This is a genomic window from Ruegeria sp. CDSC025, from assembly GCF_059610805.1.
Window position 1 is genome coordinate 53,803 of sequence record NZ_JBXWOJ010000014.1, and the last position, 46,537, is coordinate 100,339.

The window sequence follows — 46,537 nt, forward strand, 5'->3', positions numbered from 1 at the left end:
GAAGACCACCAGAAAGCCCTGCGGAACGAAGCCATTGCGCAGCAGCGCCTGGACCATGAGACAGGGCAGCACTGATGTTCATTGGGCACCTACCTGGTGCGTATCTGGTCTTTCGCACTGCGACGCCCGGATTGGATAAAGCTGCGTTTGCCGCTGCGATGATTGGTTCCATCGCCCCAGATATCGATTTGCTGTGGTTCTATTTCGTAGACAATCGCAGCCACCACCATCACGAATACCTCACACACCGCCCTCTGCTTTGGCTCGGCATCCTGACGCTCGGCCTGCTGCTGCGGCTAAGATTCCCGCGCGCAGGACTCATTACTGCAGCCTTCGGCGCCGGGGGTCTGGTGCATATGACCTTGGATTCGATTGTTGGCGAAGTGGCATGGGCTTGGCCAATTTTCGAATTCACCCACCCGCTGGTGGTTGTTCAGGCCACGCATTCTCATTGGATTTTATCTTTTCTAAGCCATTGGACCTTCAAGATCGAAATCGCAATCACTCTCCTGGCGGCCTATGTGTGGTGGAACAGCAGGCGCAAGAAACAGCAGGGCCTTGAGGGTTAAATTCCGTTCAGCCGCCGCTTAAGACTGTGAACCCACAAATTTGGCCGTTTCATTGCCTTCGGGTCCTGACTGGACAGCGACGGAAACAACCCTTCAGCTTCGGTCCGAGAGCGCAATTCCAACGGCGTGTCCAATATCGCCCCGATCAGGTCATCCGACCGGCTCTGCGCCTGACGCTCGACTTCAATCGCCTGAAGCATTTCCGAATGGTAAGCCTCAGCCGCTTCGGACCGCTGGCCCTTGCGGAACCGGAAAGCCCCGACCTGAGCATGCACGGGCACCAAATCGGTATGTCGCGAAAACCGCAGCCATAGCTCTCCGTCGACGGCAAGCTTGAGGTTCTCGTTCAGTTGGCCCCCGACCTGATCCCAAAGGTCACGCCGCCAATAGGTCGATTCCTGCTGAACCCACTGATAATCCCCGGCAAGCAGTCTTACCCGTGAAACGGGCTTTGGGCGCCGTACAGTCAGGACATTGTCTTCTTCGTCAATGCACGTGACCCGCCCGGTCATCCAATTCATGTTTTTGTTCAACGCAAACAGCGATCCTACCGTGGCAAGGCCGCCGGGAATAAGAACATCGTCCGAATTGATCCAACCCATTACGTCGCCCGTGGCCACTGCAAAGCCTTTGTTTACAGCGTTGGCCTGCCCGGTATCCGGGCCCGAGATGATATGTGAAAACGCATCGCGGTACTTTTCGACCACCTCCATCGAACCATCGGTGCTACCGCCGTCCGACAGGATCAGGTCCAGCTTGGGATATTCCTGCTCAAGCACAGAGAGGATTGTCCGTTCGATGAAATCGACGCAGTTCAGGTTGGGAATAACGACACTGATCGTCGGCAATTCGGTCATAAAGGGCTCTTATCCAGTCCGGTTTCGGCAAATGCCGTCGCACGGGCGCAAAATTGGTTGGAGTGTTTCCGAATATGTAACGCAGACAATCGGTCCCCGGTCAATTCGGGAAGCGGGGTGCGATATTCGCAGCCCAATGTCCGGACCCGGCAGATGTGCTGCCGGGCCGGAATTGTCTTAGTGAAGCTTTTCGTTCACATCCACAATGGATGCGTCGATCAGCTTGTTGGCCTGCGCGGCGGTCATCTGCTTGGCCAGCACAGCATTGGCTGCAGAAATAGCAACGGTGATGGCCTGATCGCGGACTTCCTTGACAGCCGACGCTTCAGCCGAAGCGATCTGATCCTGCGCGGTCGCCAGACGGCGCGCGATGGATTTCTCCAGATCGACCTTGGCTTGCTCAGCTGCCAGAACCGCATCTTCCTTTGCGGCGGCCACGATGGCATCCGCCTGACCCTGAACCTCGCGTTGCTTGCGCTCGTACGAGGCAAGCAGGCTGCGCGCTTCTTCATGCAGGGCGCGAGCTTCGTCCAGTTCGGACTTGATGCCTTCGGCACGCTTATCCAGCGCTCCACCGATCATGCCCGGGACCTTGAAGTAGAACAGGACTGCGATGAAAACGATGAAGCCCAGCAGAACCACAAAGTCGGTGTTGCCAAGCGAGAAAAACGGGCCACTTGCGGCCAGCGCGGGGCTGGCGGCAACAAATGTCAGGATAAGGGCAAGAGTGTTCCGCATGTCACTTATCCTTTTGTCTGCGCGTCAACCGCACCGTTGATGGTTTTGGCATCAGCCTCGCCACCCAGAGCGGTAACCAGTTCTACTGCCGTATCCTTGGCAACGATTTGAATGCTTTCCAGCGCACCTGCACGGATGTCGGCAATAGCCTTTTCCGATTCAGCCGCTTTTGCAGCGATTTCAGCATCTGCCTTGGCAATCGCGTCATCCAGACCAGACTGGATTTCGGCGCGTGCTTCGGCAGCGATACGCTGTGCCTCAGAACGGGCATCGGCCAGCGCCTTGTTATAGGCCTCTTCAGCCTCGACCGCTTTGGCCTTTAGATCTTCGGCCGCAGCCAGGTCATTTGTAATGGTCCCCTGACGTTCCGCCAGGATTGCCGCGATGCGGGGCAGAGCCACGCGGGACAGGACCAGAAAGATGACGACCAGCGTGATGACCAGCCAGAAAATCTGGTTGGGGAACCAATCGAAGCAAAGCTGAGGCATACCAATCGCCGACCCATGAGAGTCAACGCAGGTGCCAGCCACCTCTTCGTATACGGGTTCTGTCGCCATGATGTCCTCCGTCGGAACGTTGTCTTTACAACAGGCGGGCCGCTATGGCTTGGGCCCACCTGCGCGTAAGGATCAGGTTCCGCAGATTAGACGGCGAACATCAGCAGCAGCGAAACTAGGAATGCAAAGATCCCCAGGGCTTCTGCAAATGCGATACCGATGAACAGGGTTGCGGTCTGCGAAGCAGCCGCCGAAGGGTTGCGCAGAGCGCCAGCCAGGAAGTTGCCTGCTACGTTGCCCACCCCGATTGCGGCTGCGCCGGAACCGATTGCTGCCAGGCCTGCGCCGATGTGTGCGAGATCGCCTTCCATGATGTTTCTCCTTACGAATTGGAAGTTTCGATGTTTGGGTATCGGACCTTAGTGCGACGGATGCAGTGCATCCTTCAGATATACACAGGTCAGAATGGTGAATACGTAGGCCTGGATAAAGGCCACTAGGACCTCAAGACCGTACATTGCGGTGATCGCCAGAACGGACACTGGCGAGATCACGGCAATCGCGGCGAAGCCTGCGAAAACCTTGATAACCGCGTGGCCTGCCATGACGTTACCAGCAAGACGAATGGAGTGGCTGACCGGGCGCACGAAATACGAGATCAGCTCGATAATCGCCAAGATCGGGCGCAGCGCCAGCGGCGCGCTGGAGACCCAGAACAGGCCCAGGAACCCGGCGCCGTTCTTGACAAAACCCAGAATGGTCACAGTCAGGAACACGGCCAGCGCCAGTGGGATGGTCACGGCGAAATGCGATGTAGTTGTGAACGAGGTCGGGATCAGACCCAGGAAGTTCGCGGTCACGATGAACATGAACAGGGTCATGACATAGGGGAAGTATTTGACGCCATCCTTGCCGCAGATGTCTTCAAGCATCTTGTAGATAAAGCCATAGGCCAGTTCGGCCACCGACTGCATGCGCGTCGGGACAATGGCGCGCTTGGACGTGCTGAGCACCAGCAGGCCGATCACGGCGAGAATTGCGAAAAACAGCCACAGAGTGACGTTAGTGGGCGTGTACCAAGCAATCGCACCGTCGCCAAAAAGCGGTTTGACGATGAACTGATCCATCGGATGGAAAACCAGGCTGCTGCCTTCTGCTGCGGTGGTCTCAGTTGCCACGTTCAGTCCCTCTCGTCTTCGTCGGCCTTGTCGGCCATCTGTTTCTCTTGCGCCTGTTGTGCGCTGCGGAGCATAACCTTTACTCCGGCGACCAGACCCAGCAATGTGAACAGCACCAGGAAGATCGGGATTGTCCCGAACAGGCTGTCCAGCCCGTATCCGATGCCAAATCCGATCCCCAGACCGGATACCATTTCGATGACCATCCGCCAGGCAAGCTCGCCTCCCGAATAATCGGCGTCCGCACGGGCCTCAGGCTTTGACTTGGCCTTTTTTGCCGCCGTGATCTTGGCCTCAAGCTGCGCCATACGCTGCTTTTGGTCATCATCAGTCACGGGCGTTTCCCTCGTACAGTCTTGGGCACGGTGCTAAGGGGCGGAGAGCGCAGAGTCAACGGCGTTGGCAGCCCGAATTGCCGCACTTTACTCTATTGTTTTTAAAGACATTTTTTCCGAGTCAGCATAGACGTGATCAGCCCGAACCACAGGAAGCGGGTACAAAGGTACGGAATCCGCATATTCAACCTTTTGGTTGATCTTTGCCCGACACCCCCTGCCAGATACGTCTGATCACGCGCCCGTCGATCAGCAGCAGACCGGCGAAGATCGCTGCCATTCCCAGCAGATGCTCGGGCCGCAGGGTTTCTCCCAGCACCCATGTTCCAAGCACCAGCGCCGAAACAGGCGCAATCAATGTCACTGTCGAGATATTGGTCGGGCCAACCTTGGGCAGCAACCAGTAGAACGCGATAAAGGCGGCGGATGTCAGCACAAACCCGATCATCGCCAGCGAGGCCCAAGTCTCGGCCCGGGTTATTTGGGGTAGTCCTTCTTGCCAAAGCGCCAAGGGCGTGATGGCCAGCGTAGCACCCGTCAATGCAAGGGCGGTCAGAACCACAGGTTGCATATCCCGGAAGGCCCGCGCGATGTTGACTGAGAACGCATAGCAGATCGGTGCGCAAAGTGTCAGAAGGATCGCCCAAAATTCGGACGACGCGCCACCGCCCAGTACAGGCAGGGACAGCACAACGATACCGGTGAAGCCGCAAACCACGCCCAGAGACTTTAACAGGGTGGCACGTTCACTTCCGGGCCAGAAATGCGAAACAATGACGGCAAAGGCCGGTGTCGTTGCATTGACGATCCCTGCCACACCCGAAGCGATATGCTGTTGCCCAAGCGCATAGAAGGCAAAGGGCGCAGCATAGCTGAGCGCACCAAATCCCAACAACCCAAACGCACGTGTCAGTGTCAGATTGACTGGCAATCGCGCCCCGATCACATAGACCCAGCACCCCAGCGCCCCAAATGCAACCCGTCCCATCGACACCGAAAGCGGCCCAAGTTCCCGCAGCAAAATGGCATTAAACATGAAGGACATGCCCCAGCCGATGCCAAGAATACAAATCACCAGCCAGTATTTTAGTGACATCCCAACCCCCGATACACATGCCGGGGCACAGTGACCTCATACCGAAAATTGTCAAACCGGTTCTTGCGCTTTAGGAAAGGAGTATGTCCAATGATCTCGATACCGTTTTTGCGGCCCTTGCCGACCCCACACGCCGCGCCATCCTTGCGATGCTGCTGGAGGATGACATGGCGGTGACGGATGTCGCCGAACCGTTCGAGATGTCGCTTGCCGCGATTTCAAAACACCTGGTGATCCTGACCAGAGCCGGTCTGATCAGCCAGGAAAAGCGCGGACGGGTGAAGTGGTGCAAGCTGGAGCCTGACGCGCTGCGATCCGCATCCGTCTGGATGCAAGGGTTCGGGCAGTTCGAGCCGGTCAATCTGGACGCGTTCGAACGATTTCTTGAGGTTGAACTGCCCGCAGCCGAGGAATGATCCGCCTACCTGACTACAAAAACAGAGACACTGGCATGTTTCGCCAGATACCCCGCATGGCTCGAGAATATATAGTCGGTAATACGCGGCGCATGGGTGCCGACGACGATAAGGTCAGCTTCGATTTCTTCGGCAGTCCGTGTCAGGCCACCGTCAACTTCGGCGGCGACATCAACCGAATGGATATTGCGATACGCCACTTCGATCCCGCTGCTTTCAGCCAACTGTTTGGCAAAATCACGTAGGTTCTTGTCAATCGCAGCATCTGACTGAACAGGGTCACCCGGTTGGGTGCCGGTGACACTGACCAAAGTAATCTTGGCCCCCTGCCATTCGGCTATAGCTGCTGCAACTTTGGCGGCCTTGCGCACCTCGGGTGGCAGATGAAGATCAACCGGGATCATGATATGACTGTACATGGGACGTTCCTCCTTGGCCTGAAGCATAGAGAAACCAGAGGGTGCCAGGCCTTGATCTGCCTCAACACCGTCGCCCGCTTGGTCAAACATTGAAACGGGCTAGCCTTCCTGACTGTATTCAACACCGGTCACGACCCCCGAAGGGTCCGCCCGACACAACCACGGGGCCTGGGCCCCGGTAACGGAAACCGTCGTGACCGACCCGCCCGGTTCGGTATCGGTGGACATTGCCCGAACATCCCCGGGCCGCGTTCCAGTTTCGGCTGCGACCAGCGCCTCGCAACTGGCTTGTAAATCCGTTTCAGATGACCCGGCACAGGCGCCGCAAGCCACCAATATCATTATGGAAAGAACTGGTTTCATGTCGTCCCCTTGGACGTTTCATATTCTGGTCTAGGGCTAAGCCTGACACAATTTGGTCGTTTCACAAGTTCAATCAGCTTGCGGCAAAGGACGCGCGGGTTTGCCCTCCTCGGATTTCAGTAGCAAAACCAGGGCCAGGATCGTCAGACCGGCACCAAAATAGACGACAGGGCCAACCGCCTGCTGCCCCAGAGAGATTTCCCACAGAATGACCCAACTGGGAACCAGATAAGTATAAGCCATCACCTTTGCCGATGGCAGGCGCAGCGTTGAATACTGAACCAGCACGAAACTGGCCGCGGTTGCAAAGACCGAAACATAAATCAAACCCACCCAGACTATCGCTGGCAGGTTCGCCCAGTCGGTGGCACGGATCTCGGACCAGCCGTAGATCGTCAGCATCAGGCATCCCGCCAGAAGCGTACCAAAGGTAAACACCACTGCAGGCTCTCCACGGTTCAGCTTGCGTACAAGGGGAGTATACAAAGCATGCGCGACACAGCCCCAGAAATAGATGATTTCCCCCTGCCCGATATCGAACGCGCGCACGGCTTGCCAATCGGCGCGAAAGATCACCCACAGCGCCCCGACTGCCCCAAGGGTCAGTGCAAGCGCCATCCTTGGTGTGGTGATCTGGCGCAACAAGATCCAACCGGCGAATGCGGCCATAACCGGAGTCAGCGTAAAGACCGCTGCCGCGTTGACAGGCGGTGCAGTCTTCAACCCGTAGAACATCAACACGAAATAGGCCGCGAATACTCCGCCCAGAACCAAATAGCGCCACGAGGCTTGTGCCGCGCTGCGCGGCAGGCCGGTGGTCATAAGGGCGGCACCCCCAATCACCACGGATGCGATGCCAAACCGGGCCGCGGTAATGGCTTCGGGCGCGATCTGATTGGCGATCAGTGACCCCAGCGAGAAACTCCCTGCAACCAGGGCCGAAAAAATCAGCATGGCCAGATGGCCACGCGCCTGTTGACTCATTTTGCCCAGCTCTTGGATTGCTCTTTCAGATAGGTCAGAAAGGCCTGCACCTTGGTCGTGCGATGCAGATCCACATGGGTAACAAGCCACAGATCACCAAACCACTCCGGCATCGGGTCGACCACTTCGACCAGATTCGGATCTCCTGCAGCTGACCAACGTGGCATGAAACCGATACCCGCGCCGGACAGGACCGCCTCGCGGATACAGAAGTTGTTGGTACAACGGAAGGTGATGCGCTCGGCTGGCACGGTCTGGCGCAACCAGCGGGAAAACGGCGCTCGGCTGTTTTCGTCATCGGTACTGATGAAAGAATGATCTGCAAAGTCATCGAGACTGCCAGGCTTGCCGTGCAGCGCGACATAATCGGTGCTGGCGTATAATCCGACCTCTTGCTTCATAAAGGACTGAACCACGTTGTCGGGCTGATCAGGCGCTGACCCGGCACGGATCGCCACGTGCGCTTCGCCATATTCCAGACGAAACAGCCGATCACCGGTCAGATACCGGACGATCAGTTCCGGGTGCCGTCGCTGAAACTCGGCAAGAACCGGCACCACCAGAGACGCCAGAGAGGACAGCGACGTCACGACCAACTCGCCCGACACGTCATCACCCCGACCCTTCATCCGGCCGATCAGTTGATTGAACTGATCCTCAGTCGCCTGTGCCACACGCAACAGGTCCTCTCCGGCTTCGGTCGGTGTATAGCCGCGCGCATGGCGCTGGAACAGCTTGACCGCCAGCCGGGCCTCAATTGCATCAATGTGGCGAATGACGGTGGCATGATGCACACCCAGCACCTCGGCCGCGCCACTGACCGTTCCCATACGCGCCACCTGATAGGCGGTTCTTACCTCGTCCCAGTTGTCCACTGCGGTTTTCCATTGTGCAAATTCTAACAGACCCTGTTGACTTACCAGAGTTTTGTTCGCTCGCGCAACGCTCATATCGGGCCAAGACACATCCTGCACACCAAAGGAAATTGAACCATGACTAAAACTATCCTGCATATCGACGCATCGGCCCGCCGCGAAGGCTCGACCACTCGTGACCTGTCGGCACGCATCGTCAATCACTTGGGCGCTGACCGCATAATTCGCCGTGACCTTGCCACACCTCTGCCGCTGCTGACCGAAGCCTGGGTCAGCGCAAATTTCACCCCTGCCGATCAGCGCAGTGCCATGCAACAGGACCAGTTATCCCTGTCTGACGAGCTGGTAACTGAACTGCAGCAGGCCGATACGCTTGTCATAGGCCTGCCGATCTACAATTTCTCGGTGCCCGCGGCGTTCAAAGCCTGGATCGACCTGATTGCCCGCGTCGGAGTGACTTTTTCGTATTCCGAAAGCGGTCCAAAAGGCCTGTTGGATGGAAAGCGCGCGGTTTTAGCCGTGGCGTCGGGTGGCACAGCTGTCGGGTCTGATGTCGATTTTGCCACCACCTATGCCAAGCATGTACTTGGCTTTATCGGTATCCATGACGTCGAAATCGTCGCCGCCGACCAGTTGGCGCTGGATGCCGAAGGTTCTCTCAGCAATGCACGAAATGCGGTTTCGCAACTGGCAGCCTGATTGACCTTCACCTCAGAAAACGTCCAGTCTGTCCTGGATACCAAATGGGCAGACTGGACGCACGCAATGAAAAAGATCGGCATTCTGGGCGGCGTGGGCTGGGCCTCGACCGTTGATTATTACCGCGCGATTGCCGAAGGCTCGGGGCGGTTTTTCGCCCAGCGCGGACATGGATCCCCTCTGCCCATCCCACCCATGACCATCGAGTCCGTGACCCAGGCTAAAACCCGTGCCCTGCGTGGCGTCGCGGGCGATGAGGCCAGTTGGGCCGGATTTGATGCTGTATTTCGGGAAGCTTTGTTAACTCTTGAAGCCTCTGGCTGTGACTTTGGGATTATCGCCTCGAACACACCCCACGCGCGGCTGCATGCAATCCGACAGGGCGTTACGATGCCCATTCTCAGCATCTTCGATGCAACCGCCGAGGTTACGGCCTCGACAGACGCCACGCGCGCGCTGGTTCTGGGCACCACGGTAACGATGCAGGCGACGCACTATGCCAACAAGCTGGGCGAGATTGGCATCAGCGCAAACGCCCGCCTGCCCGAAAGCGAAATTGCAAAGATGCAAGCGATGATCGACGGTGATTTCTACGGCGGCGCGTCAGAAAGCGCCCGTGCGCGCCTGCTGGCCTTTTGTAACCGGCATGCCGAACACGGAACCGCAATCCTTCTGGCCTGTACGGAACTGCCGCTGGCCTTTCCCGATCATCTGGACGACCCTGTGTTCGAGGCTGACGGGCATCTGTTCATCAACCCGTCCGCTGCACATGTGGCCGCGGCCCTGGAGGAGGCGTTAGTGCCCTGATCAGGGCAGCCAGTTCACCGCGCATGTAATCCGATCGAAGAAGGCCATCAAATCAGCGCGCGAGATGGCAACTGTGCGGTCGTTGACCAAGGGATGCATGTTGATCACATCGGCCTGTTGTGCGGCAGCATCCATGTAAAAGCGTACATCATTCTGCACCCCGTTGATCATCGCCAGCGGGCTGACAGCCCCAGGGCGGATGCCGAGGTTTTGCAACAGCCGATCCGCCGAGCCAAAGGACAGGCTGCCGACACCCAGCTCGGCGCCCAGCGCCTTGAGGTCGATGTCGCGGCTCTGTTCCAGCGTCACCAGATAGTTCCGCTTTTTCTTATCGCGCAGATAGAGGTTCTTGAGGCGCAGGGTACGCTCACCCGGCACAAGAAACTGGTCTTCGACGCCTTTCGCATCCTCAACCGTGCGCAGCGGGATGTGGGTATGCAGCCTATAGGTCAGGCCCCACGCATCCAGCTGCGCCAACAGCACATCGGAACTGAGCGGCAATGTGTCTTGAAAAGCGGATGATGCGTCCATGGGAACCTCCTGTCTACCTCGCTCATCGCCCAACACGGGCACGATTTCAAGCCGAGACAAACCGCAAAACGGGTGCTAGCGTGCCGCCATGAAAGTGACGCGCAACAATTCGAACCAGCTAATAGTGTCTTATGTGCCCTGGTTGACCGGCTTGTCTTTGATCGGCTTTCTTATGATCTTCGTTGCAAGCGCCGCAGGAGGGTATTTTCGTAGTGAAAATAGCCTGCTCGAAACCATTCTGATACTGTCGATAGTATTCTGCATCGTCGGGTTTATGGGACACCATTTAGTACAGCGCATTCAGGTCATTTTTGACAAACCAAGTGACACGGTCACTATTCAGCGCCGCAACGTTCTGATGACTTATCAAACCGAAACCCACAAGTTGTCCGATTTCCGCTGTGCAGAGATGCAACCGGAGAACAGCCAAGAAGGCCGCCACTCTTGTCGACCAGTGCTGCATTTTGCCCGCACTGATGGCGCGTCTTCGATACCTCTAATCAATGCGTATACCCAATGGTCAGGTCAAACACACAGTGCAATGGCCCTAATGAACCACTGGGCCAAAGTGAACTTGGTTGACTCGGACAGTCAATCAGCCTAAATCCCACCGCAACATCCGGAAGCCTCAGATCTTCCGGTCCCTTGAGTCGTTCAGGGATCGCCCCCCACCAGCGAGTTTCGCCCGTGGGGGCAATTGTGTATTTAACCGGTGTTTCTTATCTGAGAAGCGCCACCAGATAACCGGCTAAGGAGGCCGCAGGCATGTTTGAAAATCTATCCGAACGCCTCTCTGGCGTCTTTGACCGGCTGACCAAACAGGGTGCGCTGTCTGAAGGGGACGTCAAGACCGCCCTGCGCGAAGTACGGGTTGCCTTGCTTGAGGCTGACGTCTCGCTGCCGGTCGCGCGGGAGTTCGTCAAGAAGGTACAGGATCAGGCCACCGGTCAGGCTGTCACCAAGTCGATCACACCCGGCCAGCAGGTCGTCAAGATCGTGCATGACACGCTGGTCGAGGTGCTGCGCGGCGAGGAGGACCCCGGCGTTCTGAAGATCGACAACCCGCCTGCTCCGATCCTGATGGTCGGCCTGCAGGGGTCAGGTAAGACGACCACAACCGGGAAACTGGCCAAACGTCTGAAAGAAAAAGAAGGCAAAAAGGTCCTGATGGCCTCGCTGGACGTCTATCGCCCGGCGGCGATGGACCAGCTGGCGGTTCTGGGTACGCAGGTTGGTGTCGACACTCTGCCGATCGTACCGGGCCAGAAACCCGTCGATATCGCCAAACGTGCCAAACAGCAGGCCACATTGGGCGGCTATGACGTCTACATGCTGGATACCGCAGGCCGTTTGCACATCGACGAAGTGCTGATGGGTGAAGTCGAGCAGGTCCGCAACGCGGTTGACCCGCGTGAAACCCTGCTGGTGGTCGATGGCCTGACCGGTCAAGTTGCTGTCGAAGTGGCCGAAGAATTCGAAGCCAAGGTCGGCATCTCGGGCGTGGTTCTGACCCGGATGGACGGTGACGGGCGCGGCGGTGCGGCGCTGTCGATGCGCGCAGTTACCGGCAAGCCCATCCGCTTTGTGGGCTTGGGCGAAAAAATGGACGCGCTTGATACCTTTGAGCCGGACCGGATCGCCGGTCGTATTCTGGGCATGGGCGACATCGTGGCCCTGGTCGAAAAGGCCCAGGAAACGATGGAGATGGAACAGACCGAGCGCATGATGAAGCGCATGGTCAAAGGTCAGTTCAACATGAACGACCTGAAGATGCAGCTGGAACAGATGATCCAGATGGGCGGCATGCAGGGCATGATGGGCATGATGCCGGGCATGGGCAAGATGGCCAAACAAGTCGAAGAATCGGGCATGGATGACAAGGTGCTCAAGCGCCAGATCGCCTTGATCCAATCCATGACCAAGCGTGAACGCGCCAACCCGCAACTGCTGCAAGCCAGCCGCAAGAAACGTATCGCGGCGGGTTCGGGTATGGAGGTCAGCGACCTCAACAAGCTGCTCAAGATGCACCGGCAGATGTCGGACATGATGAAGAAGATGGGCAAGATGGGCAAAGGCAAGATGCTGAAACAGGCCATGAAGGGCATGTTTGGTAAAGGCGGCCCCTCGCCAGAAGACATGGCGGCAGGCATGGACCCCAAGGCGCTGGAGCAGGCGGCCAAAGCGATGGGTGGCAAGATGCCCGGAATGGGCGGAGGCATGGCCCTGCCTCCGGGCCTCAGCGGATTTGGCAAAAAGAAGTAAATGACCGCCGCTGCACCTCATATCCCCCGGCTTGAAACCGAACGCCTGATCCTGCGCGCCCCGTGCGAGGACGATTTCAGCGCGCTGGAAGCATTCTTTGCCAGCGACGCATCGAAATTCGTCGGCGGTCCCAAGCGTGCGGATGAGACATGGCGGACACTTGCCCTACTGCTGGGTCACTGGACCCTTCGCGGCTATGGGTATTGGGCGGTAGAGGAAAAAGGCGCCGGCAAATACATCGGTCATGTAGGGCTGTGGTTTCCGCATAGCTGGCCTGAGCCGGAAATCGGCTGGACACTGATGAGCAGCGCAACAGGCAAAGGATACGCGACCGAGGCGGCGCTCGCCGCACGGACATATGCCTATGACGTACTGGGCTGGGATACTGCTATTTCTCTGATCGACCCCGACAATCTGGCAAGCAGAGCCGTGGCCGATCGATTGGGTGCGCGGTTTGACAGCATCTATAAACACCCGGCCTATGGCGAGATGCAGGTTTGGCGGCATCCGGCTCCATCAGACCTTGAGAACGGTGGAGTGGAGGCATACGCATGACGACGTTCTCCATCCCGATCATCGAAACTGAACGCCTTGTTCTGCGGGCCCCGCATGCGGATGACTTGCCTGAGTTGACTGCCTTCTATGCAGCCGAGCGCAGCCATATGGTTGGCGGTCCGCGGGATCAGGTGGGCAGCTGGAGCTCTCTGGCAACGCGTCTGGGTCACTGGGCGCTGAAAGGCTACGGCCTTTGGCATCTGACCGAGAATTCCAGCGGTCGCTTTGTTGGCGCGGTTGGCATCATTGATGTACCTGGCTGGGACGAACCCGAACTCGGCTGGACCCTGATGGACGGGGCGGAAGGCAAAGGTCTGGCTTTCGAGGCAGCCCTTGCAGCTCGCGACTATGCTGCGCGCCAACAGGGTTTGAATGGCGTCATCAGCTATATCGCGCATGAAAACACGCGCTCTCGTGCCTTGGCCGAGCGTATGGGGGCCAGCTTCGAGCGCGAAGGCGAAGTGATGGGCAAGCCCTGCCAGGTCTGGCGCCATCCCACGCTCGATTTATCCGAACCTGCTTTGACCACCGAAAGGACCGGCCAATGACCAATCCCGTGACTCAGGCTGCCGCGTTGCTCAAGGACCACCGCGAAAGCATCGATCGCTTGGACGCGATTCTGGTTTACACACTGGGCGAGCGGTTCAAGCACACACAAGCCGTTGGCAAACTGAAAGCGGCACACGACCTTCCCCCGTCCGATCCAACGCGCGAAGCTGCGCAGATCGCACGGTTAGAAGACCTGGCGAAAGAGGCCGATCTTGACCCCGATTTCGCCAAGGCTTTTCTGAATTTCATCATTCAGGAAGTCATCCGACACCATAAGAAACACCAGAATTGACCGGGCCGTTCCCGGCACACGCCATCTAAAGGAGATACCACCATGGCAATGAAAATTCGTCTCGCCCGCGGCGGCTCGAAAAAGCGTCCCTTCTACCGCATCGTGGCTGCCGACAGCCGCATGCCGCGCGACGGCCGTTTCATCGAAAAGCTGGGCACCTACAACCCGCTGCTGCCGAAAGACAACGAAGAGCGCGTTAAAATGGACATGGAGCGCATCCAGTACTGGCTGGACCAGGGCGCCCAGCCCACCGACCGGATCGCCCGCATGCTGGAAGCAGCCGGCGCCAAGGAAAAAGCCGAGCGTAGCAACCCCAACAAGGGTACCCCGGGCAAGAAAGCTCAGGAGCGCGCGGAAGAAAAAGCTGCAAAGGCCGCTGAAGCTGCCGAAGCTGCTGCTGCGCCTGCTGAAGAAGCAGCAGCAGAAGAGTAAGCAGGGCGGCGCGTGCGGGATCAGACCTTTACCGACGATTTTCGCGCGCAGTTCGATCTGTTGTTGCGGCTCCGGCGCGATGTGCGCCGGTTTCGCGACGATGCTGTGGACGAGGCAGTGCTGACGCGCTGCCTCGACGCATTTCGACTGGCGCCGTCTGTTGGGCTCAGCGAGCCTTGGCGTGTGGTCCGAGTCGAAAGTACCGCCGCGCGTGAGGCTGCGCTTAAGAACTTTCAGGCGGCGAATGCCCAGGCCCTAAAGGGATACTCGGGCGACAATGCGCGGCTCTACAGTCAGCTGAAACTGACGGGAATGCAGGAAGCACCGGTGCAGCTGGCCGTGTTCTGCGACGATTCCACCGACAAGGGGCGCGGTTTGGGTGCAGGTTCGATGCCCGAGATGCGGCGCTATTCCGTGGTCTCGGCAGTCACCCTGTTCTGGCTTGCCTTGCGGACCGAAGGGATGGGGTTGGGATGGGTGTCTATTCTGGACCCCGAACGAATGGCGCGTGATCTGAATGTGTCGGATAGCTGGCGGTTGATCGGTTACTTCTGTGTCGGATGGCCCGAAGAGCACTCGGAAACCCCCGAGTTGCAGCAATCTGGCTGGGAATTCCGCGACGACAACCTGCTTGTGGAGGTACGATAGACGTATGTTCGGACTATTACGGCTTCCTATCCTGTTGATGATCGCCTTTATTGTGGGCGTGTTTTTCGAACGCTCGAACCAGCGCGAAGCGTGTGAGGCACGCGGGTTATGGCAAGACGGGCTATGTGTGACGGTGGATGGACCAAATGAATGACCTGATCTGCGTAGGAAGTGTTGCGGGCTCATACGGGGTGCGCGGCGAAGTGCGCCTGAAAAGCTATTGCGCGATCCCTGAGGATATCGAAGCCTATTCGCCGCTGACGGATGAACAGGGCGCGAAACGCTATCCGCTGGTCCTGACTCGTCCGATCAAGAATGGCTTTGCCGCCAGATTGGGCGGAGTTGAAACCAAGGAACAGGCAGATGACCTGAAGGGGCTGCGCCTGTTTGCGCGGCGCGATCAGTTGCCTTCGCTACCTGATGACGAGTTCTACCACACAGATCTAATCGGGCTTGCGGTCTATGACACAGGGGGCGCGTTGCTGGGTCAGGTTAAATCTGTCCAGAACCACGGTGCGGCGGACCTGTTGGAATTGCACGGGCCGGGCCTGAATTCCACTGTTTTGCTACCGTTCACACTCGAGTCGGTTCCTACAGTTGATCTGGAACAGGGCCGCATCGTCGCCGACCCGCCCGAAGGGCTGATCTGATGCGTCGGGTCCTGCTGCATCTGGGCCTGCACAAAACTGGCACAACAGCAGCGCAATCCTTCCTCTATGAAAATCGCGAGCTGATTTGGCCGCATTTTGCGCTGGTCCTACCGTATCGCACCCGCAATTCCGGCCTGTCCCGCGCGGCCACCAACCATTCCGTCTATGGAACAGTGGGAACCCTCTCCGAGTTTGGCAGTCAGCTGCGCGAATTTCTGGACAGCCTGGATTTCGGCGACAAGCGGGGACTGATCCTGAGCGAAGAAAACTTCGCCGGCCTCAGGCCCAGCCGCAATATCGACCAAGGCTATGCTGCGGCCCCCGATCTGGCTGCCTGTCTGGTGGATTCAATTCGCCAGCGATTTTCAGGGCAAGAGGTTGAGATCACGATATACCTGTCTCTGCGCCAGCGCGGAGGCTGGTTGCGCAGCCTGTGGGCACATGATCTGGAACGGATGCGACAGGTTTTTGACTTTGAAACCTTTCGCGACAACCTGGACCACCTGCCCCCGCTGCAAGACACCGTCAGCCGCATCAAGGAAAAGCTGCCTTCCGTCTCTGTTACGACTGAATGGCTGGAAGATTTGCAACTGCGACGGCTTGGACCTGGCGACCCCTTTGCCGAATTTATGGACCTGTCGCGTGAAAAGGCCAACCTTCTGGTGCCTCCGACTCAGGTCAATACCCGGCTCCCCGAAGACGTCCTGTCCGAGTTGCTGGAACTGAACCGTTCGCGCCTGGAAGAAGCGGCTCTGGTTGCGCAAAAGACTGCCGTGATTGAACGCGCGCAGACAGACCTGATTGGTACATCATGACTGATACGTCCCCGAAATCTCATGGTCGCAAGGCGATCCGTCCTACGCTGAAACCGCGCGAACTGCTTACGCCCACGCCCGATTTGCATGGGGTGTGGAAGGCCAAGATCATCACCTTGTTTCCGTCGGCCTTTCCCGGAGTTCTTGGCGAAAGCCTGACTGGAAAAGCCCTGCAAGAAGGGTTGTGGCAGCTGGAAACCGTTGACCTGCGTCAGTTCGGTGTCGGCAAGCATCGCAATGTGGACGACACCCCGGCCGGCGGCGGAGCGGGGATGGTGTTGCGCTCAGATGTATTGGGCGAAGCAATCGAGCACACGATGACCGAGGCGCAAGGAAACTGGCCTCTGATCTACCTTAGCCCGCGCGGTCGCCGCATGGACCAGTGCATGATGCAGAACCTCGCGCGCTGTGATGGCATGACCCTGCTATGTGGGCGGTTTGAAGGTGTTGATGAACGGGTGCTGGAGCATTACGGCGTCCAAGAGGTCTCGCTAGGGGATTTCGTGATGACCGGAGGCGAGATTGCCGCGCAAGCGCTGATCGACGCCACGGTGCGTCTGATCCCCGGCGTTCTGGGCAATCAGGCCTCGGCCGAAGAAGAGAGTTTTTCGTCGGGCCTGCTGGAGCACCCCCAGTACACCCGCCCGGCCGAATGGAAAGGCCGCCCAATCCCCGAGATTTTGATGTCAGGCCATCATGGTCGCATCGCCGAATGGCGTCACGATATGTCCGAACAGATCACCCGCGAACGGCGACCCGATCTGTGGGAGGCCTATCTGAGTGAACGGGAAGAGACGTCTGACTGACATCCCCCGTGTGACATGAGCCCCGCAGCTGAGCGGTCCCGGTTGCAGAATTATTCGGGGGGAAAAGCGCGAATGCAGGCTTGATCACTTCGTCGTGGGCGACACCATCGAAACCTATGGGGTGCCCAAAGTCTAAGGGCTACCAGATTTCCAGCGCGCCCAGATTTCCCATGGCCCGTTGAAGACATTGATATCAACCCTCCCCTGAACACCGGGCACCAGCCCGGTGCCGGTGTATTGCCAGAGCCGCCACACCGCTTTGGGATACACATTTCGCGGATGACCGGCGACCGAACGCAACCAGAACTCAGTCTTGGGCAGCCGCCCGATATTCGTATCACCATAGAAATCCACCGTCGTATAGACGATCGGACGGCGCCCATAGTGGCGTTCGAGGATATCCAGGAACTGTTGAGCCTCGGCCCGGACCGTCGCACCATCGGGGCGCAAGGTGCAGGTCTTAGAATGCGGGGTCCACTCCATGTCCAGCACATGTGGCAGATCCGATCCCTTGGGTACGTTCTGGATGAACCAGCGGGCCTGTTCCCGCGCCGACCGGCAGAAATAGTAGTAATGATATGCCCCCCACGGCACGCCCGCAGCCTGCGCACCTTGCCGATGGCTGGCAAACATGGGGTCGGCGACATCGCCCCCTTCGGTCGCTTTGATAAAGACGAAACTAACGCCGGACTGCTTGGCGGTGCGCCAGTCTATCGCTCCTTGCCAGCGCGATACGTCCAGCCCGTGCACCGGGTAATGCCCCGGATGTCTCCCTTCCCATTCGTGGGGGTCTGCATCTGCAAAGGCTGGGAAGATCACAGCGGGCGGCGTAGCATCTGGAAACGACTGGGCCTCGACCAGTTGCGGCGGCGGGCTGCTGCGACCGCAGGACAGGGTCGCAAAGGCTATGACGGCGAGCATCAATGCTGTGCGCATGATCTAATCCTGTATCAAATGACTGCTCTTATAATTACATCCAGTTTGCCTGATCAGCCCCGCAAGGCAATGGTTCTGTTTGCGTGCGGCGGAAACCCACCGTTTTCCCCGCCTTGCGTCGCGATTTAGGCTTGATCCCTGCCCCCGATGCCCGTAAATGACCGCAATCCGGTGCCGCAACTTCGCGACTCCGGTGTTTTGGTTTGCATCATGTCGTGACGCCCAGCTTTCTTCAGCCACGGCGCGGCGGGCAGGCCAGAGACCAAGTGAACATTCGATCTGACCTCTGGCGGGCTGTACGCAGGACCCGGTGAAGACCAAGAGCTCTCAGGCCGTGCCCAAACTTCGTGGACCAACCACGAGCAGATAGGAGAACCTGCGATGGACCTGATCGCACAGCTTGAGGCGGAACAGATTGCCGCCCTGGGGAAAGACATCCCCGATTTCAAAGCCGGTGACACCATTCGTGTCGGCTTTAAAGTGACCGAAGGGTCGCGCACCCGTGTTCAGAACTACGAAGGCGTCTGCATCGCCCGTAAAGGTGGCAACACCATCGCCGGTGCGTTCACCGTGCGTAAGATTTCCTTTGGTGAAGGCGTGGAGCGTGTGTTCCCGCTGTATTCAACCAATATCGACAGCATCACCGTTGTCCGCCGTGGCCGCGTTCGTCGCGCCAAACTGTATTATCTGCGCACTCGTCGCGGTAAATCCGCACGTATCGCAGAGGTCACCAACTACAAGCCCAAAGCTGGCGCCGAAGCGTAAGGAACGGAAAGATGAAAAAAGACATCCATCCCGATTATCACGTCATCGACGTCAAAATGACCGATGGCACCATAGTTCAGATGAAATCCACCTGGGGCTCCGAAGGCGATCAGCTGGCTCTGGAAATCGACCCCTCCGTGCACCCCGCATGGACCGGTGGCGGCGCGCGTCTGATGGACGCCGGTGGCCGTGTGTCGAAGTTCAAAAAGAAATACGAAGGTCTGGGCTTCTAAGCCTGACCTTTTTCGAATGCGAAAGGCCGCCCAGAAGGGCGGCCTTTTTCGTTTTACCCGAAACCTCTGACACCGCCCTGACAAGAAACGGGTCAGGATCAATCCCTCAGGGTTTCTTCGCGCGTGTCAGATCCGCCGCGCTGTGCACCGGGGGCACAGGGCCGCGCAGCAACATCAACCCCAGCGTCACGCCGATCAGCGCCGCAATCGCCGTCACCATCATGGCGCTGTCAAATGCGTTGTCCTGCAGGTCGCGCAAGGCCTTTGCCAGAGCACTTCCCGATGTTGGGTCCATGCCTGCGATCAACTGCTGGATCTGACTGGGCGTTCCGTGGGTCAGCGCATGGGCCAGATCTTCGCGCGGGGTCGAGCCAGCCGGAAGCGCGTCAATCACTTCGGTCAGACCCCGGCGCGAAGTGATGGCCTCGGCCAGCCCGCAGACCACAGCCCCCAGCGTGGCCCCGAAGTATAGACAGGCATTGATCACACCTGACCCCTGCCCTACATGCTCGTCCGGCAAAAGCCGCAACCCAAGACGCGGTAGCAGCGAGAAACAGATACCAAGACCAATGCCGACGATCATCAACTTCCACCAGATCTGCGCGTATTGAGTGGGAACTGTAATCGTGGTCAGCAACAAAAACCCAACGACCATTGCACCCAGCCCGATCACAACAGGCCATTGAAAGCTGTAGGGCGCAAGAAATCGAGGCGCGATGACCGAGATCGCGAACATGCTTAGGCTCAACGGCATAATCGCAAGCCCAGCCCCGATAGACGTGTATCCGAATGTATCAGGCGATTGGACGAATGTGTTGAAGTAGACGAAAAAGCCAAACAGCATAAACCCGGTAAGGAACATCCCCGCTGCCGCCATGAAATAGCGCGGATGAAGGAAATAGCGCAGCTCGACCAACGGATCTTCACTGCGGCGCGAAGCCAGCACAAGGCCGACCATGGCCAGCATGGCCACACCCAACGGCACCAGCGTCAACGGTGCCCGCCATCCACCACTTTCCCCATTGCTCAGGGCAAATGACAACGGCCCCAGAAACAGCACAAGAGCCACAGCGCCGAGATAATCGAACCGGGCACCGGCCAGTCGCGTGTTCGGTACATAGTTCCGTTTTCTCACGGTCAACCCAATGATAAACGCGGTAGCCAGCAAGATCAGATCGGTGGCGAAAACGGCTCTCCAACTGATGTAATGGGCGAATGCACCGCCCAGGATTGGGCCGATCCCGATCGCCAGTCCGACGATGGCGCCCCATGCTCCGGTAACGCTGGCGCGTTTTTCCTCCGGGGTCGCTGCAGTCAACAAGGGCAACGACGTGCCAAACAGCGCTGCGGCCCCTGCCCCCTGCGCCCCACGGCCAAACAGCATCATCGCCCCGTCCTGCGCGAACAAGGCCGAGGCAGAGCCTGCGGCAAAAACGATCATGCCAACCAGAAACACGCCCAGCTTGCCCGTGATATCACCCAGCCGACTGATAATCGTCACCAGCGTGGCACTGACCACGGTATAGATGGCCATGACCCATTGCAGGTCCGAAGGCGACAGATCGAACTCATTCTTAAGATCAGGCAGGATGGTCGCAACCGCCGTGGAATTGAAGCCAACAACAACCATGCAAATCGCCGTCATGACCAATACAACGCGTGCGCCGACATCAGATGAATTCGTTTGTAACATCAAATACGTCCTAAAATACGTGCAACGACTATGGATCGCCACACCGACAGCTTAGCAGGAATGTGCAAACCGCCTAGCCTTAGATCCAGTAGGACAGCGCCAGCGGCAAAGCGATGATCGTTGTCAGGGTCGAAACCAGTATGAACCCGGCAACATCGGGGCCGTATTCCGGCACATGCTGGTCTATGAACAAATAGGTCGCCACCGATGACGGCATCAAACAGCACAGGATCACCGCGCCGCGCTCAGCGCCTGTAAAGCCGAAGGCCCAGACCAACCCGCTGGCGATTGCAACTGCCATCACCAGGTGCAAAGCGGTCAGCGTCACCGCACGCCCAAGGCGGTTGACCCGAAGGCTGGCCAATGTGTGGCCCAATGTCAGCAGCATCAGCGGGATGGAAAGCCCACCCAGGATATCGAATGACTTCGCAACAGGCTGAGGCAGGCTATAGCCGCTGGCCATCAGCACCAGCGATAGGACCACCGCATATATGATCGGCGAGGTGGCGAGCTTTCTGGGCGAAAACTCTTTGGCTGGTATCCACATCCCTACAGTGAAGATGCTGACAAGAACGACCACTACAAATGCCATCGTATAGGCCATCCCCGCATCGCCTAACGCAAGCAAGGTGATTGGCAATCCGATATTGCCCACATTCCCATGCATCAGAGGCGTCAGAAAGGCCCGCGCCGGCAGACGCATAACCTTCAGCGCCGCAAATCCCAGAACACCAAACCCGGCAATCGCCAAAACCGCAGCGGCCATCACGTCCAGAAACGTTCCAACAGCGATCTTTGTGGCCGACAGATGCGAGATGATCAGTGTGGGATATCCAACCCGCGAAACGATCGCGCCAATGACCTTGTTGTCAAAGGGCGTTTTGGTCAACGCCAGTACATACCCAGCCCCGGCACAGATCAGCACCGGCAGCACCACATTCAGTACGTTCAGAAACAGATGCTCCAAGCCATGTCTTTCTCACAGTCCTTAAGCCTGGAGATTGAAACATAGTCCCGGCTTTCGCAAGTCAGCGGCCTAAGGGCAGGCTGAGATTTCCGCAACAGGGGCTTTTTATGCAGCCCTACCTTGTTTCGGGTTCTTCCCTTCCCGCTTTCCACAACATATAGTGGCCTGCAACAACGTGTACGCAAACACGGTGAGACTTGGGAATACAGGCATGGCACATATTATCGTAGTGGGGAACGAGAAGGGCGGCGCGGGCAAATCGACTGTGTCCATGCATGTGGCCACCGCACTCGCCCGCCTGGGTCACAAGGTCAGCACCCTGGATCTGGACCTGCGGCAACGCAGCTTGGGACGGTATTTCGAGAACCGGAATAGCTTTCTGAAAAGCGCGGACCTGACCCTTCCCAGCCCCCGCCACCATGACCTGCCCGAGATTGATGCAAGCACGCTGAAACCGGGAGAAAACATCTATGACCACCGCCTCTCAGCGGCCGTGTCCGAGCTGGAAAGCGATAGCGATTTCATCCTGATCGACTGCCCCGGCTCTCATACCCGTCTCAGCCAGGTGGCGCATTCGCTGGCTGATACGCTGATCACTCCCCTGAACGACAGTTTTATCGATTTTGACCTGCTGGCACGCATCGATTCAAAGGGTGAGAAAATTCTGGGCCCGTCGGTCTATTCCGAGATGGTCTGGAACGCACGCCAGCTGCGCGCGCAAGCCGGCCTGAAGCCCATCGACTGGGTCGTAGTGCGCAACCGCGTCGGCACCCAGCGCATGGTCAACAAGGAAAAGATGCAGCGCGCGATCGAGATGCTGTCGCAGCGCATCGGCTTCCGGGTTGCTTCGGGCTTTTCCGAACGCGTTATTTTCCGAGAGCTGTTCCCGCGCGGGCTGACCCTATTGGACCTCAAGGATATCGGGATCAAACAGCTGAACATCTCGAACATCGCAGCACGTCAGGAATTGCGCGACATGATGAAAGAGCTGAACCTGCCGGGTGTTGAGATCGATTTTTAGAAGCTTTTTACGACGGGTAGACGGACTATACTGCCGCTCACCTGGAAAAACGAAAGTCCGTTTCTGGCAATCGTTTTCGCTTTAGAGCCCTTGTTGGGCCTAAGCTATTACTGCTTTCCAATACTCAGGGTAAACTCGAACGAAACCAAATCCATCGACAGTCAAATTTGCTTCGTATCCACTATTGATCGAAGTGTACCTATAGGTATTCTCGTTCAGCCGCTCATATCGTTGCTTCAGCGGTTTGAATGTCCAGGTTTCATCATCCAACCAAACAGCAGTGAACTCTGCCTGATCTCCAATCCCTAGCTGGAGTCGCTTGATCGCATTCGTGTTCGTGGCCGGTGTAAACCCAAGATCGGTGTCGAGCAATTCATCAACAGCATCCACAACTTTGTCATTCGAGGTCCATGTACCATCGCCTTGCTTCACTAAAACAAGATCAACCCTATCTGCCCCAATCCAACGCTGTACGGTGGCGGCGCTACACTCCCATTCGTCATTACAGGTCACGGAATAAGCTATTCTGACAGGAGAATTTTCAACTACGTAGACAGCCATGCCCGAGATTACGCGAGACGTTCCGTTACAGTTAACCGAACAGGCTTCTGTGCCCACGACATCAATCCGTCGCCACATTGTACTTCGCATCATCGCCTCAACCATCGCTATTGCTTTGCTTGCCCCATAGCAGACATTCATGCGTGTTTCAGCATAGGTCAATCAGGGCTCTCTCCAGCCGTTCTCGGCGGCGTGCATGAACGGCTGGGTCAGTGTTGTCAGAAGTCGAACGAACTAACCGCTGTTCCTTGCGATGATGAAAGCAGTCGAACCCGTTTCGGGACGCCACTTTTGTTCAATTTCGAACCCATGAGCTTGCATACGCTCTACAAGGATTTCTTGCGTCAGGGCGCGGATCTTGGGCAATAGGCCAATGGTCCCGAGAGCTGGCATGACGAACTTCTCGAGACCTTCCAGGCAGACCGTCGAGCTGAAGAACAGGCCACCTTCCTTCAAGGAACTACGAACACGGTCCAGTGTCGCGTCAAGATCCAGTACCAAGTGCAGGATCGACATAGCCAGTACGGCATCATACTGTTGACCCTTCGCCGGAATAGGCCAGCACTCGAACGCGCTGACTTCAAAGTTGATGTTCTTGCTGCCCTGCGCGTCGGCTTTTTCCCGGGCGATTGAGATCATTTCGGATGAATAGTCGATGGCGTCGATATGGGCGACTTTTGGGGCGTGAATGAGCGCCGTCGTACCTGTGCCACAGCCAAATTCCAGGACGCGGTCTTGGGGGGACAGGTGTCTTGCAGTTATGTCCAGTTTGTATTCATAGGCGGCTTGGTTTTGGACCGGACGGCGGGCATAGGATCTCGCCATCAGATTCCAGAACCGGGTGGGTTTGATGAACATATCTAATCCTTTGGTAGGGTGCAGCAGACGCGATGATTTAGCTGGCGTCTTGGACGTCGAAGACTTTTTCGAGGGGCTTGTCGAATACACGAGAAATCAATATCGCCAGTTCGAGCGTTGGTGAATATTTGGCGTTTTCAATGGCAACGATGGTTTGTCGGGTGACTCCAACCTTTTCGGCGAGTTCTTTTTGCGTCATTTCATCTGCGTCAAAGCGTAGACGTCTAATGTTGTTGGTGATCCTGAGCTTGCCCATGGATCAGTACCCCCGCCGATAGCTAGCAAATTTGACAATATCTGCTGACAGGGATCCGAAGGCCATTCCGAAATAGATGATGTTGAAGCCAGTGAGCGCTGATGCGTTGAGAGCCATGGCGACGACAGCTGAGATAAAACCCGCACCCGCGAAGATAATGATGGCGTAGCTGCCACGGCGCTCGAACATCTTGTCACGTTCATCAACGACGAAGCTGGGTTTGGGTTCGTGAGTAACAATCGCAAACCCAATGTTGAACAGTATGGTGCCGATGATGGTGGCCACGACGCCCAGGGGGATCAGCCAGATCACCATGCGGGCCCAGTTGTTTACAGCGTCTGGGCCATCAAACAATCCAGAGGCATTCATATCCAGAAGCCGTGAAACGACAAATGCACTAACGGCGAGGTTCACGAAGATCGAGACGACCGTATTGCGATCTTGGTAGGTCATTTCTGAAATCCCTATTGGACAGAACACTTCTAGTGAGTCGATTATTACTTACACGTTGTATGAAATATTATACTCAGTGTCAAAAATAATATACCTCACAATCGAAGTGTAGTTGCAGCTTGTGCTCGATGATGGGCATCTACGACTCCAACTGGAGTGCTGCGCGTTTGCGACTGGCCCAAAGGTTGTGTCGCCAACTTTTCGAAGACTAGAACCAGCGTTATGCTAGACCCAATTATCCTGCGATCTCAGCAAACACCCGAAAGCCAGAGGTTGTATTACTAGAGAATTGTTTCTTCCGGATCATGTTGACTACCTCAATGCCATCCAGTGTGGCTGAAGCTGATCTAAATGGCTTGAACCCACACATGTGCCGTACGCGTCATTTAAAGTTTGCGACACAACCCCTTCGCTTCAGCAGCGGCAACTTAGGACGGCATCGAAGTCCCTCACATAATCCGCAAGGGGCAATTCACACCCGGATTCTGTCCGTTTCGGCAGTTCGCCGAGCTCGCGGCCTAACTCACGAGCGATTGCTGAAACCGCTCGGCAGGTTCAGAACTTTGCAACAGAACCGTTCGAGTGCCCGAAATAGTTAAGAATCACCTGGGTCAAAGGCTGCGAATGCGTGGCAAGAAAGGTATGAGGTTCGTTCTGGGAAATCTCAGGGAAAACCTGAGCCCCTAAAATCACGACTCAATTCGACGTTGAATCGCGTCAGCTGCGGATACAAGCTAAGAAAGAGCGCCAACTGTGGTCAGAATCTGCCTCAAACGTGTCCATAAGTGGGGGGAAGCAAGGCAATTTTATGTACCCCCTCTGCAGCCTTGACTAAACTTCCCGGGTACCGCTACGTCATTAAGAAATTATGAAGGTTGTATCAGTTTTTGCGAAACAACCTTGAGTGAAACGAGAATCAATAATCAGAAGTTTGAGGTTAGGAAAATGTTAAATCGGGTCCTGAAAACTACCTCTGGTGCGTTGATGTTGTCCGTCGCGACCATGGCAAACGCTGAAACTGTTCAGTTAAACAGTTTAGACGGCGGAATGACTCTGACCGGAGAGCTAATAGATTTTGATGGCGCCAATTACGAACTCCGAACGGTGGTTGGTACAATCACGGTTGACGCTTTCAAAGTTGAATGCATTGGCGAAGCCTGCCCCAGTCGGAACGAAGGTCCAGTCGAATATGGCATTTCAGGTTCTTCTCGCCTGGTCGATGTCTTATTCGCCGATCTTACGACGCAATTCGGTGAGGAGATTGGCGGCACTGCTTTGCGCTCTGAGGAAGAAGGTGTTGATAAGCTACTGCTCCGCAACGAACTAGGCGAGTTTTTGGCCGAAGTCTCCTTGATGGGTGGTGACTCCGCAGACGGGATCAAACAACTGGTCGATGGAAACTCAGCACTGGCAGTGACCACACGCCCGGCTCAACCCGACGAGCTGGCAAGCGCATCGCAGGCTGGACTCGGGGATATCACCACGAGTGAAAACGAGAAAATTTTTGCGCTGGACGGTCTAGTTGTTATTACATCGCAAAGTAACCAACTGCGGGCAGTCGCCGAACAGGATCTAGCGCGGATATTTTCCGGAGCCATTTCCAACTGGAGCCAGATTGGTGGGCCCGATGCCCCGATCCAGCTTTACATGCGAGCGCCTGAAAGCGGAACTGCGTTGGTTTTCAATGACCTGATCATGAACCCCGTGGGCGCAACATACGCGAGCGATACAAGCTTTTTCGAAACAGACACGGAATTGGCTGCAGCAGTTGCTTCTGATCCGCTTGGTATCGGAATTACCAGCCTCGCAAGTGCTGATGAGGCCAAGGTTCTTGCAATTCGCGGTGTTTGTGGAATTCAGGTTCCAGCGACACCTTTCACCATCAAGACAGAAGAATACCCGCTTAGCCGACGCTTGTATGCATATACCGGCAAAACTGCGCCAGCACAGTTGAACCGCTTCATGCAATTCCTCGAAAGCGAAAAGGCGCAAGAGACAATTGATGCTTCGGGCTTTGTGTCACTTGGTGAATCCCTGCAAGGCCCCAATGAGCAGGGACTACGCTATCTTGGCGCAGTAATGCCAACCGATGCAGAGGTTACCCTGAAACAGTTGCAGGAAATGTCGGCTGAGCTGTCCGGTGCCGACCGTAGTTCTATAACCTTTCGGTTTGCATTCGGATCCTCTCGCCTGGATACGCGGGCACAGGACGACATAAGGCGCCTTGCTTCGTTGCTTGCCAAGGAAGAAACCACAAACAAAGAACTTCTTTTGATCGGATACACAGACTCTGTCGGCGCTGGGGGATCCAACCGGTCACTCAGTCAGCAGCGTGCCAAACAAGTTAGCAATGCGTTGCTACAAGCAGCGCCTACCAACAGCCTGGACGGGTTAACCATCCGAACTCTGGGTTATGGTGAGATCTCGCCGCTAAGTTGCAACGACACTGAGAATGGTCGCCGTATCAACCGCCGAGTGGAAGTCTGGTTGCGAGACGTTGTCACCACATCCCAGTAGCGAAGCGCCAACTCAGCTTCGGAACGGGAATACAACGGTCAGTGACCAAGACGATAATTCAATGGAGTAACGTCGTATGAGAATGCTCGCAGTATTGGCCAATGTTTTCCTACTGCAATTGTCAGGGGCGGCTGTCGCGCAGGAAGACCCATACAAAACCGCAGTAGACACCTGGCTCAATGGTAGCGAGGCCGAAGGCCTGCAAGGTTTGTCGGAAGCGGCCAGTCAGGGGAACACGTCGGCGCAAATGATCCTTGGTCAGATCGATCGCGATACTGTACCTGGAGGATTTTCCGATTACTTGATCAATCATCAGGCACGAGACCAGCTTCTTCGTGCACCGGATCCCGATAAGGGAACCGTAAACTGGTTGCTTGCTCTGAGCAATCCTGCCCTACAAAAACACGGCGAGGCCATCTTTGGATATCGGGTTGGTCGTCAGCCAATCAGCAATGCGATAGCACTGCAAACTCATGGTGAGATTGAAGGCGCCGAGTATGTATTGTGGAATACACTGAATAACGGCCGCTTTGATCTGATCAATTCCATGCCTTCAGAAAACTACGGCCTGTCCGAAGCCGGTTTTCTCAAGTGGATCGAAGCTTATATGGCGCGGGAAAACAAGGCGATCACGATGCGGGCCTTTGTGGAAGAATCCAATCCCAAACGTGTTTCGGGGTTGTTGGGTCTCAAACGACTGGCACGGCTGTTGAACCTCAATCAGCATTTTTCCGACGAAGCCAACCAGTTCACGACAGTGATGCTGGGCCGGGGCTCGGACTTACCTGAAAGTGTCGATTTGGTTCGCTTGAACGAAAGCATTTCCCGCATCAGTGAAACCGATAAATACTTGAACATCGTAAAACGCTACTGCGACTCATGCGAAGGTGAAACAGTAGACTACGATTGCGTGGTTCAGGCTCTGGAAATCATAGGTGGCTACAAGACGCTGATGTCCATCCGCACCCCAGTTGAGGGGTCAATTGACCAGGCTACATTCATGAATTCTAATCGTGCGGTCGAAATCTTCGCGCAGTTGGTAAACAACATGCGTCGCCACTACTCTCGTGGCATTCGATCGTCTTGCATTGCCGCTAATCTGAAAGCCAAGATCTAACATATAGCTAAAACAAGGTTTGATTGAGATTATCCCATGTTTGAAGGCGTCGTGAACCTTTGCAAAATAGCTTAACCGTTCAATGGTTCCGGTTCCGGTAAAGCAAAAGTAAAACGTTTGTATGTACTGACTTCCTACGCTGACCAACTTGGATTGAACAGTGTGCATACTGGAAATCACGAAACAAACGGACTCGCGTAAAGAGTGTGTATAACTGAGAAACGTTTTGTGATTGGAAATTGAATAATTCCTGATGTGCAAGGGACGATAACGGACGGGACGAGGCATGGGCAACGTAATGAAACTAGTAACGACTGGTGATGAAGATACGAGTCAGATGATCGGAGCCTCTTCCGCAGATGATCTCCCTGCCGGCGCCCGGTTGTTGCATGGTCAGTACAAAATTGATCACTACCTGAACAGCGGCGGCTTCGGCATTACCTATCTGGCCAATGACAGTCTCAACCGCAAGGTGGTCATCAAAGAGTGTTTTCCAGCCATGTTCGCGCGCCGACAGAATCTGCTGGTGAAGGCTCGTGTGCAAAAACACAAAGAAGATCTTCGCCAGATTGTGCGGCACTTCATCAACGAAGCCCAGCGCCTGGCAACTATGGATCACCCCAATATCGTTGGTGTGCACCAAGTCTTTGAGGACAACGACACCGCCTATATGGCACTGGACTTCGTTGAAGGCCCGGACCTTTTGGACGCAATCGACGACGCTGAAACCCAGCTGGACGAAGCCGATGTCATGTCGATCCTGCGGCAGATTCTGGATGCGGTCGCATTTATGCACAAGCAAGGGATGTTGCATCGGGACATATCGCCTGACAACATTCTGGTCGGACCCAACAAGATACCTGTATTGATTGATTTTGGTGCTGCGCGTGAGCAAAATAGGAAAACAAACCGTGTTTTGTCTGCCTTACGCGCAGTCAAGGATGGCTATTCCCCACAGGAATTTTATGTCACTGACGGCGTGCAAGGACCGTTTAGCGACCTCTATTCCTTGGCGGCAACATTCTATCATGTGATCACCGGAGAGCGCGCGCCAGACAGCCAGACTCGGGTCTCTGCGATTGCCGAGCAAAAGCCCGATCCTTGCAAACCTTTGCAGGGGCGCTTTGATAAGTATGATGACGTCTTTCTCGAAGCGCTCGACAAGGCTATGTCGGCGATGCCAAAGGATCGCTTTCAAACCGCTGATGAGTGGCTCGAGGCGATAGATCACTTGACCGAACCGACCGCCGTTGAACAGGATGTTAGAGTTGCGGTCTCTTCATCCGGCGGAATCAACCGTGTCGCAATAACCGGCGGGCTGCTGGCATTTGGAGTTGTAGGTGCCGTAGTCGGCGTGCTGGCCATCGGAGCATTTTCACCATCCTCCGAGCCACAAGCAACGCAAGAGGACGTTTTGGCTGCCGAAGCTGAAGCCCGCGCCCAAGCTGAGATCGAAGCAGCGGCGACAGCAGAAGCAATCGCAGATGCCACCGCACGGGTCGCAGAAGCCGAGGCACGACTGGCCCAAGCCGAAGCCCGCGCGCAGGCAGAGACCATCGCGCGTGCTGAGGCCGAAGCCGCAGCTCAGGCAGCGGCTCAGGCCGAAGCCGAAGCCCGCGCCAAAGCGGCAACCGAATCGGAAGCTCGTGCACAGGCTGAGGCCGAAGCGGCTGCTCAGGCGGCGGCCCAAGCCGAAGCCGAAGCACGTGCCAAAGCCGTTGTCGAGGCAGAAGCACGCGCGCAAGCCGAGGTTGAAGCGGCCGCCAAAGCCGCGGCAGAGGCAGAAGCGCGCGCGCAGGCCGAAGTCGAAGCGGCAGCCAAAGCCGCAGCAGAAGCGCAAGCCCGAGCACAGGCTGAGATCGAAGCAGTCGCAATGGCGATGGCAGAGGCAGAATCGCGCGCGCAGGCTAGCGTTGAAGTTGCTGCTAAAGTGAGCACTGGCGACACAGATCAGGCGAATGTCGAAGCTGATACTACCACTCAAATCGTTCAGGATTTAGGGCCGACTTCAGTGAAATCTGAATGGAAGGTTCTTCTGCCTTTTGTAGCGTCGGCGGATAGTCCCGATACTGTGGAATACGTCGCTAGCGAGGCCCCGGTTTGGGTTCACGCGGGGCTGCGTATTGACTCTGTCAATGGGATTGAAATCAATGATCTGAACTCCATCGCTGCCGTTCTACTTCAATCTGGGGCTACTCCTTCGCAAGAGGGAACCATGGATGTGACCATCGGGCTTTCAAACCCAAGAGACGGTGTAGAAGTGCGGGACGTTACACTGGGTGTCGTACAAGACACGACCTTGTCGAATGGCGTCGTTTTTCAAACTCAATATGCTGAGAATGGAAAATGGGTTACGAGCGTGGTTCATGTCCCAGAAGATGTAGGCCCAGGCACAACTCTGAAACCGAACGACCAGCTGACAGCATATTTTCCGACAGATGAAAATATCGATGGGCAAGATACGATTGCCGATCTTCTGCGTGCAGGTTTGAATGACGGCCAGACTGACTTCAAGTTCACGGTCAGAAGAGGCACTTCTTTGTGGCTGGCGGACTTGCACTACGTGGGCAAGTAATAGAGAGATCATGGCTGAACGCAGTGTGCGAGTTGACCACGCCACATTGAATAGGTGGGTTGTGAAAAAGCATAACACTGGTTCTAGTCTTTCGAAAAGTTTGCGACACTACTGACTGGGCGTGCGTAACAGACAAAGATAACGAAACCGGTATGTTTCATTTCACCCTATATGGTGAAAGTGAGCCAAAGTTCTCTGAACAAGCCGGTGTTCTAAGCAGCGGTATGGTTACTCGTCGGTTGTTTCTGTGAACCAACGGTATTTAATTTCAGTAGGACAATATGGCTCGCAGAGATAAAAAGCGCATATATAGAATGTGAACGTTGGATGAACGGTGTTTCCATGCGAAAAGATGGCTTGGCTTTATTGTTTGGAAGCCTCTCGGTATCAGGTCCGGATACTAGAGATTCAGGAACTGAAAATGCGGTGTTTTCAGTCTCCTGCCAGAGAAAATCGGAGTGCAGGTGCTGGGCAATTGCCGCCTTTGGTCCTCACGGAATAACTTTCTTGACCCCTTAACCTTGGTTTGGTCCATCAATCAGTACTCGAAGCCAACAACGTGGGTTCGTTTCAAACAGATCAAAAGGACTTCGATAATCTTGCAATTTACATAACTCAATCAGAGGCTTTCTCCACAGAAAGAAGTCTACTGTTTCTGTCAGATCGAAGGTTTGATCTTATCCAGCAACCGTTCAGTTTTACATCACCACCGAAGGCCTACTTCCCGCCGGAGATGTTTTTCGCCGCGATCACAAAGCGTACAAAGCGGTCATTCGAGCGGAAAATACCAGGGGCATGTTTGTCCGCACAGCAGACATCGACCACCACTTCTGATCGTTTGAACCATACAAAAACTGTCAGATGACGGCTTTGAGCCCAATCTGTACCTTCGGTATTTTAGCTGCGCGCGCTCGCGCACGAAAATCTCCGTAAGAGGTCAGGTTCCGCCGCCGCAAGGCTGCGGCAAAATCTGCCATTCGCCGATTGCGCAGAATTTCTAATACGACATATTCACAGGTTACGGGACAAGACCGCCATCGGCTTCAATCGCGCCAACAGCCGCTGACAAATTTAAAATCCGGATTTCCCTGTCAGCATAAATTGATTTGAAGGTGCGCCTGCCCGTCGCTTGTCCGTTCAACAGAATGTCCTTTGGGACCAATTACACCACGAATGCGCGAGCGGAAATTTGAGAAGCCTTCGGATGTGACAACGTCTACGGCTTCATCCAAGTGCAGTTCTAACCGGAACCATCCTGGTTTCATGATCGAAATAGAGACCACATGCCCCGTGAACGGTTGCGATAGATACGTTCCGCTGACCTTGTCACCGATGGCCCATCCCTTGGGTGGTCCGTTTCCGATGGCTGCAAACATCGTGTTCCAATCGCGGAACCCGTGTTGGTGGGCGACCAACTCGAGGGACTTGGCATGGCCAATCGATGCCCCTTCTTCGGTCAATTTTGTGCGCAAACGCTTAGCTTGATCCTTGGCTTGCGTAGCTGACGGAAACTGCGTGTTCATGACGCCACTCCTTTTTTGGTGTGGAAAATACCCCATTTTAACTCTGGGTCTTGCGCGGAGAGCCACAACACTACAACAGTGAGACCCAACATCATCACTTCGGCCAGCGGGCCCGCATACCAGATGCCGACTTCGCCAAACCAGAGGGGCAACAGGAACGTCAACGGGATCGCAAAGGCATAAGGTTTTGTCAGCCCTAGAAGGGCTGCCTTTCCTGCAGATCCAATCGCCTGAAAATAGGTCGCAATCATCATCAACGGGCCCAACAGGAAAAAGACACATGTCATTACCGGCAAGATGCGCGCAACCTCTGCAATGACCGACGTGTCGTCTACAAACGCGCTGGCGATCCGGCTAGGCATGCTAATCACAACGACCTGCACGATTGCGCAATAAACAAACGCGACACAAAGTGCCATGCGCAGGCTTGCATCTGACCTTTGCCAAAGTTCAGCACCATAGTTGTTGCCCGTGATCGTCTGCATTGCAAACGACAAGCCCAGAAGAGGCAGGAAAGCAAAGGTGATGACTCGCGTGATGATCCCGTAAGCAGTAATTGCGTCGGCATAACCCGGACGACCAATCCATTGCAGGGCTGAGATAATCGCGGCCGACCCGAGAGCTAGTCCAATGAAATTGAGGCTTTGTGGTGCACCCAGTGCGAGGATCCGCCCCCATTTTCCGCATACGGAATGGGACAGCAAGGTCGCAGGACGCAGCGATGTTTCCCCAAACAATCGGAACGCAAAAATGATCGCAAACGCGAGCGCTTGTGCCGCCGCAGTTCCATAGGCTGACCCAGCGACGCCCATGTCCAGAACGGCGATTAGTACGTAGTTGAACCCGATGTTTGCAATCGAAACCAACAGACTCATCGCCGCCATGAAGCCCACGCGCCCTTCGTTGCGCAACGCATCAGAATTGACTGACAACACGAACAACAGTGGCGAGAAAAACACCGTAATCCGCAGGTAGACCACCCCCATCTGGGCCAAAGTCTCTGACCCACCAGCGGCCAGCAATGCAACTGGCTGGCCCAATAGAAGGAACAACACTATCAGGACTGCGCCCAATCCAATTGCCAGCCCGTGTGCGCCTGCAAACGTGGCACGCGCGGCGTTCATGTCACCCGCGCCAAGGGATCGCGCCAGAAGGCTCGACATGCCGTTCGCCACAAGCGTGGAAAGCGCCACAATCAGCATGTAGATCGGGAACATCAACGTGACCGCAGCCAGCGCATCAGGACCCACATAAATGCCCAGAAACAGCGCATCTGCAACAGACAGAAGCCCATTCATCCCCATCACGAAAATGATCGGAAATGCGGTCCTAAAGTAGATGGTGCCAAGCGGCCCATCGGTGAATGTATTAGTGGGGGTATCAGTCATATCCCATATCTCTCTTGCCTGATCGCGCAATTTGAGATGGGACCCGCATTACCATCCGCGCGATATGCGGAAAGAGGTAGATAGAGAATTAAGTCGCAGAACTTAACCAAGACAAAAGTCAGCGGGAGGCAGGCGTCCACAGCCTGTACGTTGGCTAATCTGAAATTTTTCTGTCGTCAAGCGGTTAGACTGCATCCGATTTTGCGGAAGCTGACTTACGCCGCGTTGCAGAAAATCGCTAATATGGGCTCAAACCGGACGCTCAAACGCCTGATTGCGTTCCGGCAACATTATAAACCGTAAACAGCTCTTTCGGCTCGGCCACACCGCGCAGCATATAGCGCCCGACCGAGATCAGATCCTGATCGTAGGGCTGCGCCGCGCGGGCTACGTCATCCGAGATCAGTATCCGTTGCCCCAAGGACCGATGCATCCCAGCGATACGCGCGGCCTGATTCACCGCTGGGCCGATCACTGTGAAATCCAAACGTGTCTCAGAACCGATATTGCCATACAGAATTTCGCCCGCATGCAAGGCCAGTGTGAAGTTGGCCACCGGCAGTCCAGCGGATTCGCGCTGCGCATTCAGTTCGGCGATCCGGTCCTGCAACATGGGAACCGCCTGCAGGGCCGCCTGCACGTCCTCTTCAATCTCGCCGACATTGAACATAGCCATCAGTCCATCGCCCATGAACTTCAAAATATTGCCGCCATTATCGTGCACGACGCCAACGGCAACCGCCAGATAGTCGTTCAACATATCGATGATCTCGATTCCGGGCAGATTCTCGGAGAGGCTGGTAAAGCCTTCAAGGTCGAAATTCCATATCACGGCGTCGATCTGCTGTAGGGATCCGCGACGAATTTCACCCGACAAAACACGCCGTCCAGCATCCCGACCTAAGTAGACGCGCATCAGATCTTTGGATATCCGCGCGTTCGAGGCTGACTTTAGTGCCAGGCCCAAATGGGGCAGAGCCGTATTGATAAGGTCAAGATCCTGTTCCCGAAACCCATCCGGCGCGTTCGAGGCCCACGACAACAGGACTCCATCTACGGCTTTTTTTGAGGTCTGCGACCGCGGATCGAAATTCACACCTTTAGCGTAATACTCGGTCGCACCAGCTTCGCGTAATTCATTGATCAATGGATAGCGGCTGGGCTCGTTCTGATCGACCATGCGTTCATGGACGCCGTCAAGATCGTGATGTAAAATCGCATAAAGAGGACTGCTCATCCAGTCTTCTCTGGTCTCTTCTGAATACTCGAATTTCTGATAGTCACCGCCGGTGTCTTGATACCAGCTGTATCCGGTGCCGCCATATACCGGGTGCAGCGCCGATTGCGCCGCGTGAAATCGCATCAGGGGCACACCAAGTTCAATCAGACGGGTACAATAGCCATCCAGCAACTCTTCTTTTTCGGCACCTTCAAGGCCCCGCGTCACCAGCCAGTTGATCAGATCATTTGATTTTGCCGCGTTTTGGTTCGGGGCTGTCATTTCACATTCCTGTGTCCGCTCTGGCTTCCATCTGGGAGCGAAGGGTTCGAATTACCAGAGGTCAATTCATATCAGCCAGCTTTCGCAACATTTTGCGCAACAAGGTAGCCTCGTTTTCTGTGAACATTGCGGCAAGCTGAGCATCATATTGCTGCGCAATACCACGCAATTCGCGATAAACCGACCGTCCGGCCGTGGTCAATGCAAGATGTTCAACGCGGCGATCCGTCTGGCTGACGGTTCTGACAAGAAATCGGCGCTGCTCAAGCCTGCTGACCGCGCGGCTTATCTTGGTTTTGTGAATCCGGGCGCGTTGACCGATTTCTTTCGCGCTCAATTCTCCGTAATTGCCCAGATGAAACAACACTCTCCATTCCGTGCGCAGCATCCCATAGCGGTCTTTGTATACACGCTGAAATTCCAGTGCGCTTTCTTCGGCTGCCCGGTTCAGCAGATAGGGCAGGAAATCCAGCAGATCAAACCCGTCTCTTTCGGTACTTTCTGTCTTTGTCATGCTTGTTAGTTACAAAATCAACTATTATCTCACAAGCAGAAAACAGCAGGAGCCAAGGATGAACCATCCGACAGACCCGCATAAAATGATCCAGGCCAGTACGCCCGCTGGCACCCATCCGGGCTATATGCCCGGCTTTGGCAATGATTTCGAAACCGAGGCCCTACCCGGTGCGCTGCCGCAGGGCATGAACAGCCCGCAACGCTGCAACTATGGGCTATACGGCGAACAACTGAGCGGCACTGCCTTTACCGCCAACCCACCCGAGCGCACCTGGTGCTATCGTATCCGCCCTTCGGTGAAGCATTCGCATCGCTACGATAAGATCAACCTGCCCTATTGGAAATCGGCACCTTGTGTTGACCCAGATGTTACCAGCCTGGGCCAGTATCGCTGGGACCCCGTCGCTCATACCCAAGATGGGCTGACATGGCTGACAGGCATGCGCACGATGACCACAGCAGGGGATGTGAATACGCAGGTCGGGATGGCCAGCCACATCTATCTGGTCACCGAATCGATGGTGGATGACTATTTCTTCTCGGCCGATTCCGAATTGCTGGTGGTGCCGCAAGAAGGCCGCCTGCGCTTTGCGACCGAGTTGGGGATCATCGACCTTGAGCCCAAGGAAATCGCCATTCTGCCGCGCGGGTTGGTCTATCGGGTTGAGGTTCTTGAGGGCCCTGCCCGCGGCTTTGTCTGCGAGAATTACGGGCAAAAATTCGAACTGCCCGGACGCGGGCCGATCGGCGCCAACTGCATGGCCAACCCACGCGATTTCAAGGCACCTATCGCGGCCTATGAAGACCGTGAGGTACCATCGACCGTCACTGTCAAATGGTGCGGGCAGTTCCACACCACAAAGATTGGGCAAAGCCCGCTGGATGTAGTCGCCTGGCACGGCAATTATGCCCCGTACAAATACGACCTGCGCACATATTGCCCGGTGGGGGCGATCCTGTTTGACCACCCTGACCCTTCGATCTTCACCGTACTCACCGCGCCGTCTGGACAACCGGGCACGGCCAATATCGACTTTGTCCTGTTCCGCGAACGCTGGATGGTGGCCGAAGATACGTTCCGCCCCCCTTGGTATCACAAGAACATCATGTCTGAGCTGATGGGGAACATCTATGGCCAGTATGACGCCAAACCACAGGGCTTTGTTCCCGGCGGCATGAGTCTGCACAACATGATGTTGCCGCACGGACCTGACCAGGATGCCTTTGACAACGCGTCGAATTCGAACCTTGGACCGGATAAGTTGGATAATACGATGTCCTTCATGATCGAAACCCGGTTCCCGCAGCATCTGACATCATTTGCAGCGACCGAGGCCCCGCTGCAGGATGATTACATTGACTGCTGGACGTCGCTTGAGAAAAAGTTCGACGGTACACCGGGCAAGAAATAATTCCGATTGAGGTCGCAGATTTTTCGACGAAAAATCTTGGCCCCTGACAGAGGTTTGGAGACAAAATGCCATTGAAGAAATCCTGGGTGAGCTCGGCCAATTCTGCCGATCACCCTTTTCCTTTGAACAACCTGCCTTATGGCGTGTTTTCGACTGGCGGCGAAGACCCGCATTGTGGTGTTGCAATCGGCGACATGATCCTTGATGTCACAGCTGCCGAGGCCGAGGGACTGGTCGTTCTGGACGACGAACCGCTGTTCGACCTGCCTTTCTGGAACCCGCTGATGGAGCAAGGCCCCGCCGTTTGGGCCGCCCTGCGCAACCGTCTGATGGATCTGCTGGCCGAAGGCAGCGCGGCACAAGAGGACGTCGCGCCTTTGCTTGTGGCGCAGGCAGATGCCGAGCTGCACATGCCTTTTGCCGTCAGCGAATATACCGATTTCTACGCCGGTCGGCACCACGCCCAAAATGTCGGCACCATGTTCCGTGGACCAGAGAATGCATTGCCCCCTAACTGGCTGCATATTCCCATCGGGTATAATGGCCGGGCGTCTTCGGTCGTGGTGTCGGGAACAGATATCCGCCGCCCCTGGGGCCAGTTGAAATCCCCCGATCAGGACCTTCCGGCCTTCCTTCCCAGCCGTCGTTTCGACATCGAGCTTGAGATGGGCGCCATCGTGGGCACGCCCTCTGACGGACCAATTTCCGTACAAGAGGCAGACGACAATATCTTTGGCTATGTCCTTCTGAATGACTGGTCCGCCCGCGATATTCAGGCGTGGGAGTATCAGCCGCTTGGGCCGTTTCAGGCCAAGGCAACCGCAACGTCGATCAGCCCATGGATCGTGACCAAGGCGGCGCTGGAACCTTTCCGCTGTGACACGCCCGAGCGGGATTTTGAGTTGCTGGGTCACCTCAAAGAGACCGGCCCGATGCTGTATGACATTGATCTGTCGATCACGATGGCTCCGGACGGCAAGGCCGCAACCACAATCGCGCGAACAAACTATAGTCAGATGTACTATTCCGCCGCACAGCAGTTGGCCCATCACACGACGTCGGGCTGCCCGATGAACACAGGTGATCTGCTGGGGTCCGGCACGATCTCTGGTCCGACAAAGCCCGAGCGCGGTTCGTTGCTGGAGCTCAGCTGGGGCGGGAAAGAGCCGCTGACACTGGAAACCGGCGAAAGCCGCAGCTTTATCGAGGATGGCGACACGCTGACCCTGACAGGAGCGGCCAAGGGGAAAGGGTACACGATCGGATTTGGCGAATGTGCCGGAACCGTGCTGCCCGCTCTCGAAAACCCATACTCGCGATAAGGAACCACAAATGGCCAAGGCATTTGCGTCCCAGGGGGACATGTCGGAAAAGAAAATCTCGTTCACCGAGGTAGGAGACGGGCTTTATGCCTTTACCGCCGAAGGGGATCCGAATTCGGGCGTCATCATCGGTGATGACAGTGTCATGATTGTCGAGGCACAGGCGACGCCCCGTTTGGCCAACAAGGTAATCGAATGCGTGCGCTCGGTCACCGACAAGCCGATCACGCATGTGGTGCTGACCCATTATCACGCCGTCCGTGTTCTCGGTGCCAGCGCCTTTGGGGCGCAGCAGATCCTGATGTCAGACATGGCCCGCGCGATGGTGGTGGAACGGGGACAGGAAGATTGGGACAGTGAGTTCCAGCGTTTCCCGCGCCTGTTCGAAGGGCACGAAAGCATTCCCGGTCTGACTTGGCCCACGACCACGTTCAGCGACACCATGACGGTGTATCTGGGCAAACGTCGGATTGACCTGATGCATCTGGGCCGCGCACATACAGCAGGCGATATCGTGATCCATGTACCGGATCAGAATGTGATGTTTACCGGTGACATCGTCGAGTATCACTCGGCCTGTTACTGCGGCGATGGGCATTTCGGCGACTGGGGCGATACACTGGATGAGATCAAGTGGTTTGATGTCGACGCCATTGCGCCAGGCCGTGGCGATGCCCTGGTCGGCAAGGACATGGTCAATGCAGCCATCGAAAACACCCGCGATTTTGTCGACAGCACCTATCGTCCAGCAGCCAAGGTTGCGGCGCGCGGAGGAAGCCTGAAAGAAGCATGGGACGCGGTGCGCGCCGAATGCGACCCGAAATTCGCCGATTACGCGATCTATGAACACTGCCTGCCCTTCAACGTTGCCCGTGCCTATGACGAGGCGCGCGGGATCGACACCCCGCGCATCTGGACCGCCCAACGAGATCTGGAGATGTGGGAAGCCTTGCAGAGTTAAGGACATACGGTCGCATTTGATCCAGATCGTTTTTCGCAGGACGGATTGGTGAGACCCTGGGATCGGGACCACTGAGCCTGAACGGCTGGTGGAAAGGACCCTCAGCGCAGCGCAATGGGAGAGCCCCATGAACAAGATCTTCGAAATACCGCTTTACGCCTACGCGCGAAATCCCGATCAGGACGCCGTAGCCCCAATACGCCACAAGGTGATCGTCATCGGCGCCGGGCCAATCGGCTTGGCCACAGCTATTGATCTGGCACAACAGGGCGTTGAGGTTGTCGTTCTGGACGAAAATGACAAGGTCAGCTTTGGCAGCCGGGCCATCTGTTTTTCACAGCGCACGCTGGACATAGCCGACAGGCTTGGATGCGCAGAGCCCTTGGTCCGGAAAGGTGTTCTTTGGGATACCGGCAAGGTCTTTTTCGACACAAGACAGATCTATGAGTTCAATTTGCAGCCAGAACAAGGCTATGCCAATCCGGCATTTATCAATCTGCAGCAATATCACCTAGAACAGATCCTTGTGGACCGCTTGCGCGCACTCCAAGCTGAAGGCGCGCCAATCGATATTCGCGGCCGCAATAGGGTCGAGGCGATCGGCACCCATGAGGACCATGTCACGCTTGAGGTAGAGACCCCCGAAGGCCCCTACAACATAGAAGCCGACTGGTTGATCGCCTGTGACGGCGCGCACTCTCCGGCCCGCAGGATGCTCGGGTTGGATTTCGACGGGCGCGTGTTCGAAGATAACTTCCTGATAGCTGATGTCGTGATGGAGGCTGACTTTCCTTCCGAACGCTGGTTCTGGTTTGATCCACCGTTCAACAGGGGGCAATCCGCCCTGCTTCACAAACAGCCTGCCAATGTTTGGCGCATTGACCTGCAACTGGGTTGGGATATCGATAAGGAACGGGAAAAACGGCCCGAGAATGTGATCCCGCGCCTCAAGGAGATGCTGGGCGAAGATGTCGAATTCGATTTAGAATGGGTCTCGATCTATACCTTCCAGTGTCGCCGGATGGAGCGATTCCGGTATGGCCGGGTCCTGTTTGCCGGCGACAGCGCCCATCAGGTTAGCCCGTTTGGTGCGCGTGGGGCCAATTCGGGTGTGCAGGATTCGGACAACCTGTGTTGGAAGCTGAAGCTGGTTATCGACGGAAAAGCGCCCGATTATTTGCTGGATAGCTACAGCCATGAACGGGTGCAGGCCGCTGATGAGAATATTGCCTATTCCAGTCGCTCGACCGACTTCATCACGCCGAAATCCCAGATGTCCCGCCTGTTGCGCGACGCCGTTCTTGACCTGGGCGAGCACTACGAATTCGCGCGCCCTCTGGTGAATTCCGGCCGTCTGAGCACACCTTGTACCTATGCGGGCTCGTCGTTGAATTCCGCAGATGCGCTGAACGGGCCAGATATTACCCGTCCCGGCGCTGCGTGCCCGGATGCCCCCCTCGGCGCCGCGTTCCTGCTGCCGAAACTCGCGGGCAAGTTTACCCTTTTGACGATTGACGCCGACGCACCAGACACTCTTGAGGAAGACGGGGTTCTGGCAACCCGCTTGGCGTTGTCCGTTAAGGACGATCCGACCCTGGCGCTCAAGCGCCGCTATCTGGGGGATGCCACCAGCGCGGTTTATCTGATCCGTCCCGATCAACACGTGGCCGCCCGCCGTGATACGTACGAAGAAAACGCATTCCGGCAGGCGATCCGCAGGGCCACCGGTAAGGAGTAAGCGAGATGACCCAACTGATCCTCACCCCTAATCTGGACAATGCAGATGATTTCTATTTTGAACTGATCGCCGCCCATGACGGGCTGGATAAAACCGACAGCGACGCGCTGAATGCGCGGCTGGTACTGGTGCTAGCCAACCATATCGGAAATGCCGAGGTGTTGTCTGAAGCCCTAAAAGCCGCCAAGCTGAACGAGAATTGACGTAAACAGGAGGCCAGCGATGAGTGGCGTAGTTCTGTATGATTATTGGCGCTCGTCGGCCAGCTACCGGGTGCGGATCGCGTTAAACTTGGCTGGCATCACCTATCGTGCGGTGTCTGTCGATCTTGTCGCCGGAGATCACAAATCTGACGCTCATCTGAGGCGCAACCCGCAGGGGCTGGTTCCTGTGCTTGAGATTGACGGGCTGCGGCTGACGCAATCTTTGGCAATCATCGACTATCTGGACATGACACGGGGTCTGGGGTTGCTTCCTGCGGAACCCGGTATCCGCGCACAAGCACTGGCGCTGGCACAAACCATCGCCATTGATCTTCACCCAGTCTGCAATTTGTCAGTCGCACGCCATGCAACCGCGCTCAGTGGGAATGCAGAAGGCATGCCTGGCAACTGGATGAACCATTTCATACGACCAGGTCTGCTTGCGTTCGAAGCCCAGTTGGGCGGTTTCCAACAGACCCCATATTGCACTGGACCGCAGCTAGGGCTGGCTGATCTGTGCCTGATCCCACAGATGTACAATGCCCGCCGCTATCAGGTCGATCTGACCGACCTGCCCCGTATCCTGGGCGTCGAGGCCGCCTGCGCCAAACACCCAGCCTTTGCCGCAGCGCATCCCGATCAACACGCCCCCACCTGATCCTCTGCACAGGGTCTGTGTGACGATGCGAATGGGAATTGCCTGACCCCTGCCTTACGTTCTTCAAAACAAAATGCAGGAGGCCCCAATGCCCGAAATCATCGGCTATCACGCCCATGTCTATTTCGATGCAGAAACGCAGGATACCGCCCGGCAGCTCTGTGAAGAAGCAGTGCGCCTGTTCCCAGTTGCAATGGGGCGGATGCACGCCCGCAATGTAGGCCCACATCCAAGGTGGAGCTGCCAGTTGGGCTTTGCAGCCGACGCATTTGATCAGGTCATTCCCTGGCTGACGCTGAATCGGCAAGGGTTGACGATATTCACCCATCCCGAAACCGGCGAGCATCTAGCAGACCACCGCGACCGCGCCATTTGGATGGGTGAGATGCTGGATCTAGATCTGTCGATCTTCGACCAGCCTTAACCCAATGCCTTCGCCTGATCTCTCAGCTTGAACTTCTGAATCTTGCCGGTCGAGGTCTTTGGCAAAGGACCGAAGACCACCGTCTTAGGCACCTTGAAATGGGCCATGTTGTCCCGGCAGAACGCGATGATCTCTGCCTCTGTCGCTTGCCCATCTGGTTTGAGTTCAACAAAGGCGCAGGGTGTTTCGCCCCATTTGTCATCGGGGCGGGCGACCACGGCGGCCTCCATCACGGCGGGGTGCTTGTACAAGATATCCTCAACCTCAACCGATGAGATATTCTCACCTCCCGAGATGATGATATCTTTGGACCGGTCCTTGAGTGCGACATATCCATCCGCATGCATCACCCCAAGATCGCCCGAGGCGAACCAGCCGCCCCGGAACGCCTTGTCCGTGGCATCGGAGTTTTTGAGATACCCTTTCATGACAACATTGCCCTGCATGAAAATCTCACCCAGCGTCTCGCCATCCGCAGGCACGGGTTCCAACGTATCCGGGTCGGCCACCATAAGGCCGGACAGGGCCGAATACCGCACACCCTGACGAACCTTCAAAGCGGCGCGTTCTTCGCCTTCTTTGCTGTTCCATTCATCCTTCCAAGCGCAGACCACGGACGGACCATAAGTCTCGGTCAGGCCATAGACATGGGTAACTTCGATCCCCATATCCTCCATCTTCTTAACTACAGCCGCCGGAGGTGGAGCGCCCGCGGTCATCACTTTGATCTCGTGATCGAAATCCTTAAGGTGATCGGGCGCGTTGGCCAACATGTTCAGAACAATCGGCGCACCACAGAAATGCGTGACCTTCTCATCCCGAAAGGCGGCATAAATCGGCTCATCCCGAACCGCCCGCAGGCAAACCGAGACCCCTGCATTTGCCGCCATAGCCCAAGGGAAACACCAGCCGTTGCAGTGGAACATCGGCAAGGTCCACAGATAGACAGAATGCCGGGGCATGCCCCAGTCCAGCAGATCAGATTGGGCATTCAGGGCCGCACCGCGGTGATGATACACAACCCCTTTTGGATTGCCTGTGGTGCCCGAGGTATAATTCAGCGTGATCGCATTCCATTCATCCGCTGGCAGGGACCATGCGAACTCGGGATCGCCCTCGGCCAAGAGCGCATCGTAAGTCAGACTGCCCTGTTTCTCGCCACCATCAAAGCTGGGATCCTCGATATCGATGACGAGAATATCGTGATCAACCTGTTCAAGTGCGTCTTGCACAACCGCAGAAAATTCCGGATCGACCAGCAGCACCTTGGATTCCGCATGGTTCAGGATGAAGGCAATGATCGGCGCGTCCAGCCGGGTGTTAATCGCGTTCAGCACGGCGCCGGCCATGGGAATGCCAAAATGGGCCTCGTACAGTTCGGGGATGTTTGCTGCGATGATCGAAACTGTATCTCCTCGCCCTATTCCACGCCTATCCAGAGCGCTCGCCAGTCGACGACAACGGGTATAGGTTTCGGCCCAGGAATACCGGCGGACGCCATAAACAACTGACGGGTAATCAGGGTAGACCTGCGCCGTCCGTTCGATAAAGCTTAGCGGTGACAGCGGCGTATAATTCGCCTGGCATTGATCCAAGTGGCGTTCATATATGTTGGCCCCTGTCATCTGCGGATCCTCCCAAATCGCAAGTTGCGCGAATTGAACACAAACATAGTCCCATGACAAACCCGTAGAAATACGGGCTGAGGCGGCCAAATAACTGTGCTGTGCCCGACTGGCGATACCAACCTACCCGATCTGGCCCTATCTTGTACTGGCCATTCACGCTGATCTGAGCCATCGAATATACAAGCCGAGGCAACACCGCCTCTGCAAGATGTGCACACGCTAATTTTGAAAGGACATGTCATGGACGGCACGTTCAACGAAAACGATCTTTCCCGCGTCGTCGAAGCCGACCGCGCCCATATTTGGCACCACTTGATCCAGCATAAACCCTTTGAAACCAACGACCCGCGCATCATTGTCGAAGGTAAGGGCATGCGTGTCTGGGATCAAAAAGGCAAAGAGCATCTGGACGCTGTATCGGGCGGCGTATGGACTGTGAATGTCGGCTATGGCCGCGAATCGATCTGTAAGGCGGTTTACGACCAGCTGATGAAGCTGTGCTATTTCGCCAACTCGGCAGGCTCGATCCCAGGTGCTTTGTTCGCCGAAAAGCTGATCGAGAAAATGCCTGGCATGAGCCGCGTGTATTACACCAACTCGGGCAGCGAGGCGAATGAGAAGGCGTTCAAGATGGTTCGCCAAATCGCCCACAAGAAATACGGCGGCAAGAAGACCAAGATTTTGTACCGTGACCGCGACTATCACGGCTCGACCCTGGCAGCGATGTCGGCAGGTGGTCAGGACGAGCGCAACGCGCAGTACGGGCCTTTCGCCCCCGGTTTCATCCGCGTGCCGCATTGCATGGAATACCGCAAGCACGAGCTGGACGGCGCGCCCGAAGAGAATTTCGGCGAATGGGCCGCGGATCAGATCGAAGAGGTGATCCTGCGCGAAGGCCCCGATACGGTTGGCGCCCTGTGCCTTGAGCCCGTGACCGCCGGTGGCGGCGTGATCGAAGCGCCCGAAGGGTATTGGCAGCGCGTACAGGAAATCTGCAAGAAATACGATATCCTGCTGCATATCGACGAGGTCGTCTGCGGCGTGGGCCGCACCGGCACCTGGTTCGGTTACCAACAATATGGCGTAAAGCCAGATTTTGTGACCATGGCCAAGGGTGTCGCCTCGGGCTATGCCGCCATCGCCTGCATGGTAACTACTGAGGAAGTCTTTGACATGTTCAAAGAAGACGCCTCGGACCCGATGGGCTATTTCCGCGATATCTCGACATTTGGTGGCTGCACCGCCGGTCCAGCGGCCGCGATCGAGAACATGCGGATTATCGAGGATGAAAACCTGTTGGGCAACTGCACGGCCATGGGCGACCGGATGACGGGCAACCTTCAGGCGCTGATGGAAAAGCACAAGGTCATCGGCGATGTACGCGGCAAAGGCTTGTTCCTGGGTGCTGAGCTGGTCGCAGACCGCGCGTCCCGTGAGCCAGTTGATGAGAAGCTTGCCCAGGCCGTTGTGGCCGACTGCATGGCGCAAGGCGTGATCATCGGCGTCACCAACCGCTCGGTCCCCGGTCGGAACAACACTCTGTGCTTCTCACCAGCGCTGATTGCCACCGCGGATGACATCGACCAAATCACCGATGCTGTCGATGGCGCACTGGGGCGTGTATTCGGCTGACACCGTTAGCAGTCTCTTAGGAAGAGACTATGAAAACCGGCGCTGCTTGCGTCGGTTTTTTCTCAATACGGATGCCCGAACCCTCAATATGCGACCGGATGCTCCCGTTCAGTGCTGAATGTCGGTGGCCCGGGTTGTAGAATCCGTTGATGTATTCTTTGAGCGTAAGCGGTGCAACTGACCCCCGAATTAGCCCCTGATCTGCCTCTTGTTTCCATTGCATATTGTCTAGGGTCAGGACCCATTGATTTCCGTTTTGCGGCGTGATTCACGGTTCAAAAACGAGCGGTGAACATGTCTGATCTC

At 56.2% G+C, this 46,537-nt stretch carries 54 protein-coding genes and 1 pseudogene (1 of these 55 cut by a window edge); 31 read left to right on the plus strand and 24 right to left on the minus strand.

The window, feature by feature from the left end:
* Together AC2FH8_RS17115 and AC2FH8_RS17120 are read left to right on the plus strand one after the other, a co-directional pair.
* Positions 1-75, plus strand: partial view of an FCD domain-containing protein gene (locus AC2FH8_RS17115; RefSeq protein WP_142639185.1) — the 3' portion only. It extends 696 nt beyond the left edge of the window; only the last 75 of its 771 coding nucleotides appear in the window; the start codon falls outside the window, past its left edge; the stop codon is at positions 73-75.
* Positions 75-569, plus strand: coding sequence for a metal-dependent hydrolase (locus tag AC2FH8_RS17120; protein ID WP_496690332.1), 495 nt, complete (start codon positions 75-77; stop codon positions 567-569). The genes AC2FH8_RS17115 and AC2FH8_RS17120 overlap by 1 nt, the downstream gene beginning before the upstream one ends.
* Here AC2FH8_RS17120 and AC2FH8_RS17125 read toward each other — a convergent pair.
* The 7 genes from AC2FH8_RS17125 to AC2FH8_RS17155 all read right to left on the minus strand — a co-directional run bounded on the left by AC2FH8_RS17125 (position 566) and on the right by AC2FH8_RS17155 (position 5,270).
* Entirely contained in the window at positions 566-1,426 is an 861-nt protein-coding gene (locus tag AC2FH8_RS17125) for a glycosyltransferase family 2 protein (RefSeq protein ID WP_496690333.1), read from the minus strand. The genes AC2FH8_RS17120 and AC2FH8_RS17125 overlap by 4 nt on opposite strands.
* A gap of 177 nt (positions 1,427-1,603) precedes the next feature.
* On the minus strand, positions 1,604-2,164 hold the full coding sequence (locus AC2FH8_RS17130; RefSeq protein WP_496690334.1) for a F0F1 ATP synthase subunit B: 561 nt from the start codon (positions 2,162-2,164) through the stop codon (positions 1,604-1,606).
* A 5-nt stretch (positions 2,165-2,169) separates the two neighbouring features.
* Entirely contained in the window at positions 2,170-2,721 is a 552-nt protein-coding gene (locus AC2FH8_RS17135) for a F0F1 ATP synthase subunit B' (RefSeq protein WP_271951428.1), read from the minus strand.
* An 86-nt stretch (positions 2,722-2,807) separates the two neighbouring features.
* Complete coding sequence (locus AC2FH8_RS17140; protein ID WP_005981269.1) at positions 2,808-3,032, minus strand: F0F1 ATP synthase subunit C; 225 nt, start codon at positions 3,030-3,032, stop codon at positions 2,808-2,810.
* A gap of 48 nt (positions 3,033-3,080) precedes the next feature.
* Positions 3,081-3,839 (minus strand): F0F1 ATP synthase subunit A, encoded by a 759-nt coding sequence (locus AC2FH8_RS17145; RefSeq protein WP_142639176.1) that lies wholly within the window; start codon positions 3,837-3,839, stop codon positions 3,081-3,083.
* Between the two features lie 2 nt (positions 3,840-3,841).
* The gene (locus AC2FH8_RS17150) at positions 3,842-4,174 is read right to left on the minus strand and encodes an AtpZ/AtpI family protein (RefSeq protein WP_142639174.1); all 333 of its coding nucleotides are present in this window, start codon (positions 4,172-4,174) and stop codon (positions 3,842-3,844) included.
* 184 nt (positions 4,175-4,358) lie between these two features.
* A complete protein-coding gene (locus AC2FH8_RS17155) occupies positions 4,359-5,270 on the minus strand; it encodes a DMT family transporter (RefSeq protein WP_271951437.1) in 912 nt (303 codons plus the stop codon).
* 83 nt (positions 5,271-5,353) lie between these two features.
* On the opposite strand from AC2FH8_RS17155, the gene AC2FH8_RS17160 reads away from it, so the two are divergent.
* Positions 5,354-5,686 (plus strand): ArsR/SmtB family transcription factor, encoded by a 333-nt coding sequence (locus AC2FH8_RS17160; RefSeq protein ID WP_142639170.1) that lies wholly within the window; start codon positions 5,354-5,356, stop codon positions 5,684-5,686.
* A 5-nt stretch (positions 5,687-5,691) separates the two neighbouring features.
* Here the strand turns inward: AC2FH8_RS17160 and AC2FH8_RS17165 are convergent, their stop codons facing one another.
* The 4 genes from AC2FH8_RS17165 to AC2FH8_RS17180 form a co-directional block, all read right to left on the minus strand.
* Positions 5,692-6,195, minus strand: coding sequence for a universal stress protein (locus AC2FH8_RS17165; RefSeq protein ID WP_496690335.1), 504 nt, complete (start codon positions 6,193-6,195; stop codon positions 5,692-5,694).
* 9 nt (positions 6,196-6,204) lie between these two features.
* Positions 6,205-6,468, minus strand: a complete 264-nt coding sequence (locus AC2FH8_RS17170; protein WP_281973521.1) for a hypothetical protein — start codon at positions 6,466-6,468, stop codon at positions 6,205-6,207.
* A 69-nt stretch (positions 6,469-6,537) separates the two neighbouring features.
* The gene (locus tag AC2FH8_RS17175; RefSeq protein ID WP_281973522.1) at positions 6,538-7,452 is read right to left on the minus strand and encodes a DMT family transporter; all 915 of its coding nucleotides are present in this window, start codon (positions 7,450-7,452) and stop codon (positions 6,538-6,540) included.
* Positions 7,449-8,327 (minus strand): LysR family transcriptional regulator, encoded by an 879-nt coding sequence (locus AC2FH8_RS17180; protein WP_496690354.1) that lies wholly within the window; start codon positions 8,325-8,327, stop codon positions 7,449-7,451. Before AC2FH8_RS17180 ends, AC2FH8_RS17175 begins: the two co-directional genes overlap by 4 nt.
* Positions 8,328-8,444: 117 nt before the next feature.
* Here AC2FH8_RS17180 and AC2FH8_RS17185 point away from each other — a divergent pair, with 117 nt between their 5' ends.
* Together AC2FH8_RS17185 and AC2FH8_RS17190 are read left to right on the plus strand one after the other, a co-directional pair.
* Positions 8,445-9,026 (plus strand): FMN-dependent NADH-azoreductase, encoded by a 582-nt coding sequence (locus AC2FH8_RS17185; RefSeq protein ID WP_271951444.1) that lies wholly within the window; start codon positions 8,445-8,447, stop codon positions 9,024-9,026.
* Positions 9,027-9,092: 66 nt separating this feature from the next.
* Positions 9,093-9,833, plus strand: a complete 741-nt coding sequence (locus AC2FH8_RS17190) for an aspartate/glutamate racemase family protein (RefSeq protein ID WP_281995886.1) — start codon at positions 9,093-9,095, stop codon at positions 9,831-9,833.
* Here the strand turns inward: AC2FH8_RS17190 and AC2FH8_RS17195 are convergent, their stop codons facing one another.
* Positions 9,834-10,364 (minus strand): prolyl-tRNA synthetase associated domain-containing protein, encoded by a 531-nt coding sequence (locus tag AC2FH8_RS17195; protein ID WP_496690336.1) that lies wholly within the window; start codon positions 10,362-10,364, stop codon positions 9,834-9,836.
* Positions 10,365-10,452: 88 nt separating this feature from the next.
* Here AC2FH8_RS17195 and AC2FH8_RS17200 point away from each other — a divergent pair, with 88 nt between their 5' ends.
* The 11 genes from AC2FH8_RS17200 (at position 10,453) to trmD (ending at position 17,373) form a co-directional block, all read left to right on the plus strand.
* Positions 10,453-10,968, plus strand: coding sequence for a hypothetical protein (locus AC2FH8_RS17200; protein WP_496690337.1), 516 nt, complete (start codon positions 10,453-10,455; stop codon positions 10,966-10,968).
* Between the two features lie 161 nt (positions 10,969-11,129).
* Positions 11,130-12,626 carry a signal recognition particle protein gene (gene ffh, locus AC2FH8_RS17205; protein ID WP_496690338.1) on the plus strand — a complete coding sequence of 499 codons (1,497 nt, stop codon included), beginning with the start codon at positions 11,130-11,132 and terminating at the stop codon, positions 12,624-12,626.
* Positions 12,627-13,181: a GNAT family N-acetyltransferase gene (locus AC2FH8_RS17210; protein WP_142639154.1), complete on the plus strand. Its 555-nt coding sequence runs from the start codon at positions 12,627-12,629 to the stop codon at positions 13,179-13,181.
* Positions 13,178-13,729, plus strand: coding sequence for a GNAT family N-acetyltransferase (locus AC2FH8_RS17215; RefSeq protein WP_496690339.1), 552 nt, complete (start codon positions 13,178-13,180; stop codon positions 13,727-13,729). The genes AC2FH8_RS17210 and AC2FH8_RS17215 overlap by 4 nt, the downstream gene beginning before the upstream one ends.
* Positions 13,726-14,022 carry a chorismate mutase gene (locus tag AC2FH8_RS17220; RefSeq protein ID WP_142639150.1) on the plus strand — a complete coding sequence of 99 codons (297 nt, stop codon included), beginning with the start codon at positions 13,726-13,728 and terminating at the stop codon, positions 14,020-14,022. The genes AC2FH8_RS17215 and AC2FH8_RS17220 overlap by 4 nt, the downstream gene beginning before the upstream one ends.
* A 42-nt stretch (positions 14,023-14,064) precedes the next feature.
* Positions 14,065-14,454, plus strand: a complete 390-nt coding sequence (gene rpsP, locus AC2FH8_RS17225) for a 30S ribosomal protein S16 (protein WP_142639148.1) — start codon at positions 14,065-14,067, stop codon at positions 14,452-14,454.
* A 12-nt stretch (positions 14,455-14,466) separates the two neighbouring features.
* A complete protein-coding gene (gene bluB, locus AC2FH8_RS17230) occupies positions 14,467-15,102 on the plus strand; it encodes a 5,6-dimethylbenzimidazole synthase (protein WP_271951454.1) in 636 nt (211 codons plus the stop codon).
* Positions 15,103-15,106: 4 nt separating this feature from the next.
* Positions 15,107-15,256 carry a hypothetical protein gene (locus AC2FH8_RS17235; protein WP_185956731.1) on the plus strand — a complete coding sequence of 50 codons (150 nt, stop codon included), beginning with the start codon at positions 15,107-15,109 and terminating at the stop codon, positions 15,254-15,256.
* Positions 15,249-15,752 carry a ribosome maturation factor RimM gene (gene rimM, locus AC2FH8_RS17240; RefSeq protein ID WP_281973529.1) on the plus strand — a complete coding sequence of 168 codons (504 nt, stop codon included), beginning with the start codon at positions 15,249-15,251 and terminating at the stop codon, positions 15,750-15,752. Before AC2FH8_RS17235 ends, rimM begins: the two co-directional genes overlap by 8 nt.
* A complete protein-coding gene (locus tag AC2FH8_RS17245; RefSeq protein ID WP_281995860.1) occupies positions 15,752-16,567 on the plus strand; it encodes a hypothetical protein in 816 nt (271 codons plus the stop codon). The genes rimM and AC2FH8_RS17245 overlap by 1 nt, the downstream gene beginning before the upstream one ends.
* Positions 16,564-17,373 (plus strand): tRNA (guanosine(37)-N1)-methyltransferase TrmD, encoded by an 810-nt coding sequence (trmD, locus tag AC2FH8_RS17250; protein WP_496690340.1) that lies wholly within the window; start codon positions 16,564-16,566, stop codon positions 17,371-17,373. Before AC2FH8_RS17245 ends, trmD begins: the two co-directional genes overlap by 4 nt.
* A gap of 132 nt (positions 17,374-17,505) precedes the next feature.
* Here the strand turns inward: trmD and AC2FH8_RS17255 are convergent, their stop codons facing one another.
* Positions 17,506-18,309, minus strand: a complete 804-nt coding sequence (locus AC2FH8_RS17255; protein ID WP_496690341.1) for a glycoside hydrolase family 25 protein — start codon at positions 18,307-18,309, stop codon at positions 17,506-17,508.
* Between the two features lie 381 nt (positions 18,310-18,690).
* Here AC2FH8_RS17255 and rplS point away from each other — a divergent pair, with 381 nt between their 5' ends.
* The gene (gene rplS, locus AC2FH8_RS17260; RefSeq protein WP_142639138.1) at positions 18,691-19,074 is read left to right on the plus strand and encodes a 50S ribosomal protein L19; all 384 of its coding nucleotides are present in this window, start codon (positions 18,691-18,693) and stop codon (positions 19,072-19,074) included.
* 11 nt (positions 19,075-19,085) lie between these two features.
* Positions 19,086-19,307, plus strand: a complete 222-nt coding sequence (gene rpmE, locus AC2FH8_RS17265) for a 50S ribosomal protein L31 (protein ID WP_142639136.1) — start codon at positions 19,086-19,088, stop codon at positions 19,305-19,307.
* A 106-nt stretch (positions 19,308-19,413) separates the two neighbouring features.
* On the opposite strand, the gene AC2FH8_RS17270 is transcribed toward rpmE, so the two are convergent.
* Complete coding sequence (locus AC2FH8_RS17270) at positions 19,414-21,000, minus strand: MFS transporter (protein ID WP_496690342.1); 1,587 nt, start codon at positions 20,998-21,000, stop codon at positions 19,414-19,416.
* A gap of 79 nt (positions 21,001-21,079) precedes the next feature.
* Entirely contained in the window at positions 21,080-21,967 is an 888-nt protein-coding gene (locus AC2FH8_RS17275; RefSeq protein WP_142639132.1) for an AEC family transporter, read from the minus strand.
* A 211-nt stretch (positions 21,968-22,178) separates the two neighbouring features.
* On the opposite strand from AC2FH8_RS17275, the gene AC2FH8_RS17280 reads away from it, so the two are divergent.
* Positions 22,179-22,988: a division plane positioning ATPase MipZ gene (locus tag AC2FH8_RS17280; protein ID WP_142639130.1), complete on the plus strand. Its 810-nt coding sequence runs from the start codon at positions 22,179-22,181 to the stop codon at positions 22,986-22,988.
* Between the two features lie 99 nt (positions 22,989-23,087).
* Here AC2FH8_RS17280 and AC2FH8_RS17285 read toward each other — a convergent pair whose 3' ends face one another.
* The 4 genes from AC2FH8_RS17285 to AC2FH8_RS17300 all read right to left on the minus strand — a co-directional run bounded on the left by AC2FH8_RS17285 (position 23,088) and on the right by AC2FH8_RS17300 (position 25,116).
* Positions 23,088-23,711, minus strand: a complete 624-nt coding sequence (locus AC2FH8_RS17285) for a putative glycolipid-binding domain-containing protein (protein WP_496690343.1) — start codon at positions 23,709-23,711, stop codon at positions 23,088-23,090.
* 72 nt (positions 23,712-23,783) lie between these two features.
* Entirely contained in the window at positions 23,784-24,407 is a 624-nt protein-coding gene (locus tag AC2FH8_RS17290) for a class I SAM-dependent methyltransferase (RefSeq protein WP_496690344.1), read from the minus strand.
* Between the two features lie 37 nt (positions 24,408-24,444).
* A complete protein-coding gene (locus tag AC2FH8_RS17295) occupies positions 24,445-24,663 on the minus strand; it encodes a helix-turn-helix transcriptional regulator (RefSeq protein ID WP_496690345.1) in 219 nt (72 codons plus the stop codon).
* A gap of 3 nt (positions 24,664-24,666) precedes the next feature.
* Positions 24,667-25,116, minus strand: coding sequence for a hypothetical protein (locus AC2FH8_RS17300; protein WP_142639122.1), 450 nt, complete (start codon positions 25,114-25,116; stop codon positions 24,667-24,669).
* 408 nt (positions 25,117-25,524) lie between these two features.
* Between AC2FH8_RS17300 and AC2FH8_RS17305 the strand changes: the two are divergent.
* The 4 genes and pseudogenes from AC2FH8_RS17305 to AC2FH8_RS17320 all read left to right on the plus strand — a co-directional run.
* Positions 25,525-25,638: pseudogene (locus AC2FH8_RS17305) on the plus strand (IS6 family transposase); the annotation flags it as partial.
* A 378-nt stretch (positions 25,639-26,016) separates the two neighbouring features.
* Positions 26,017-27,633: a phosphate ABC transporter substrate-binding/OmpA family protein gene (locus AC2FH8_RS17310; protein ID WP_496690346.1), complete on the plus strand. Its 1,617-nt coding sequence runs from the start codon at positions 26,017-26,019 to the stop codon at positions 27,631-27,633.
* Positions 27,634-27,715: 82 nt separating this feature from the next.
* Complete coding sequence (locus AC2FH8_RS17315) at positions 27,716-28,750, plus strand: hypothetical protein (protein WP_496690347.1); 1,035 nt, start codon at positions 27,716-27,718, stop codon at positions 28,748-28,750.
* A 298-nt stretch (positions 28,751-29,048) separates the two neighbouring features.
* Positions 29,049-31,325 carry a serine/threonine-protein kinase gene (locus tag AC2FH8_RS17320; RefSeq protein WP_496690348.1) on the plus strand — a complete coding sequence of 759 codons (2,277 nt, stop codon included), beginning with the start codon at positions 29,049-29,051 and terminating at the stop codon, positions 31,323-31,325.
* Between the two features lie 1,091 nt (positions 31,326-32,416).
* Here AC2FH8_RS17320 and AC2FH8_RS17325 read toward each other — a convergent pair.
* The 4 genes from AC2FH8_RS17325 to AC2FH8_RS17340 form a co-directional block, all read right to left on the minus strand.
* Positions 32,417-32,848, minus strand: coding sequence for a glyoxalase superfamily protein (locus tag AC2FH8_RS17325; RefSeq protein ID WP_496690349.1), 432 nt, complete (start codon positions 32,846-32,848; stop codon positions 32,417-32,419).
* On the minus strand, positions 32,845-34,236 hold the full coding sequence (locus tag AC2FH8_RS17330; RefSeq protein ID WP_496690350.1) for an MATE family efflux transporter: 1,392 nt from the start codon (positions 34,234-34,236) through the stop codon (positions 32,845-32,847). The genes AC2FH8_RS17325 and AC2FH8_RS17330 overlap by 4 nt, the downstream gene beginning before the upstream one ends.
* Before the next feature lie 262 nt (positions 34,237-34,498).
* Complete coding sequence (locus AC2FH8_RS17335; RefSeq protein ID WP_142639110.1) at positions 34,499-35,737, minus strand: adenylate/guanylate cyclase domain-containing protein; 1,239 nt, start codon at positions 35,735-35,737, stop codon at positions 34,499-34,501.
* A 61-nt stretch (positions 35,738-35,798) separates the two neighbouring features.
* Complete coding sequence (locus tag AC2FH8_RS17340) at positions 35,799-36,251, minus strand: MarR family winged helix-turn-helix transcriptional regulator (protein WP_142639108.1); 453 nt, start codon at positions 36,249-36,251, stop codon at positions 35,799-35,801.
* A 58-nt stretch (positions 36,252-36,309) separates the two neighbouring features.
* On the opposite strand from AC2FH8_RS17340, the gene hmgA reads away from it, so the two are divergent.
* From hmgA to AC2FH8_RS17375, 7 genes are all read left to right on the plus strand, one after another.
* The gene (gene hmgA / locus AC2FH8_RS17345; protein WP_282027909.1) at positions 36,310-37,665 is read left to right on the plus strand and encodes a homogentisate 1,2-dioxygenase; all 1,356 of its coding nucleotides are present in this window, start codon (positions 36,310-36,312) and stop codon (positions 37,663-37,665) included.
* A 65-nt stretch (positions 37,666-37,730) separates the two neighbouring features.
* Positions 37,731-38,987: a fumarylacetoacetase gene (gene fahA / locus AC2FH8_RS17350; protein WP_281973539.1), complete on the plus strand. Its 1,257-nt coding sequence runs from the start codon at positions 37,731-37,733 to the stop codon at positions 38,985-38,987.
* A 10-nt stretch (positions 38,988-38,997) separates the two neighbouring features.
* A complete protein-coding gene (locus tag AC2FH8_RS17355; protein ID WP_496690351.1) occupies positions 38,998-39,948 on the plus strand; it encodes an MBL fold metallo-hydrolase in 951 nt (316 codons plus the stop codon).
* Positions 39,949-40,075: 127 nt separating this feature from the next.
* Positions 40,076-41,686 carry an FAD-dependent oxidoreductase gene (locus tag AC2FH8_RS17360; RefSeq protein ID WP_496690352.1) on the plus strand — a complete coding sequence of 537 codons (1,611 nt, stop codon included), beginning with the start codon at positions 40,076-40,078 and terminating at the stop codon, positions 41,684-41,686.
* A 5-nt stretch (positions 41,687-41,691) separates the two neighbouring features.
* A complete protein-coding gene (locus AC2FH8_RS17365; protein WP_142639098.1) occupies positions 41,692-41,889 on the plus strand; it encodes a DUF2783 domain-containing protein in 198 nt (65 codons plus the stop codon).
* Between the two features lie 19 nt (positions 41,890-41,908).
* Positions 41,909-42,547, plus strand: coding sequence for a maleylacetoacetate isomerase (gene maiA / locus AC2FH8_RS17370; protein WP_282022213.1), 639 nt, complete (start codon positions 41,909-41,911; stop codon positions 42,545-42,547).
* 88 nt (positions 42,548-42,635) lie between these two features.
* Positions 42,636-42,971, plus strand: coding sequence for a DOPA 4,5-dioxygenase family protein (locus tag AC2FH8_RS17375; RefSeq protein WP_281973544.1), 336 nt, complete (start codon positions 42,636-42,638; stop codon positions 42,969-42,971).
* Here AC2FH8_RS17375 and AC2FH8_RS17380 read toward each other — a convergent pair.
* Entirely contained in the window at positions 42,968-44,596 is a 1,629-nt protein-coding gene (locus AC2FH8_RS17380; RefSeq protein ID WP_496690353.1) for an acyl-CoA synthetase, read from the minus strand. The two genes, AC2FH8_RS17375 and AC2FH8_RS17380, sit on opposite strands and share 4 nt — an antisense overlap.
* A 243-nt stretch (positions 44,597-44,839) precedes the next feature.
* Here AC2FH8_RS17380 and AC2FH8_RS17385 point away from each other — a divergent pair, with 243 nt between their 5' ends.
* Positions 44,840-46,231: an aminotransferase family protein gene (locus AC2FH8_RS17385; protein WP_281995847.1), complete on the plus strand. Its 1,392-nt coding sequence runs from the start codon at positions 44,840-44,842 to the stop codon at positions 46,229-46,231.
* Positions 46,232-46,537: the final 306 nt, after the last annotated feature.

Excerpts from the sequence above, each read along its gene's own strand:
- AC2FH8_RS17120 (WP_496690332.1), top strand. The coding sequence starts at position 75 with ATGTTCATTGGGCACCTACCTGGTGCGTATCTGGTCTTTCGCACTGCG.
- AC2FH8_RS17125 (WP_496690333.1), bottom strand. The coding sequence starts at position 1,426 with ATGACCGAATTGCCGACGATCAGTGTCGTTATTCCCAACCTGAACTGC.
- AC2FH8_RS17130 (WP_496690334.1), bottom strand. The coding sequence starts at position 2,164 with ATGCGGAACACTCTTGCCCTTATCCTGACATTTGTTGCCGCCAGCCCC.
- AC2FH8_RS17135 (WP_271951428.1), bottom strand. The coding sequence starts at position 2,721 with ATGGCGACAGAACCCGTATACGAAGAGGTGGCTGGCACCTGCGTTGAC.
- AC2FH8_RS17140 (WP_005981269.1), bottom strand. The coding sequence starts at position 3,032 with ATGGAAGGCGATCTCGCACACATCGGCGCAGGCCTGGCAGCAATCGGT.
- AC2FH8_RS17155 (WP_271951437.1), bottom strand. The coding sequence starts at position 5,270 with ATGTCACTAAAATACTGGCTGGTGATTTGTATTCTTGGCATCGGCTGG.
- AC2FH8_RS17160 (WP_142639170.1), top strand. The coding sequence starts at position 5,354 with ATGTCCAATGATCTCGATACCGTTTTTGCGGCCCTTGCCGACCCCACA.
- AC2FH8_RS17165 (WP_496690335.1), bottom strand. The coding sequence starts at position 6,195 with ATGTTTGACCAAGCGGGCGACGGTGTTGAGGCAGATCAAGGCCTGGCA.
- AC2FH8_RS17170 (WP_281973521.1), bottom strand. The coding sequence starts at position 6,468 with ATGAAACCAGTTCTTTCCATAATGATATTGGTGGCTTGCGGCGCCTGT.
- AC2FH8_RS17175 (WP_281973522.1), bottom strand. The coding sequence starts at position 7,452 with ATGAGTCAACAGGCGCGTGGCCATCTGGCCATGCTGATTTTTTCGGCC.
- AC2FH8_RS17185 (WP_271951444.1), top strand. The coding sequence starts at position 8,445 with ATGACTAAAACTATCCTGCATATCGACGCATCGGCCCGCCGCGAAGGC.
- AC2FH8_RS17190 (WP_281995886.1), top strand. The coding sequence starts at position 9,093 with ATGAAAAAGATCGGCATTCTGGGCGGCGTGGGCTGGGCCTCGACCGTT.
- AC2FH8_RS17195 (WP_496690336.1), bottom strand. The coding sequence starts at position 10,364 with ATGGACGCATCATCCGCTTTTCAAGACACATTGCCGCTCAGTTCCGAT.
- AC2FH8_RS17200 (WP_496690337.1), top strand. The coding sequence starts at position 10,453 with ATGAAAGTGACGCGCAACAATTCGAACCAGCTAATAGTGTCTTATGTG.
- ffh (WP_496690338.1), top strand. The coding sequence starts at position 11,130 with ATGTTTGAAAATCTATCCGAACGCCTCTCTGGCGTCTTTGACCGGCTG.
- AC2FH8_RS17210 (WP_142639154.1), top strand. The coding sequence starts at position 12,627 with ATGACCGCCGCTGCACCTCATATCCCCCGGCTTGAAACCGAACGCCTG.
- AC2FH8_RS17215 (WP_496690339.1), top strand. The coding sequence starts at position 13,178 with ATGACGACGTTCTCCATCCCGATCATCGAAACTGAACGCCTTGTTCTG.
- AC2FH8_RS17220 (WP_142639150.1), top strand. The coding sequence starts at position 13,726 with ATGACCAATCCCGTGACTCAGGCTGCCGCGTTGCTCAAGGACCACCGC.
- rpsP (WP_142639148.1), top strand. The coding sequence starts at position 14,065 with ATGGCAATGAAAATTCGTCTCGCCCGCGGCGGCTCGAAAAAGCGTCCC.
- AC2FH8_RS17235 (WP_185956731.1), top strand. The coding sequence starts at position 15,107 with ATGTTCGGACTATTACGGCTTCCTATCCTGTTGATGATCGCCTTTATT.
- rimM (WP_281973529.1), top strand. The coding sequence starts at position 15,249 with ATGAATGACCTGATCTGCGTAGGAAGTGTTGCGGGCTCATACGGGGTG.
- AC2FH8_RS17245 (WP_281995860.1), top strand. The coding sequence starts at position 15,752 with ATGCGTCGGGTCCTGCTGCATCTGGGCCTGCACAAAACTGGCACAACA.
- trmD (WP_496690340.1), top strand. The coding sequence starts at position 16,564 with ATGACTGATACGTCCCCGAAATCTCATGGTCGCAAGGCGATCCGTCCT.
- AC2FH8_RS17255 (WP_496690341.1), bottom strand. The coding sequence starts at position 18,309 with ATGCGCACAGCATTGATGCTCGCCGTCATAGCCTTTGCGACCCTGTCC.
- rplS (WP_142639138.1), top strand. The coding sequence starts at position 18,691 with ATGGACCTGATCGCACAGCTTGAGGCGGAACAGATTGCCGCCCTGGGG.
- rpmE (WP_142639136.1), top strand. The coding sequence starts at position 19,086 with ATGAAAAAAGACATCCATCCCGATTATCACGTCATCGACGTCAAAATG.
- AC2FH8_RS17270 (WP_496690342.1), bottom strand. The coding sequence starts at position 21,000 with ATGTTACAAACGAATTCATCTGATGTCGGCGCACGCGTTGTATTGGTC.
- AC2FH8_RS17280 (WP_142639130.1), top strand. The coding sequence starts at position 22,179 with ATGGCACATATTATCGTAGTGGGGAACGAGAAGGGCGGCGCGGGCAAA.
- AC2FH8_RS17290 (WP_496690344.1), bottom strand. The coding sequence starts at position 24,407 with ATGTTCATCAAACCCACCCGGTTCTGGAATCTGATGGCGAGATCCTAT.
- AC2FH8_RS17295 (WP_496690345.1), bottom strand. The coding sequence starts at position 24,663 with ATGGGCAAGCTCAGGATCACCAACAACATTAGACGTCTACGCTTTGAC.
- AC2FH8_RS17300 (WP_142639122.1), bottom strand. The coding sequence starts at position 25,116 with ATGACCTACCAAGATCGCAATACGGTCGTCTCGATCTTCGTGAACCTC.
- AC2FH8_RS17315 (WP_496690347.1), top strand. The coding sequence starts at position 27,716 with ATGCTCGCAGTATTGGCCAATGTTTTCCTACTGCAATTGTCAGGGGCG.
- AC2FH8_RS17320 (WP_496690348.1), top strand. The coding sequence starts at position 29,049 with ATGAAACTAGTAACGACTGGTGATGAAGATACGAGTCAGATGATCGGA.
- AC2FH8_RS17325 (WP_496690349.1), bottom strand. The coding sequence starts at position 32,848 with ATGAACACGCAGTTTCCGTCAGCTACGCAAGCCAAGGATCAAGCTAAG.
- AC2FH8_RS17330 (WP_496690350.1), bottom strand. The coding sequence starts at position 34,236 with ATGACTGATACCCCCACTAATACATTCACCGATGGGCCGCTTGGCACC.
- AC2FH8_RS17335 (WP_142639110.1), bottom strand. The coding sequence starts at position 35,737 with ATGACAGCCCCGAACCAAAACGCGGCAAAATCAAATGATCTGATCAAC.
- AC2FH8_RS17340 (WP_142639108.1), bottom strand. The coding sequence starts at position 36,251 with ATGACAAAGACAGAAAGTACCGAAAGAGACGGGTTTGATCTGCTGGAT.
- hmgA (WP_282027909.1), top strand. The coding sequence starts at position 36,310 with ATGAACCATCCGACAGACCCGCATAAAATGATCCAGGCCAGTACGCCC.
- fahA (WP_281973539.1), top strand. The coding sequence starts at position 37,731 with ATGCCATTGAAGAAATCCTGGGTGAGCTCGGCCAATTCTGCCGATCAC.
- AC2FH8_RS17355 (WP_496690351.1), top strand. The coding sequence starts at position 38,998 with ATGGCCAAGGCATTTGCGTCCCAGGGGGACATGTCGGAAAAGAAAATC.
- AC2FH8_RS17360 (WP_496690352.1), top strand. The coding sequence starts at position 40,076 with ATGAACAAGATCTTCGAAATACCGCTTTACGCCTACGCGCGAAATCCC.
- AC2FH8_RS17365 (WP_142639098.1), top strand. The coding sequence starts at position 41,692 with ATGACCCAACTGATCCTCACCCCTAATCTGGACAATGCAGATGATTTC.
- maiA (WP_282022213.1), top strand. The coding sequence starts at position 41,909 with ATGAGTGGCGTAGTTCTGTATGATTATTGGCGCTCGTCGGCCAGCTAC.
- AC2FH8_RS17375 (WP_281973544.1), top strand. The coding sequence starts at position 42,636 with ATGCCCGAAATCATCGGCTATCACGCCCATGTCTATTTCGATGCAGAA.
- AC2FH8_RS17380 (WP_496690353.1), bottom strand. The coding sequence starts at position 44,596 with ATGACAGGGGCCAACATATATGAACGCCACTTGGATCAATGCCAGGCG.
- AC2FH8_RS17385 (WP_281995847.1), top strand. The coding sequence starts at position 44,840 with ATGGACGGCACGTTCAACGAAAACGATCTTTCCCGCGTCGTCGAAGCC.